Here is a 57,671-nt window from a genome sequence, read left to right on the forward strand (position 1 = left end):
ACTCCCAGTCGATCAGGGCCGCGAGCTTCACCAGTTCGTGGCGCATGTCGATCATGTCGACCAGCCGAGGCCGCAGGAGATCGTCCTGTTGTGGTGCACGGTCGCGGTGTTTCATGGGGCGGGTCCGAAACTGCAGGGTTTCCAATGGAACCCTATGAAACCCTGCAGTTCAAAGCCAAAGAAATCAGCGCTTTATGACGAAAAATCAGCAGCTTGGACGTTGTTCAATGTGAACCAAAGAACCCTTCGCAGCACCAAAGGCCGTGCTGGCCTATCTGTCGCGCTACAAGCATCGGATAGCTATTTCTAACAGCCGCCTGATCCGTTTCAATACAAACAGCGTTACCTTCCGCGTCAAAGATTACCGTCTCAAAGGTTCGGGCCGCCACACCACAATGACGCTGGCGACCCCAGAGTTCATCCGCCGGTTCCGCTTTAACATTCACCACAATGGCACATTGCGATGCCGTCGGGAGGGAGCATCCACGCCATCAACAAAGCCGTAAGTAGAGGGTATATATGCCAATAACAAAGTCAGGTCATTCAGAAACACGATAGTTTAGATCTTTCAGATCAAGTTGTAGAATTTCTGACATCCTCATGTTTGATTCTTCGTAGTATTTTCCAAGGTGACGCTCAATTTTATCTTGAAGATACTGAAGATGATTCGATTTTCTATCTATATGGGTTGAAAGTCGATTGACCAAATTTACAATTCTGTTCCGGGAGCGAACCCGAATCGGGTAGTTATGATATTCTTCCGGAAGATGAGTTGGATTTGGTGCAATTCTATTTAATATCCGTTCGACCCGCATAGCTGTCACACCACGGCTTTTATGAACGGGCATACTCCCGACATCAGGCTTAATATCTACGCCACAAAAGTCACCTAACTTTTTCAGAAATAGATTTTTGTCAAATTTTAGAAGCTCATAGGGTAATATAAGAAGCTGATCATCTCTGAAGAACTTGCGTAAAATGGAGTACGTCAAGTCATACTCGAAGTGATCCAATCGAATAATTGGTCGAAATCCATCTCTAAATTCTTTAGGATTCAGCATGTCTGAAATAGATAGAGTTCTACCTTGCCTCACGCTTTGAAAGTAGTTAGAAAGTATTATAGACCGTTGTTCGCGTATCACTAGAACAATCCGAGCCTCTGGAATTATTTCAGATATTCTTCGGATAGTACTTTCCGCGTAGTATCTCCCAAAAATCGGATATCCAATCAGGTCCTCTTGGCTGATTGCGGTCACCTTTCCTCTCGGCGCCTTTAGCTCATCTCTTATAGCTTTTTTGTCTAAGCGATCGGAATGTTGTAGTACAAAATACTCAATTGCCTTCGCCGATTGATGGCCCCAGGGAGTATAGAAATCCTCCATAGATCCAAAAATACTCTTTTGTAGAAAAGTTGAAGCTGTTTTTTGTAGTCCTATGTGTATAATCGGAGAGAACTCTGCCATCTAAAGTTAGACTCTTTCTATTTATATATTGTTAGATCTCTGGTCGCGTAGAACTAATCTTGTTCTGACCTATCATGCGAGATCGGCCAGAACATCTATGGATGTTTACACCGACTTGTGTACTCCGAGCAATTGTGCAAGTTGCGGAGCTTTCGTTTCGTGCCCTGGGTTTGTGGGGGGAGCGCTAAAGTCTGGTTCAAAGTGGAATGAATCTGGGCAAGACGTCTTGGAGGTTCTCAAGGGCGTCCTGTAGGCGCTCCTCTGCCATCGCATCGGATTCGTTCGACGAAATCACCGTTGTCAGCCGTACCAATGCGCCATCGGTCCGACCCGTCCGGATGCCGTCCACCATCAGCCAGTATTTCGCGGCGAAGTCCCAAGCGATGCGTCGGCCTTTCTGTTCGAACCAGTAGTAGACCATCATGCGCAGCTCGCCCTTCTGGATGATCGCACGGTTGATCTTGAATGGCATATCGCTGTTCATCTGCGCAGTAATGTCTGAGCGTTCCAACCAGGCAATTTCCCAGCCAGCGCCCGGCAGGCAGATCTCGGGCGAATGCACGCCATCCTGACTTTGATCATCGTACCACGCCATGAAGAGTCCAATTGGCGGAGTCGTATCGTCACGCGCGAGGTCGACCTGTAGGTAGTCATCCGCGGCCAAAGCTTGCTCTACCCCCGGGGACAAGAACTGCCGTGGTCCCTGCTGACGCCAGCCTCCCAGTTGTCGGGGAAACGCGGCGAAACTGTCACGCGCTGCGAGTTGTTCTCCCCGAGACGGCAACACCTGCCAGACACCGGCTGCGACTAGAAAAATCAGGGCCGCTGAAATCAGTGCGGCAGAGGGCTGGATCAGACGCAGGCGCATGGCCTGCGTGCCCAGCCCTTGGGTGTCGAGATCAAGCGCGTCGACGAGCGTCATCTTTTTCCGGTTGAACAGCAGCATGATCCGCGCCAGCCCGAACAAAAGTAGGATGCAGATCAGGAAGATTACCCAGCCTTCAAAGAAATGGCTGAACCCGTCCACCCATTCGACGCCCCAAGTGTTCACGATATACCCGGCCACCGCGATCCGGACCGAATTCATCAACACTGTGATTGGTACGGCAGAGATCAGCAGTACTGCCTTGTGCCAAGTGGGGCCACGGTAGAGCACCGCAAAAATGTAGGAGAAACTGAGGATCGGAAATAGGTAGCGCAGCCCTGAACATGCTTCGGCCACGTGAAGCTTGGTGACGCCCAGATCGATGATGTTACCGTCGAGGAAGACCGGAATCGACAGGATCTTGAGAAACCACACGCCCAACTCGGAAGACACGAACTGCAGCCAGGTGGTCAGTTTGTAATATAGGACCCCGGGAAGCGGGAGCATGTAGACAAGGTGCAAGACAGGCGGCCAGAAGTGCTTGCCCGTGGACCAGCCGAAGCTGATCAGCAGCACCCCGCCCACCCAAAGGATCAGTGCATAGGCGACGATGTCGGAAATCGTGGCAAGCTTACCCAGAAGCCCAAACAGCAGGGCAATCACGATAACGACAACACCGATCCAGCGCCGATCCGCGGCACCGTGGTTTTCCGGGACCGTCTTCAGTTGCCTCAGGAACAGCAGTGCGGACAGGAGGGGAATAAGCGGGCCGTGACTGTATTCGGGCCGTTGCCAAGCTTCGAGAAGTGCCTCGATTCCATCGTCGAAAAAAATCAGGGCGGCAAGTGTGGCCACGATCAGCCAGAACATGCCCCAGTTCAGAAGACCTCCGAACCTGATTTTGGACTCTGTTGCACTATCCGAAAACGACATACCTGAAACCCATGATGACCAATACTGCAGTCGGTTGCTCTGTACCGAGCCGTGATACCCAGTTCAAGCTTTCCAACCCGTGAACGCAAGCCATGATCCCCGGAATGATCCAATCGTGATTGGCTGGATGACCCCTCCTGATGGCGCTTGTGCAGACAGGATCGGGAGGGATTGACTCAATTTTTTGCTTCGATCTAGCGAAGAACGTATGTCAAAAGCAGGGGGCTAATGCCGCAGGCTGGTTGGGTCTGCGCCAGACGTTGGGGAGAGGTCAGGTGTGCTATTCCGTGTGCGGGCGCGGGTCTATGAGCAGGGCGAGCACCCAGCCCGCGACGAAGCCGCCAAGATGGGCTTGCCAGGCCAGCAGCCCGTCCATGGCCCACCACAGCACGAGGTTCAGCGCCGCCAGGATCGCTGCGGCACGCAGTATGGGCCAGAGCGTTTCCTGCAGCGTGTAGCGGTCCACATAGGCCCAGGCCAGCAGCCCTCCCGCCAGACCGAACAGCGCCCCTGATGCCCCGACCATCGGGGCAGGTCCGGTGGCCAGCGCCGCGTGCCCGACCCCGCCCCCGATCATCGCGCCGAAATAAAGAAGCGCGAAGCCCCATGATCCGACCCGGTCGACAACTTCGCGACCCAGAGACCAAAGCGTCAGCATGTTGACCGCCATATGCACCAGCCCGCCATGCAAGAACCCGTATGTAAGAAACATCGTGTAAGGCTGAGCCGCGTAATTGGGCTGCCAGTTCCTGAGAAGCCCCGACCAGAATCCACCGTTTTCATAGACAGTTGCGCGCAATCTGGGAGCAAGGTCCAGGAATTCAGCCAATTGCAGCAACCCTTCAATCCCAGTGCAGACCGCGATCAGAAAGATCACGAGCCAAGGCTTGCGGATCGAGAATTCACTGGAAGAGATACGCGTCGACATTCGCAGACAATGACCTTGCGCCGCACCGGATGACAAGAGCATCGGCGAGCCTTGGCACAAGGAAGCGTCCTGACGGACTATCGGCTTGACACTTTTCTTCCGAAATGAGGTAACGTAAGGTAAGTTTATAAGTATTTAGCGGAGCGAAAGCTTCGTTATTGTGTAAAGGAGTACCCTGTTTTGCGTATTTTCGTGATACCTTTTGTGGCTGGCCTGCTCAGCGCCTCTGCCAGTTCTGCCTCGACGCTCGGTGCCGAGTACTATTCCTTCGCTTCAACATCCGTAACCGTGGTTTCCGCTACCTATGAACGTTCCGGAGCAGATGCCTTTGCCGCATTGAGCAGAGGGTACTGGCAGGATTGGGGGGGCTTCGGAGGGTTTTACCAAGGCACCGGGGAGTTCTCGCCAGGGGGACTTGGTACATTGGTGTCGGGAAGCGTTGATCAATATGGCCGCGCAGCGGAGGCTTGGGGGCACGCTAGTCAGACCGAGATCGACAGCAGCAGCTACAATATAGGATACCTAACGCCGATGCTGCGTTACGCGCACGAATGTACGAGGTCACCGCAGCATAACTGTAGCGGGGTTGACCGCATTCGTCTGGAAATGTCCTATGACGTGGGTACCCAGGCCGTTACACAAATTCATGCCCCCCTGACAGGGGCAGCCGTTGCTGAGGCCTCTGCCTTTCTGGGAATGGAGTATTTCCATTTTCCGGGATATGACGCAGCTAACCAGATCCCGTGGAGGCCGCGGGATGGCTGGGATTTCCACATAGAGGCAAACGACAATTCTGTCTTCAGCGGCACCTATAGCCTGCTTCTGGACCCAGGCTCTGCGCTGGGGCTCGAATTCCGCTGGGATGTCGCAGGAAGCGCCAGCTATGAGCCCCCGCTGGTGACACCGCTTCCCCCGGCCATTCCACTGATGGCGTCCGGGTTGATTCTGCTTGGTCTGATGGCGCGGCGCCGCTCGCGCGCGGGCGTAAAAGCTTAGGGCGCCCAGAGCGCGACGCGGTCCTCCTCTATCTCGGCCACGGCGCGCGCCTTGCCCACCATCAGCGCACGGCGTTGATAGGCCCGGATGAAGGCCCGCAACTCGCTATCGCCATGCTGTTCTTCACCCCGCAGCATGGCGCCAAGATAGCCCTGTACGATTGCCAGACCGCCCAGAACATAGGGTTTCTGGCGCATCTTGTTGACCGCAGAGGCCAACAGGAACAGGGGACCGGTTCCCATGTAATACTGCCCGAACCCGTGGCGACGCCGCCCTGTGAAGATGCTGGTCTGACTCGATCCCATGGGACGCAGGTGGTTGAAGCGCAGCTCCGGCACGTCCCAGCTGACCGCCTTCCAGCCCAGCATCCGCGCCTTGTGGCAATCGATCCCGTCCCACATCACTTCGCGCACGAAGCCCCCCAGCGCCTCGAAGGCGGTGACTCGGTAGAACTTGGTCATGCCCAAGGACATGTCGTCAGAGATGTTTTCCGACACCATCTGCCCGTCTTCATCTTCGAAATAGGCCTTGCCGGAGCAGGAGGCGATACGTGGATCGGCCTCCATGCGTTCCATCAACCCCTCGAAATAGCCAAGGGGCAGATCGAGGTCGAGATCGAGCTTGCACAGGTAGGTGTAGTCCGAGGGGGTGATCGTGTCGTAGCCCGCGTAAAAGGCCTCGATCACGCCGGGACCCACGGCGCGGTGGCCGCGGTCGGGTTTGGGCACGACGGTGATCCAGTCATGCTGCGCGGCATATTCTGCAAGGATCTGCGGCGTCGCATCGGTCGACCCATCATCCACAATGATCCAGCGCGTCGGTTGGGCTGTCTGGGCCACCACGCTGTCAAGCGTGCGGCGCATGTAGTCTGCCTCGTTGCGGCAAGGAGAGATCAAGACGTAGCTTCGGGGATCGGGCATGATCTGACTGCTTTGCTGTGGCTGGGACATTACCAAGCCTTGTGCCCCAAACCCCCTGTATGCCGCAAGAGTGAGGAGTGCTCCGCTCATACATCAGACTGTTGCCCTGCACGGAACTGGAAGATTACCGTTGAGACTTGATTGTGCTGATTGTCTCGCCCTTGACGTCAATCCGTCATGACACCGCTAGAATGAAGGTATGTTTTTCCCGGAAATCTCTGTTAAGGGAAGGCTGGGGGACAAAATTATAGGTTTCGCCTGTGCCGACGTTTGCTCTTTTGATCTGGCCCCTTTGCGCGCTTGTCATCGGACAAAGGCTTCCTTTTCAGAAGGCTTTGATCTGGGGCATCATCGTGCCCTACCTTTTCCTGCCCGAAGCCTTTTCGATCGATCTGCCAGGTCTGCCCGACCTCGATAAGACAATGATGGTCTCGCTCGGGATACTGATCATCTTCGTTACCAACCGGTCTTCAATTGACCCCGCACCGCGGGAATCCGAGGCGCCGCTTTTGCGATTCCTACTGCTTGTGGGCATCATCATGATATTGACCGCGCCGTCTCTGACGGTACTGAACAATCAGGAGGCGCTACGTTTCGGCAACACCGTAATCCCCGGCCTGCCACTCAAGGAAAGTATAACTGACCCCATAATCACTACGCTGTCGATTGCACCCTATTATTTTGCACGACGCTATCTGGCAACCCCGCAGGCGCATCGAAAGATGCTTATGGTGCTAACGATCATGGGGTTGCTCTATTCGGTGCTGATGTTGATCGAGATGCGATTGAGCCCGCAGTTGCATCGCTGGATCTACGGGTTTCACCAACATTCCTTCTTGCAGCATATTCGCGATGGGTACCGCCCGATGGTTTTCCTGTATCACGGGCTATTTGTCGGTTTTTTCATCTGCACCTGTGTGTTGGCGGCTTTGGGTTTGTGGAAAGCAGGGCAGGGGGTCAAATGGCTGATCGCGGCTGGATGGCTACTTGTGATGCTGCTGATGAGCAACAATCTGGGCGCCACCGTGATCTGTTTTCTCATGACAGCTGTCTATCTGGTCACGGGGCGGTGGATTCAGATCCTGTTCGCCATGAGCATTGGTTTCGTTATCTTTCTATACCCCGTTTTCCGAGGCGCGGGCATTGTTCCCGTCGAACAGATATCGGCCGCCGCGGCAACGGTTTCGGAAGCGCGCTCCAAATCGTTGGGAACCCGTCTCCGCAATGAAGACATCTCGTTGGAGCGCGCTTTAGAGAAGCCGTTGACTGGGTGGGGACGCTGGGGCCGAAACCAAGCCTACAACGAGGCCGGCGAGGTCGTCACCATTCAGGAAGGTGTGTGGATTTTGGCGATCACTGTAAACGGTTGGTACGGTTATCTGGGTCTATTCTCCGTACTCACCTTGCCTGCCATGTTCATGATCGGTGTCTGGCGCCGGAAGGAAATTCCTCCGGAAACCTTTGCGCTGATGGCCATCACCACCGGCAACCTGATCTACATGATTCCGACGGCCCTGCTGACACCGGTCAGTTGGATGACATTCGGGGCGTTGACCGGATTCATGTTGAACCGAGTCCAAGGGAACGAAACTGAAACTGAAACTGAAATGACCGGTGCAGATGGGCCTGTCTCGCACTACACGCGCTTTGCCGGAACCCGAGTGCACACCCCAATGCAGCGGCCAGCGACAGGGGTGGCCCATCATGGGCGGACAAAGGCTCTACAATGACCTGTCCCTAGCTTGTGCTTTGTTCATAACTAAGGTCGGAAAATTGCATCTTGGTAATCGGGTTCTTCGTCTGGAGAAAGCGCAGAACCGCAGCATGTTTATTCCAAAGAGCGTGCTGCCATTCCAACACGTAGATCGCTCCATCAGACCTTGAAAGAAAACAATCCTACTGAGGGTTGGTGTCTGGGCCCTAAGTCGCGCAGCGCCATGCAATCACCCGGTCGCAGACCTCAGGCTGCGTCGATATCTGAAGAAGAAAGGCCTGTGGCTGCTTGTTCAGCATGTCGTTCTTTTGGTTTCGTGAGCGTAAACGCGGACTACTTCAGTGGGGGAGGATCAGTCCGCTTTCAGCTTCGTCGTCGGCTAGGCACATTTTGTTGCGTTAACGCTACGCATATCCTGCAGCACCAACAAAAATACTTAGCGGTACCTTTGTTCAAACGTGGAGTCACCCCAACGCGAGTATTTTGGTTCGGTAGAGCAGGGGCCGGTTGACCAGTTTACTAGTCACCAACAGAAAGCGCGACCACAGGATCCCCATGAACCGTGCCGGGTTTGCCGGAGGCTCCAACTCATTCGTAACCGGTATGAAGATTCCGGTGCCAATGTCCGGCCCCGGTTCTCGGATCAGGGTGTATGGTGCGACCATCCGGGACAGAGGAACCAGGCGCGGGCAGGCCGATCTATACGATGAGCTGTGAGCTCGTGTTAGTAGCTGGCCGCCTCTGCGACTCGCCCGGTTGCGCCGAGAGCGCGAATCCGTAGTTGTCGTGTCGCTCGCCGCTCCCGCTTTTTGTCACTGGCAAGGGAGGCGCATATGCGACGCGTGATCGGAATAGACATCCACCGTACTTTCGGGGAGGGGGTGATCGAGGCGACAGGTAACTACATGGCGGTCTCCCGCGTGCTGACGCCCTATGTGAAGCGGGTGGTAATTGCCAACCCGCTTCAGGTGAAGGCCATCGCCCACGCTCATGTGAAGACCGACAAGGTCGACGCGGCAACGTTGGCGAGCCTGTATGCCGTCGGCTACTAGCCGGAAATCTGGACACCTGATGCGGCGACGGAGGGGATGCGCAGGCTCGTGGCGCGTCGCTATCAGGTCGTCCGGCACCGGACGCGGATCAAGAACGAGGTGCATGCCATCCTGCATACGCATCTGATCCCTAAATGTCCGCATGCCGATCTCTTCAACAAGCGTGGCCGCGAGTGGTTGATGCGACAGCCGGTGCCGGACGACGAACACGCCACGCTGTGCTGGCATATGCTGACGAAGGGGGAGGATTACCGCTGGGCACGGCCCAGTCTCGTAGCGCACGAGAACCGGTCAATGGAACTGGCTGCCGGGTTGCCGCAAGAGAAGGGCAACCAGTGTGGCGCCACCTATGCCTATCACGTCAAGGAGTTGCGACATCAGGAAATGCGGAAGTGTCATAAACTTTGTGTGTCTGGCCCGGCCCATGCGGTTTCAGATACTTAAGCGTCGAAGCGCTCTTCGAACATTATGGCGAACTGGTTGCAGGCTGCAAACCATTCCCGGACATTTCGGCCATCCTTTTCGAATTTGCGGATGGCGAGGTAGATCAACTTGCTCGCGGCCTCGTCTGTCGGGAAGGAACCCCGCGTTTTGAAGGATTTCCGGATCACGCGGTTCAGACCTTCTATGGCATTCATCGTGTAAATGATCTTGCGGATCGCCGGATCGAAGCCAAAGAACGGGATCTCCTCCTGCCATGCCCGTCGCCAGGCCGGGACGATGGACGCGTATTTTCCGGCCCATTTCTCCTCGAAAGCATCGAGCTCGGCCTCGGCCAGATCGGCGGTCGGGGCGCTGTAAATCCGGCGCAGGTCGGCGGCCACGATCTTGCGGTCCTTCCAGGAACAGAAGTTTAGGGAATGGCGCACCAGATGCACGATGCAGGTCTGGACCATAGCGTCCGGGAAGGCGGCGGTGATGGCTTCGGGAAAGCCCTTGAGGCCGTCCGTTCATTATGGGCGCGAGGCGCGGATGTGCGCGCTGCTCACCTTCTGGTTTTTGCTGTCGTTCTTTTTCTTTGCTTACCTGTACAACACCAAGCGACCACACAGTGCATTGGGCTATCGCCCGCCTGCGCCTGAGGCCATCATCCCGATGACCAAAAACCGATCATGCGCTAACTTTCAATATGGACCACTCAAGTGGGGCTGCTCATTCTACTTGGCAGATGTGGGCATTTTCGCTTTGCGGCTACACACAATAAATCATATAAGGTTTATTATGTAAAATAATTCGAGGTACGGAGTGGGTCATCCACCTGCCCCGGCTCGGCAAATCGAAACCTCAGCCTATGTGAAATTTTACCATGGCGGCACAAATCCCGCTGCTCTGCCTGATTTTTGGGCTATCGGACTTGCACCTTGCGTGGAGAGCGGGAATGGCGGATACACCGGGCGATTTCAGAAGTGTCCGGTCGTGTGGGTGGCTGGCATTGATTAAAAGAAGTTGAGGGTAAGATTGTGGGAAAATTGAAAGTCGGCGTCGTGGGGCTTGGAAAGATGGGCCTCAGCCATTTCGCCATGGTCAACGCGCATCCTGACGTGGAAACCATAGCCTGTGACGGCGCTGGGTTCATGGTCGATGTGCTGAGCAAGAACATCAACACGACCATTTACCGCGATTTTGACGAGATGCTGGCCAAGGAGCCGCTTGACGCGGTGGTGATTGCCACCCCCTCCCGGCTGCATGCACCGATGGTGACGGCCGCGCTCGACAAGGGGCTCCATGTCTTCTGCGAGAAACCCTTCTGCCTTGATTGGGCCGACAGCCAGCGGTTGACAGATACGGCCGCTGAAAAGGGTCTGGTGACGCAGGTGGGCTATCACTACCGCTATGTTGGCGCCTTCCGCGAGATGAAGCGGCTGATCGACGCCGGCGCCATTGGCCGTATCACCCATGTCCTGGCCGAGGCCTACGGTCCGGTCGTACTTCGTCCCAAGCGCTCAACCTGGCGCACGGACAAGGCCGAGGGCGGCGGCTGCCTTTACGACTACGCCGCCCATCCGCTGAACCTGCTGAACTGGTTCTTTGGCGCGCCCGACCGGGTGATGGGGTCCCATCTGGGACAGGTCTTTTCCGAAGGCACCGATGACGAGGTGTTCTCGACGCTACGGTGGAACGAAGGACCCACCGCACAGCTTTCGGTGAACTGGTCAGACGAGAGCCATCGCAAGATGTCCACCAAGATCAGCCTTATCGGCACCAATGGTCGGTTGTATGCCGACCGGCAGGAATGCCAAGCCTATCTGCGCAAGCCCGTCGACGGGCTGGAAGGCTACGACGAAGGATGGACGGTAAAATACACCACCGAACTGACCGAAGAGCGCTGGTTCTACCTGCGCGGCGAGGAATATTCCGGCCAGCTTGATGATTTCATCTGCGCAGTTCGGGATGGCAAGCGGCAAGCCCCGGAAAACGGCTTTGCTTCGGCAACCGAGACGGACCGCACGATGGCAATGATCATCGAGAACGCCGAGACCGGGACCCCCGTGGGCGAAGCCCGCACCGGTGCCCCCCAGCCCGCGAAGAAGCGCGGCTGGTTTGGTCGCTGAGGAGGGAAAAGATATGGACAAGCTTCTGTTCGGCGACAATCAGTTCTTTGGCATCAATCACATGTCCGAGGAAAAGGCCCGCGCCCAGGCCATGCGGTTCCAGAAAACCCAAGCCATCATGGATGTGCTCGACGTGGCCTATGACACGGGCATCAACACTTTCATGTGCACGACCCACGACCGCATCGCAGAAATTGCAAAGCGCGTGAAGGCAGACCCGGTACGCTACGCCGATTTCCAATTCTATCCTTGCATGCCCTATGCCCATAAATACGCCAATGCGGTGACGGAGCACGGCATGGTGGGCGCGCTTCGCGAGTTCATGCCCAAGGACGGGCTGCTGGCAACCGCGCTGACGGGGACCAAGGCGCTCGCCACCAAGGAAGTCGACGGCATCGCCAAGGTGCTGATCGACATGGAGATGAAGATGTTCGAAGGCACGAAGACGCCTGTCGTCTTCATCCAGAACGTCTTTACCGACCTGCTTCTGGGGATGGGGTTCACTCGCGCCCTGCGGATCTTCGATGACCATATCCGCGAAAAATGGGGCGCCGAGCCTGCCTATATCACCATGAACATGCCGATGCTGCTTGATGCCTTGGAAAAGGAAGGGATCGAACGTCCGATCATCTGCTCCAACATCAACAAGATCGGGTTCCGCATGTCGGGCGGGTTTGATGCCTATCTCGACGCGCTGAAGTCGGGCCGCGTGCGGGCAGTGGCGATGTCGGTCTATGCGTCAGGCGCAATCCCTGCAGACGAAGCCATCCACTGGGTCTCGGAACTGCCCGGTGTGGAAAGCATCGTCTTCGGCGCTTCCTCGGCCGGAAACATCCGAGGCACGAAAGAACTGGTGGACAAGTATATGGGGCAACATGCGTAATGGCCGATGCAAGCACTACCGAGATGGCCGCAGGGCTGGGCGAGATGAAGCGCGTGCAGATGCTGAACGCTTACGTTCATGACGTCTCCATGGACGACATCGTGGAGCATTTCCGCGAGGGCGTGATGCTGACGCTGCATGTGGACATGATCATGAAGCTCCAGCAGGACCGCGAATTCTACGACCTGCTGGACCAGTTCGACGTGATCACCTGCGACAGCCAGATCATGTATTTTGCCACCAAGTGGCTGGGAACCCCGGTACAGGAACGGGTTTCGGGCAGTGACTACTTCCCGAAATTCTACATGCGCTATGCGAATGACCCGTCCATGACCGTCTTCCTGTGCGGTGGCAAACCGGGCGTGGCAGACTTGGCGGCGAAGAACATAAATGAGAAAGTCGGCCGCGAGATGGTCATAGGCACTGACAGCCCGTCCTTCCATTTTGACAGTGACCCGGCCGAGATCGAACGCATGATCGCCGCGATCAACGACAGCGGCGCAACGGTCTGCCTTGTCGGGCTCGCTGGCGGGCGGCAGGAAAAGTTCATCATGAAGTATCGCGACCGGATGCCGGGCGTGAAGCTTTGGCTGCCTTTGGGGGGCACCATCGACTACGAAAGCGGCACGTTTGACCGACCTCCCGTCTGGATTACCGAATGGGGTTTTGAGTGGCTTTACCGGCTGATCAAGGAACCCCGCGCGCGCTTCCACCGCTACGTGATTCATGAGCCCCCCTTCTTGTGGGCGGTGCTCAAACAGAAGCTGGGACGCTATCGCGACCCCTTCGCCTGACCAAAGCGAAACAAAACAGACCCCACTGAAACTGTTCCGTTAGGCGCGCGCCCAAGGGCGTTGCGTCAACTTTTGCTGTTATTGCTGTATCGCTCGCCCTGCTTTCAACTCAGGGCGGAAAACTGACAAAGCTCACAATATGCTTAAAATTTTATTACCACTTTTTATGAAAAACTTGTAATGTTCGCGTGTGTAAAAAAGTGTTGCGAGTTTTGTGGGTAATGTCCTGGGGGGGACGGTCGATCATCGGTAGGTCAATGGACGGCTTCTGGCCGACCGTTTTTTGGGTATGTAATTCCATATAAATACGGGCCGTATTCGGCCGCTCCAAAAAGACTGCAAGTCCGGAATCTGTCCGCTTTATCCATCCCGGTCATAAGCGCCTGCAAGGCCTGTAACACACCTGAAAATCGGTGCCGATAGGCCTGTCGGCATGTGTGTGTGAGAAAGCCTGGGGGAAACCCGGACAAAGGTCCTGGAGGGACGACGATGACATATTACCACTATGAATTTACTGCCTTTACGGAAGCTGACCTGTTGCAAGGTGGCGATACTAACCTGGGCAGTGGCGACAGCTTTGTCATGTCTGGTGGACCGTCGGTCTGCATCTCCACATGGGACGATGACGCCAAGCTTTCCGGGGACTACCGGGACAACGCCACAGACAGCACTGGCCAATATGCCAGCGTAGATGGCGCGCGTGTCGGCAGTCAGATGTATGCTGAAAGCTACCTCACCCTCCGGGGATCGGACGGCAATACCTATTACCTGATCGAGATCGAAGTGGAAGGTTACAGCGCGCCCGGCACCGGCGACGACTTCTTTACTTTCTACGGTGCGGTTCCGCCTGCGGGCGTCGAGTTGACCGTGACAGCCACCAACGACGTCTCGGGGCACTGGGTTGACTACCGCTGCCTCAGCGCGGGCGACAAGGCCCCTGCCAACACACCGCCCACCTTCACCAACCTCCCCTCCGACGGTATCATCACCGTGGACGAGAACACCACCTTCGTGATCGACGCCAACGCGACTGACGCCGATGGTGACACGCTGACCTACGAGATCGTGGGCGGGCGCGACGCGGCTTTCTTTGACATTGATGCCGCAACCGGCGAGCTGACCTTCAAATCCGGCCCCGATTATGAAAACCCCCAATCGGGTGGCAACAACAACACCTATGACGTGACCATCAAGGTCTCCGACGGCAATGGTGGCGAAGAAACCAAGGCTCTCTGGGTCAAGGTCAACGATGTCGACGAATCTGATCCGGACAACTGCATCGAAGTTCTGGGCCAGAACCTCATCGTCAACGGTGATTTTGAAGACAACGCACTGAACAACACCGGCTACGGTCTTTTTGACAGCCTGCCCGGCTGGGTTGCTGTGCAGGACCGGATTGAAATCCAGGAAAGCGATTACCAGACCGGCAATACCGAAGGGAATGCGGTTGCTGAGCTGGATGGAGATCTGAATGCGATCATCCGCCAAGAGGTTCAGATCACCGATGCGGGCACCTACCGCTTCAGCATTGATTATGCCGCCCGTGGCACGGACTGGAGCACGAACGGCTTCGAGATCTATATCGACGGTGTGTTGCAGGAAACCGTACGGCCGACCCAGTCGGGCTTCCAGACCCTAACATTCGATGTCGAACTGGACGCAGGCTCGACCCGGATTGACCTCAAGGGGATCGGCGATTCTGATTGCCGCGGCACTGTTGTGGACAATGTCATGTTGCAGCATGTGACCGAAACCTCTTGCGAATGTATCATCATCGAAGCCGAGAACATGGACCTGAGCGGCTTCCGCGCCGTGACCGGGAGCCAGGCCTCTGGCGGCGAGCTGGTCTCGATGTCCCACCTTGGCGGTACGGGCGACCTGTCCACGACATTCACCGGCGCAAGCGGCTCTTACGAGCTCAAGCTCTATGCGCAGGATGAAAATGACGGTCAATCCACGTTGATGGTCAAGGTCAACGGCCATGTGGTGAAAACCATCGTGCTGAATCAGGACGGTGACGGCTCTGGCTCCGACGATGGCGGCTTTACGGCGTTCACCGTTGATGGCCTCGACCTGAAGTCCGGTGATGTCGTTTCGATCTGGGCCGACGGAGACTGTGGTGAATGGGTTCGCATCGACAAGATCGAGCTGTGCAAGGATGGGCAGGCTTGCCCCGAAGGCTATGCGAAGCTCGACTTCGAAGGCCTGGCCCGCGGCACCGTTGTCTATGACCAGTTCGAGGGTGTGACGATCACGGCCCAGCGGGAGCGTAACAACACCGCTGAAAACGATGCGATGATCTTCGACAGCAACAACTGGTCCGGGGACGACAGCGACCTGTCCTATGACAATCAGGGCAATATCCTGATCGTGTCGACAGACAATAACAGCAGCAATCCGAACGACGCCATTGGCAGTTCGATCGTGTTCGATTTCGACAGCCCATCCGATCTGCACGACATCGTTCTGCTCGATATCGAGGAAGAAGGCGGCACCATCACGCTGACCTTCGAAGACGGCTCGACCAGAGTTGTCGATATCCCGGGTGTTGGCGACAATTCGATCCAGACCATCGATCTGAACGCGGCCAATGTCACGAAGATGACGATCCACCTGACGGGGTCCGGCGCGGTTGACGATCTGTGCTGGAAGCCGGGCGAGGCTGTTGGGTCTGTTTCGGGCACCGTATTCTGCGATGTGGAATGCGATGGTATCAACGGCACTGCCGGAGAGATTGTTGAAGGTTGCGATTACACCATCGAAGCCGAAGACATGAACGCCTACAAATTCCACACGGTTGAGGCCGCGGATGCGTCCGGTGGCGAAATTGTTAAGCTGGTAGACTACCGCGGCACAGGCGATCTGCGCACCGATTTCGCGGGCAAGGACGGTGTCTATGACGTCACGATTTTTGCGCAGGACGAAAACGACGGCCAATCCACCATCATGTTCAAGGTCAATGACGAGCTTGTCGAAGCCGTCCGCCTGGACCGCGACAGTGATGGCGCTGGCGATGACAACGGTTATTACTCGCAGTTCCTGATCGAAGGTGTCGAGCTTTCCGCCGGCGACGAGATCCTGATGTGGGTCGATGGCGACGACGGCGAATGGGTCCGGATCGACAAGATCGAGCTGGAAGGCCGCGATCAGGTCACTGAAGGCACCAGCGAACCGGTGAAGGAAGGCGTCACGATCAAGCTGATCGATGTGGCGACCGATACCGTCATTGCCACCACCACCACGGATGTGGACGGCAACTACGAATTCACCAATGTGCCGGTTGGCGATTATAAGGTGATGGGTGTTGCACCGGATGGCACCGAGTTCACCATTCAGGATGCGGGCACCGATGACACCATCGACTCGGATGTGAATGACGAAGGCATGTCCGATGTCTTTACCGTGACCGCAAATTCCAACTCGGATATCGATCTGGGCGTTTGTGACAAGCCTGAACTCGGCTCCCTCTCGGGCCGGTATTTCTGCGACGACAACCGCGACGGTCTGGACAACGATGCCAACAATGCAGTGGCTGGCGTGGTCGTGACCCTGCTGGATGCATCGGGCAACCCGGTTCTGGACGGCGGCAACCCTGTCACCACCATGACCGATGCCGATGGCAACTATTCCTTCGCGGATCTGCTTCCCGGCGATTACGGCGTGCGCTTTGAAAGCACGCCTGATGGCAAGGAGCTGACCGCTCAGGACGTTGGCACGGATGATGCCATCGACAGTGACGCGGCCGATAGCGGCAACGGCACCTCCACCATCCAGGGCATCACCGTGACTGCGGGCCAGGATACGCCGAACAACGACGTGGGCGTGGTCTACCAGCCCGGTTCGCTGTCGGGCACGTATTTCTGCGACGAAGACCGTGATGGTGTCGACGATGGCGCGGCCAATGGCGATCCGGATATCGCGGGCAAGACCGTGACACTCTACGAGGCCGACGGCGTCACGCCTGCCACGGATATCGACGGCAACCCCGTCGCTCCCGTGCAGACCGATGCCAATGGCGACTACCGCTTCGACAACCTCGCGGCCGGTAACTACGTGGTGGTCTTTGAAGGCAGCGACGACAAGGCGTTTGTCGATCAGGACACCGGCAGCGACGACACGATCGACAGCGATGTTGACGCGACGGGCACGACTGCGCCGGTTGGCGTGGTTGCAGGCGAAGAGACGACCGATGTCGATGCAGGGGTTGCCTATATCCCCGGCTCGCTGTCGGGCACCTACTTCTGCGACGACAACCGTGACGGTGACGATGATGGCGCGGCCAATGGCGACGCGGATATCGCGGGCAAACTGGTCACTCTGCTGAATGCAGATGGCACGCCAGCGACGGATATCGACGGCAACCCCGTCGCAGCCGTGCTGACCGATGCCAATGGTGACTACAGCTTCGATAACCTCGCGGCTGGCGACTACAAGGTCATGTTCGAGGCCACCGACGGCAAGGAGTTCATCGCTCAGGACGCAGGTAACGACGACACCGACGACAGCGATGTTGATCCGGCCACCGGCATGACCGCTCCGGTCACTGTTGTCGCGGGCCAGAACACCCCCGATGTCGACGCCGGCGTGCAATACATCCTCGGCTCCCTCTCGGGCCGGTATTTCTGCGACGACAACCGCGACGGTCTGGACAATGATGCCAACAACGCGGTGGCTGGCGTGGTCGTGACCCTGCTGGATGCGGCGGGCAACCCGGTTCTGGACGGCGGCAACCCTGTCACCACCATGACCGATGCCGATGGCAACTATTCCTTCGGGGATCTGCTTCCCGGCGATTACGGCGTGCGCTTTGAAAGCACGCCCGATGGCAAGGAGCTGACCGCTCAGGACGTTGGCACGGATGATGCCATCGACAGTGACGCGGCCGATACCGGCAACGGCACCTCCACCATCCAGGGCATCACCGTGACTGCGGGTCAGGATACGCCGAACAACGACGTGGGCGTGATCTACCAGCCCGGTTCGCTGTCTGGCACGTATTTCTGTGACGAAGACCGCGATGGTGTCGACGATGGCGCGGCCAATGGCGATCTGGATATCGCGGGCAAGACCGTGACACTCTACGAGGCCGACGGCGTCACGCCTGCCACGGATATCGACGGCAACCCCGTCGCTCCCGTGCAGACCGATGCCAATGGCGACTACCGCTTCGACAACCTCGCGGCCGGTAACTACGTGGTGGTCTTTGAAGGCAGCGACGACAAGGCGTTTGTCGGTCAGGACACCGGCAGCGACGACACGATCGACAGTGACGTTGACGCGACGGGCACGACTGCGCCGGTTGGTGTGGTTGCAGGCGAAGAGACGACCGATGTCGATGCAGGGGTTGCCTATCTCCCCGGTTCGCTGTCGGGCACGTATTTCTGCGACGACAACCGTGACGGCGACGATGATGGCGCGGCCAATGGCGACGCGGATATCGCGGGCAAGCTGGTCACTCTGCTGAACGCAGATGGCACGCCGGCGACGGATATCGACGGCAACCCCGTCGCCCCCGTGCTGACCGATGCCAATGGTGACTACAGCTTCGATAACCTCGCGGCTGGCGACTACAAGGTCATGTTCGAGGCCACCGACGGCAAGGAGTTCATCGCTCAGGACGCAGGTAACGACGACACCGACGACAGCGATGTTGATCCTGCCACCGGCATGACCGCTCCGGTCACTGTTGTCGCGGGCCAGAACACCCCCGATGTCGACGCCGGCGTGCAGGATCTTCTTGGGTCTGTGTCAGGCACCTATTTCTGCGATGAGAACGGAAACGGCGCCTTCGACAACGAAAAAGGCATCGGAAATCGCTCTGTGACTCTGGAGGGTGCCGGCGACGATGGCCTCTTCGGGACCACCGATGACATCCTGCTGACCACCACGACGGCGGACGACGGCACCTTTGCCTTCGAAAACCTCAACGCAGGCGACTACAAGGTTTCCATTGCCGGTGCAGGCTTCGTCGCGGGACTTGATGTGGATGAGAACGGGATGTCCCCCATCATCGACTTGAGCGCGGGCGAGAATCTTGAACTGCTTGCAGCAAGTGAATGCCTCGAAGTGTCCAGTACCGATCTTCTCGGGATCGCTGAAATCCTCGAAAATGCAGAGAATATTGCCGGTTTCGGTTTCCCGAATGATGCGGGCCGTGGCGAGCTCTTCTATGACGCGACGGATGGCAGCATCACGGGTGATATCAAAATCACATCGCTCCAACTGGATGGTGGCACGGTCGTGGAATACACCGATGCGGAAGGTCCTCTTCTGCGCTTCGATCTCGCGATCGACAGCAACGGCGATATCATCCCAAGCGGTGAAAGCGACGATCTTCTGGCGTATGAGGATGTGAACGGAAACCGCCTGTTCGATGAGGGCGACGTGGTCTTGCTCGAGGCAACCGCGCTGGCGTCCGGTTTCGTCGAATCCGGCAGCATGGACTTCATTTTCGAAGTGAACGGCGGGACCATGGCAGACAACTTTGATCCGCTGATCGGAATGAGCGTGGGCAACAATCCTCTCTTTGTCGACGGAGAGCGGGTCACGACGGTTTCACTGGACGAAGACTTCATCGGGCGTCCGAAAGGCTTCGTAGGTGATCTGGATTACGATTGCTTCTGCTTCATGGACGATAGCGTGATGTGAACTTCGTCTGAGATGACGTAGCGAAAAAGACTGAAACGGACCTTTCTTGAGGTCCGTTTCCTTTGTGACGGCAGGGGTTTTGAAGCAGATGGCAGACACGCTGTGCAAACTCCTGCAACACCCATCACATGCGGCTCGTAAACCATGTTTCGTTTGCAATTTCCTAAATCTCTAAGTAAATGTTAGACATATATTGACCGTAAATTTCAGTTTTCGCTGACGGATGTTTTTTTGACACGGAATGTTTTTTTCTGAGGTTCTAAGTATAATGACGACATATTTTCCGGATTTTTCCGCGGATGGCGAAGCCATCACATTTGAAGCAGCACAACCGGATCGCACCGGCAGCTTCTACCACCAGAACGTGAAACGCTGGATTGATGTCGCGCTTGTCGTGTTTTCCTTGCCTGTCGTGCTGCCCGTTGTGGCGCTGATGAGCCTGCTTGTCATGATGGACGGGCATAACCCGTTATATTTTCAACGTCGGATCGGACAGGGCGGAAAGATCTTCCGTATCTGGAAGATGCGTACGATGGTCCCCGGTTCCGATGCCGCGCTTCAGGCCTATCTGGACGCCAATCCAGCCGCTCGGGCCGAATGGGATGCCACCCAGAAGCTGCGCAAGGATCCCCGCATCACCCTTGTCGGCCGCGTTCTGCGCAAGACCTCTCTGGATGAGCTGCCGCAGCTGTGGAACGTGTTGAACGGGACCATGTCCCTTGTCGGGCCGCGCCCGATGATGGTCAGCCAGCAGCTGCTTTACCCTGGCCGCGCCTATTACGCGCTGCGCCCGGGCATTACCGGCCTGTGGCAAGTCTCTGACCGCAATGACAGCACCTTTGCCGGGCGCGCGGTCTATGACGACCGCTATGCCCGTTGCGTTTCCCTGAAGACCGATCTGCGGGTGCTGGTTCAGACCGTTGGCGTCGTTCTGCGCGCAACCGGACACTAACGCCCTTCGCGCCCGTGAAGCGCGTCCGTTTACACCATTTTCAAGCCCGGGCCGAAACGTTCATGACGTTTGCGGACCGGGCTGTTTTTCTTCCACATCGACCTGTATATGAGACACGATTCATCCTGAACGCGTGCCCTCAGGTGTTGTGTTCGAGGTAATAAGGTTTTTCTGGAGGCCCACCCATGTACATCCGACCCCTTCGCAAAGCCTTGTTGATCTGCACTGCCTGCCTGGCGCTGGCAGCCTGCAAAACAGCCGAGGAAAAGGCGGCAGAACATTTTGCCTCCGCGCAGGAATTAATCGCCGCCAATGATGGTGACAGGGCGATTGTCGCCTTGCGCAACGTCTTTGAGCAGGTCCCCAACCATGAAGAGGCCCGGCGGACCATGGCGCAGCTGATGCTGGACAGGGGCAACTACCGGGGCGCCTATAACCAGTATCTGCGGCTGGTCGAACAGCTCCCTGACGATATTGAAGGGCGCACCGTGCTTGCCGAACTCGCCTTCGAGTCGCGCAACTGGGAAGAATTCGCCCGTCACGGAGCGCGCGCCATCGAACTGGACGCGGACACCCCGCGCGGCACTGCAATCGGGCTTGCTCTGGAATATCGGGATGCGGTTCTGGAAAACGATGATCCCGCCATCGAAGCCCTGCTGGCCCGCGCTGAAAATCTGGCGGCTGAAATGCCCGAAAACAGCCTGCTGGAACAGATCCGGCTTGATGGCTACATCCGCGCAGGCGATGCCGAAAAGGCATTGGCGCAGATTGATGCGATGATCGCGCGCAAGCCCGAGACGCGCCGCTACTATGACCAGCGCCTTCTGCTCTTGCGCGAAACCGGAGATCGCGCCGCAATGGAAGCGCATCTGCGCGACGTGATTGACCGCTTCCCCGAAGATATCGATGCCAAGGGTACGCTGGTGCAATATCTCATGGGGACCGGAGATCGCGAAGGGGCCGAGGCCTTCCTGCGCGAAATCAGCGACCCCGCCGCTGCCGATCCCACCTTTTTCATCAGCCTTGTTCAGTTCCTCAAGGAAGAGCGCGGCATCGATGCCGCCCGGGCAGAGCTTGAAGCCGCACTCGATGTAAATCCGACACCGGACCGGTTGCGGACGATCATCGCCGCGTTGGATTTCGAGGATGGCAAGCAGGACAAGGCCATCGCCGATCTGCAGGCAATTCTCGACAACAAGGAGGATGGCGCCGAACCGTCGGATCTGGACAACGAGATCCGTATCGCCCTGGCTCGCATGCTGCTTTCCACCGGCAACGAAGTGGGCGCACAGCGGCTGGTGGAAGAGGTACTGGAAGCCGATAGCGACAACGTGGCGGCCTTGAAGCTGAGCGCCGCACGGCTGATCACGGCCGATGACACGGACGCTGCCATTGCCAATCTGCGCCGCGCGCTCAATACCGCCCCCGACGACGTACAAGCGCTTTCGCTGATGGCCGATGCCTATACCCGGGCGGGCAGTGCGGATCTGGCGCGCGATTTTCTCGCGCAGGCAACGGATGAATCGGGCTACGCCCCGATCCCTTCCCTGCGCTATGCACGGGTCTTGTCCAGCGCCGAGAACTACGATTCCGCCGAAGAAGTGCTGCTGTCGGCCTTGCGCCGCTCCCCCGCCAACGAAGATATCCTGAATCTGCTGGGTGATATCTACCTGCAGACAGAAGATTTCGGCCGGGCGGAAATGGCCGTGACAGAGCTGCGCAAAACGGGAACCCCGACAGGCGAGGCCTCGGCCAATCGGCTTCAGGTCCAGCTGGTCGCACGGCAAGAAGGCGCGGACCAGGCGCTGACCCTCCTTCAGGAGATGGCCGAAGGGGCCGAGGCCGGGCTTGAAGAAAAGGTCGCCTTGCTGCGCGCGCGCCTGTCTTCGGGCCAACGCAACGAAGCGCTGGAAATGGCCGAGGAGCTCCTCGCCGGGGATCCCGAAAACCCGGAACTGCGTTTCCTGCTGGCCACCACGCGGGCGGCGACGGGCGATGTTGAAACGGCTCGGGCCGATATGCGGGCCCTGCTGGATGAAGATCCGACACGCGTGAATGTCTGGCAACAGCTTTTCCGCATGGCACAGATCGAAGATGATTCCGCAGGAGCCAGGGCCATTCTGGAAGAAGCGCTGGCCGCCGTGCCGGACGCACCCGCCCTGCTCTGGGCCCAGGCCGCAGAGCTGGAAAAGGATGGCGATATCGATGGAGCCATTGCGATCTACGACGATCTCTATGCCCGCAACACCAATTCGGTGATCTTCGCCAACAACCTTGCCAGCCTTCTGGTCACCTACAAGGACGATGCCGAAAGCCTCGACCGGGCTTGGGAGATCGCCAGGCGCCTGCGTGATGTCGAGCTGCCGGCCTTCCAGGACACCTATGGCTGGCTGGCATTCCGGCGTGGCGATGCCACAACCGCACTGCCCTATCTCGAAAACGCGGCAGCGGGCCTGCCAAACGATCCGATTGTTCAATACCACCTGGCTGAAACCTATGCCGCGCTTGGACAGACGCAGGATGCGATCGCGGCCTACCAACGTACGCTGGACGGGGTCGAGCCTAACGATCCCCGCCCCCAGATCGCGCGCGCGAAGGAAGCACTGGCACAGTTGCAAGAGGCCGCGCCGGAGCCCGAGAACCAGTAAAGGCTTCTCGGAACCGGGTCATTCCCGGGCGGGACTGACAGGCTTGCGAAACGCAGCGACGGGAAAGAACGAATGGGCCTCGCGGTTGTCATCATCGGACGCAATGAAGGGGCGCGGCTGATCCGGGGTCTGGCCTCCGTAGCGGCAGCTGACCGGGTAGTCTATGTCGACAGCGGCTCCACCGATGGGTCCCAGCAGGCCGCCCAGGAAGCGGGTGCAGAGGTTGTCGCGCTCGACATGTCGCAACCCTTTACTGCGGCGCGTGCGCGTAATGCGGGGCTGGAGCGGCTGCGCCTTCACGGGACGCGCCCAGAATTGGTGCAATTCATGGATGGCGACTGCGAATTGCAGCCCGGCTGGCTGCCATCGGCCCGTGCATTTCTCGCAGCCCACCCGGAAGTAGGCGTGGTTTTCGGGCGCCGCCGGGAACGCTTTCCCGACGCGACGGTGTATAACCGGATGTGCGACTGGGAATGGGATGTCCCCTTGGGCGAACAGCGAGCCTGCGGCGGCGACGCGCTGATGCGTCTCACCGCTCTCGATGAGGTGGGTGGCTACAACCCCGCCCTTATCGCGGGGGAAGAGCCCGAAATGTGCGTACGTCTCCGCGCAGCAGGCTGGAAGATCTGGCGCATCGACGCCGAAATGACCCTGCATGACGCGGCAATGACGCGACTGGGACAGTTCTGGTCACGGGCGCGGCGCGCAGGCCATGCCTGGGCCGAAGGCACCGCGCTACACGGTGCCCCGCCCGAACGACACTGCGTGGGCCAGGTACGCAGGGCCTTGATCTGGGGCGCAGTCGTTCCCTTTGTGATCATCTTGCTGGCGATCGCGCTAAATCCTTGGGCGCTGGTGTTTTTTGTCATCTACCCCCTGCGTGCCCTGCGAATGGCCCTGCGCGAAGGAGCGACGCGCCCCGCTTGGGAACGCGCCTGGTTGCTGAGCATCGGCAAATTCCCCGAAGCCATGGGCGTGATCGAATACCACTTGCGCCGTCTCGCAGGCCGCCCGCGCGGGCTCATCGAATACAAGTGATCCGCTCCAAAAGCGATGTCGCGGACGTTCCGGAAACCTTGACAAACCTGCACAGGTTAACTAACCGTGAACTACATAGTTTTGTTCTATTGCGTGCGGAGTACTTGGTGTGTTCAGAAAATTAATTTTGCCTTTGATTTTATTGGCACTTCCCTGCGTTTCGATAGCGTCCACCGTCAATATCGATATGGACGCCAGCTGGAAACAGTACAAAAGCCTGTACGGCATGAGGACCGATACGAACGCGCGCGGCGGTGATCTGGCGGGAATGATCGTTACAGCCTCTTATCTCGACGGCACGACAGAGCAAGTCGTTTGGGGCAAGACACGAGGCGGTGGGCAGGCTACCGGCTCCGGCTTCAACCTGTACAAGGGCTGGCAAGACCTCGAATTGACCGTAACAAAGTCGCTTGTGTCCCTTTCCTTGGACGCGCGAGCAGGCAACGCGATTTTCGACACAAGTAGCTCCAGAGCCTACGGTGACGACACTTACGGAACAAAGATCGGCTATCCGTTCCACGTCACTGGAGACTATGACCCTGAAGGCACTATAGGTGTGAGCTATACTCACAGCTTTTTTGTTGCCGGCCAAGTGCGTGCGACAGATGCATACACGTATATGGCAATCGACTTCAGTGGCTTGGATGGAGGCGGATTGTCCAGAGATTTGCGGTTCAACACGGATCTAGACAACGTTGCTGTGGCCGGCGACCTCACGCCTGTGCCGCTTCCTGCATCCCTACTGCTATTCGCATCGGCTTTCGGGATCATGGGTGTAGGGCGCACTCGTAAGGTTACTTCACGGTAACACTCATCAGCCAGTTCTTCTACCACCCGACCACGACAGGCCTGTGTATCCTGAATCATAAAAAATTTCAGCTTCCAGTAGTCAAAGGCTGGGGCAGGAATGAACGGTTATGGTTTTGAATGGGTGAACATTCAGGGACAGGTCGGCAGGACCACTTCGAAGCCTGACAACCAACTGGATCAGAACAGATTAATTCTTGTTAAACGTCCCTTGATGCGTACCTGTCCGCTCAAAAATTTCTTGTGCTCTTTCAGAAAACCGTCACACTAACGGGATAACAGTGATTTTTTGCGTACCTTTATGTTTTATTTTTTAGAATGAGGTATTAGGTGCCCGACGATATTATTTATGTCACCCGTCCGTCATTACCTCCACGCGAAGATGTCATGTCTTTTCTGGACGAGGTCTGGGACAGCCGCTTCGTGACCAATGGCGGCCCGATCCACCAACGTTTCGAGGCTGCTTTGGCCGCCTATCTGGATGTGCCGTACGTAACGTTGACGGCCAATGCCACCTTGGGATGCATGCTGGCCTTGCGGCATCTGGGGGTGACCGGAGAGGTGATCACGCCCGCCTTCTCCTTTGTAGCAACAGCACATGCCGTAAACTGGGTCGGCGCGGATCTGGTCTTCGCCGATATAGATCCGGTAACGCTGAGCATCGATCCCGCGGATGTCGAAAGGCGTATCACGCCAAAGACTCGCGCTATTTTCGCGGTGCATTGCTATGCCAATCCCTGCGATACTCAGGCATTGGCGGATATCGCCAAACGCCACGGGCTGGCACTGATCTACGATGCGGCGCATTGTTTCGCAGCGAAAGACGAAGGTGGCAGCCTGTTGCGCCATGGGGATCTGTCGGTGGTGAGCTTTCATGCCACGAAGGTCTTCAGCACGCTTGAGGGTGGCGCCATCATCTCTCATGACCTGGAAACGAAACAGGCGCTCGACCGGCTGTGCAATTACGGGATCGTCGACGAGAGCAACGTGGACTCCGTGGGACTCAATGCCAAGATGAGCGAGATGCACGCGGCCGTTGGCCTGGCACAACTGGCCCACGTCGATCGCGACATTGCGCTACGTGAACAGGTGGTCCAGCGCTATTGGGACCGGTTGAAGGATGTAGACGGGATCCGCTGTATCTGCCCCCCCGACCATCCGGGCCGAAATAATTACGCCTTCCCGATCGTGGTGGAGCCGGACTACCCGCTTTCCTGCCGAACGCTCCATGAACGGCTGAAAGAAAATGGCATCCATGCGCGCCGGTATTTCTACCCGCTGCTCTCACAACTTCCCATGTACCGGGACCTGCCGTCGGCAGATCCGCAGGGATTACCACAGGCCATCGGGGCGTCAAAAAAGGTGATGTGTCTTCCGCTCTACCCTGATCTTGCGCCGGAAGATCAGGATCGTGTGCTCGACATGATCTGCAACCCGCCCGCATGTGACTGGGCTCCTCAGCCTTACGCATTCGACGTGATGCAAACTCCAGCCGGGTATATCAGGGAGGATCTGGATCGCGTCCAAAATTCATGCGCGTGAATACTCCCTTGCTGGCCTGGGGGCTACGTCGGTTTGTTACGGGCCGTACGCCCGATCTGCATGAATTAGCGACACGCAGCTGGGAGATCAGCCCTGCCCTGTCCGAGGCCTGCCCGCCCGCGATCCACCTGCCTGATGCGCTCGACCGCATCACGGCCCTGTCACCCTGGCGGGACTGGGAAAGCGAGCGGCGGTTCATCGAGGGCGGCGTGATCGAACATGCAGCAACGCGTGCGCATCTGGTCGAGGATGTCGATATCTCCGGCGCCTTTCTCTATCGCAGTGCGGCGAAGATGCGTGCCGGTTTCGGTCCGCAACAGATGATCCGCAAGGGCGGAGCCTCCTTTCAGCGGATTTCGGAGGCGCATCTTGTCTCCAACTGGGCCGGGAGCCAATATTTCGGGATTTTCCTGCGAGCAATCCTGCCGATGGAGCTGCTGCCCGGCCAAGGCGCCCCGATGATTTCCGTCGTCACCAAACCCTACGAGCATGAAGATGGCTACCGTCAAATCCTCTCCATGCCCCCTCCCCCCCGCGTCGCATCAGCACGCGTCAAGCGGCTGACCCTCTATACAGATTTCGGGCAGAATGCCTCCAAGGCCGTCCGCTATGCCGAGCTGCGCGCGCGTCTGCGTCGCACGCTTACCCCTCCCGCACCAGAAGCGCCCCCCACGGGTGTCTATCTCAAGCGCGGAGATACCGGGGAACGTCGTCACCTCACCAACGAGGCGCAGGTCGAAGCGGCGCTGGCGGCGCTTGGGTTCGACATCGTGGAGCCATCCAAGCTCGAACCCCGAACAATCGCGCAAAGACTGCTTGATGCACCAATCGTGGTCAGCGTGGAAGGCAGCCATCTGGCTCACGCGATCTATCCGATCGCGGAAAACGGCACCCTCGTGGTGCTGCAGCCGCCCGATCGGTTTGCCATGGCCTTCAAGGAATTCACCGACCGTGCGGACCTGCGCTTTGCCTTTACTGTCGGCCGCCCCGCCCCCAATGGGTTCAGCGTGGATATTGACGATCTGAAACATACGCTGGATATGGTGTCATGACAGCACAAACCCCGCGAGAACTTATCCTCCTGCCGAGCCTCAAGGCGCGCGAAGGGGCGCAGGGACGCTTGATCCTGACTCAAAAATACCTCGACGGGGCGGCCGAATATGCGCGAACGTGGCCCGGCCCGGTCACCTCTCTGGTAGATCTCGATACCCGTCCGGGCGTCGACATGGACCAGGTCGAAACAGGGCTCGACGACCCTGCAACCAGGCTGGAACTGCGCCCAAAGGATAACGACGCACTGGCTGCCCGCCTGCAACACGCCGCCATGGCCTTGGCGCACCTTTCCTCCATAGAGGCCGAAACCGCGGCGCTTTGCCATCGGATCGGCGTGCCCATCGTGTTCACCAGCGAATACACACCTCAGACCGAAATCCAGATCATAAATGCATCGACGTCGAACCCGCTGCGGAGGCTACGGCGCCGATTTTACACACGACAGGTCGAACGCAAACGCCAAGAGATATTGCGCCGCCATGCTACCGGGCTGCAATGCAGCGGTACGCCCACCTATGACCTCTATAGCTCGATAGCCCCCAATCCGCTGCTCTTCTTCGACAACCGGGTGCCGTCCGCTGACATCATTAACGATACAGCACTTGAGGCGAAATGCGCCCAGATGGCCACCGGGGCGCCTCTGCGGTTGGTCTTTGGCGGACGGATCACGGCGATGAAAGGCGTGATGGAATTGCCGCGCGTGGCCGGGGCATTGGATCGCTACGGTGTCCCTTATCAGATGGAAATCTACGGCAGTGGCGACCTTGAGACGGCATTGCGCCGCAAGATTGCAGATGAAGGTTTATCAGAGCGGGTGACCCTGCATCCCCCCATGGATTTCATCAACGGCTGGATTCCCCTGCTGAAGCGGCAGGCCGATCTCTTCGTCTGCTGTCACCCCCAGGGTGATCCATCGAGCACCTACCCGGAGGTCATGTCCTGCGGCGTGCCGATCGTCGGATATGCAAACGAGGCCTTTGCTGGGATCGTGCGCGAATCCGGCGCGGGTTGGAGCGTCCCCATGCATGATGCCGCCGGGCTGGCGGCCGAGATCGCCCGGCTGCATGGCGACCGGACAGCCTTGCAGGAGATGGCTCGGCGAGGGCGCGGTTTTGCCCTGGAACACTGTTTCGAAGCCACTTTTGAAAAGCGTACCAAACATCTGATCAGGACCAGCCGACTACCCGAAGGCGACAAGTCCTTGCACCAAGAGTGACACGCAGGAGCGTCGCATGCTCAAATCCCTTTTGGTGTTCGTGACGACACCCTCCAACTTCCTGATCCTTCTGGTCGTGGGCGGGGTTTTTCTGCTTTTGCTGCGCTTGCGGCGATTGGGTCTTTTTACCACCGCTCTGGGCACTTCTGGGCTCCTCATCTTCGGCTATACCTCGGCAAATGAATTGCTGCTGGCACCGCTTGTGTCACGCTTCCCGGCCATGACTCTGGAAGAACCCCCCGAGCCTTTCGGCATCGTTCTCGTAGGCGGCGGTGTGAACGAGGTACATGCTCAGAGCACCGGGGCGCTCATGGAGTTGACCGAGGACGGAGATGCGATCCCCATCGCGGCTCTTCTGGCCCGCCGCTTCCCCGATGCACGCATCATCGTGAGTTCGGGAAGCGGCAGTGGTGGCCCCCCTGCCCCGCTGCGCCAAGCCGACGGAATGCGGCGTATTCTGCTGGAATTTGGGGTTGAGGATGACAGGATCGCCGTCGAAGGCCAATCGGGCAGCACCTTCGAACGCGTGCGCAATTCCATCGCGCTGATCGGGGACGACAAGGACGAAACATGGTGGGTGCTGAGTTCGGCTCACAGGATGCCCCGCGTGATCGGCACGTTCCGACAGCTTGGGATGGATCCGACGCCCTTTCCGGTCGACTTCCGGTGGATCCCGCCCTTCGATCCCTTTTACACCTACCGCTTCACCGATGGGCTGCAGTTGACGGATCTCGCGGTCAAGGAATGGCTGGGACTGACATCCTACTGGTATCAGGGCAGGACATCCGAGTATTTTCCTGCCCCTTGATTGGACCTGCGTTGCCATCGAATGGTGCACGGGTGCCGAAGGTTGCGGCAGCGTCAGGACATGAAAAAGGGCGCTCCGAAAAGCGCCCGCATTCCAATTTCAAATCGACGTGTTGGCCTCAGGCCTTCTTGCGACGCTTGCGCAGGGCCATCAGGCCAAAGCCGGTAAGCAACAGACCAGCTCCTGCCGGAAGTGGTACAGCAGCCACGGAGATTTCCCGCATCCGGATCCCGCGCCAGCCCTCGCTGTCTGGAGAAGTGGCAACAAATGCGAAAACTTCACCACGGAGCCCGCTGGCACTCAGGCTGAAGGTTTCGAACGATCTGTCCACAGGACCATCGGTTGCATCCGACGGGATCGTGAACGTCTCGGCGTAAACTCCATCAATGTAGAGGTCCACGGTTTCATCTTCCGGGCCCTTCTCGAAAATGACGGCCTGCAGCAAACGGTGCGTGATCGGGCTGAAGTCAAACGCCAAGGCCTCACCACCGGCCGCGAAGTGCTCCTCGGCGCCGTATGATACACCCCAGCCATTGTTGTGGCGATTGATCAGACCAGTAGTCCCGGCATTATAGTCGGAATAGGCTGTCACCACGGCGGTAGACCCTTCACTGGTCAGCGTGACCGAGTTCAGGTCGTCAGATCCTGAACCCAAAGTGAATGTCGCTGCGGATGCGCCACCTGCCAACAGAACAACTGCTGCAGCGGCCAAAACTGTCTTCTTCATATTTCCCCCGAAACCCTAAAATCGTTAACGGTTTATAGCTTTTTATACTTCGTACGCACCGCAGAAGAGGCCGTAAAGCTTTTTTGCCTTAAAAGAAAAGTATTTCTTGGGGTTCACTCTTGGGTTGTAGAAAGGGCCGCTTTCTTATGGAGTTACTTCAAAAACCGCCCCAAGAAGAGTGCTTCAGGTGCAGGTCCAGTTCTGTGTCGGAATCATCGGCTCACGAATGCAGGCTTCGATTTCATCAGCGAGCAAATCCCGAAACCATGCGCGTTCTTCCGGCTTCACTGTGACAACATCGCGTGCATTGGCAACAAGCCCCTTGCGGATGGACCGACGGATGGCGGTGGGCAAAAGCGCACGGCCTACCCCCTTGATCAGATCGCTTGTCAGAACCGATTTGGCGAAGGCATTCCGCGGAATATAGGATTCATTGAGACGTTCCATATCTTCGACCGGCATGTGGGGCACGCCCAAGAAATCGTAGACACGCCGCGTGGCAGCATCCGCATCGCGCAGCTCGGCATAATCTAAGACCATGAACCGATCGCCAAATCGGTCAGCGTAGCGGCGCACATCCGCAGACACGGTACTCCGCCGCTTGTGATAGAATAGGGGCTGCCATCCCTCCGCACGCCGCTTCTCTTCAGCCAGAACAGAGTCCTTAAAGCTGAGAGTCTCGAACTTGAGACGAAGCGTGTGATTATATTCCGACACCGCCCGTTCCACGGGATCGCGTAGAATACACAGGACCCGGAGATCACAATGTTCGGAAAAACGTTCCAGTAAATTAGGCGTTTCCTCGCGCCATATATAGTCAGTGGATCCGTCGATGGCCCACTGCCCCTCACTCAAATCTTCGAATTTTGCGGTATAGGTTTCAAGGTCGGTGGGAATCCATCGCCTGAACACATCGCCTCGCGGTCCCGTCCATTTTTGCTCGGCCATAGTGGAAAAATACCGTGGTTCCTTACTTTTGGACAAGCAAGCTTGCGGATGGTTTCCCAAGTGGTGCGCCAAAGCGGTGGTCCCGGCCTTGGCAGACCCGATTATTGCCAGAAGTTTTGTTATCTCAGCCATGCAAGTCACAAACCTTGAAGATCGCTGCGCGTCAATCTCTTACCGGTCCCGAAGACCTACTTGAAGATGTGCGCATTGTTTCGCACGCGAAATCTTATATCTCAAATTCTTGATTCCACTACGTTAATAAGAATTTCGCACGGAAAATGCCGCATGGTCAATTATCCTGACCTGCCCGCTTCTTCACCCAACCCAGAAAAGCTCTGGCGGGGGATTTCAGGGGCGGGGCGCCGGAGGCGGCCCAGACGTCTCGCCATTCAGCCTCCAGCGCATAGATGTCGGCACCCGGTACCATCGCGCGCGCGGCATTCAGCGTATCGGGCGAGAGTGGTGGAATCTGCGCGGCAGGCTCCACCACCTCGGCCACAGGTCGGACACAGATGATGTCGCCCTCTTCTTCGGTCAACGTGTAGTCAGGCAGGTGCGCATCGCGGATGATCTCGCGCAGCATCGCGCGAAACACGCGGCGCGGACTTGCAGAGCCGGATTTCTTGCACAGCGTATCGACCGAAACGCGCCATTCTGGTTGCCGACCACAATGCTTGCGACAGAGTTCGTAGATCCTGCGCTCCAGGGGGCGACGCAGGGAGAAGTAGTCCCGACTGAGGGTCAGAACCGATTTGGACAGCACCGCGCGGTAGAGCCATTCCGAGAGTGTCACTGCAACACTGACCATACGCCCGCCACGGGTGCGCCGGACGATCTCCCAGCTTTCGATCAGGCCGAAACCGGTGGTGACTTCGAACGGATCTGCCTTAGGGCCGGTGGCGATATTTGTGGTGATACGTGTGCCAGCCAGCCGCTCGAACGCATCGCGCAGCCTCTTGTACCCATCTCCTGACGTTTCGCGCCCGGTCGCCAGAAGCAGATCATGCGCGGTAAGGGTCAGCGTGCGCTGCGTGGGACGCCCGACATTGATCGCCGCCATCAACTGCGAAATGCAGAAGATCAGGATATCAGCATCAAAGATCGTCGCGCGACCCTTCACCGAGGGCGTCACCGTCACTTCGATATCGTTGTGGCGATATTCGATGATGCGACGGTCGGGGCGCGTGGACAGCGAGAAGAGCGGATGTTCCATCGAAGCAAGGTCGTGCTTGGGAACCGCCGCGAAGAAGTCACAAACAAAAAAATCACCCACGGCCTGCGGGGCCCTGGCGCTCACCTTCTTGCTGCCGCAAGTCTGCGACCTATCTCTGTCATGCCCTGCTCGCTCTCGTCTCTGGCGCCGCTTGCCTGTGGTCCGAAAACCCGGGGCGCTCTTCGGTGTTTCAATTACACCCACAGTAGAAACCCCACGCGATTCTGTCCACAAGCCAGGCCTCCGCAATCGTGGGATCGGAGTCGGTTCAGCGTGGGTTCAGAGTCGCCTTATCGTGGGTTCAGAGTCGGTCTGCCTGTGGCAGAAGCACGAAAGCTACATTAAAACAGAACTTTACGTGAAAGCTTAGACTGCTGTAACTTATAAATAACAGAAAAATAACTAAGACGCGCTGCCAAGGCGTGGAGTTTCAAAGACCAGCGCATCCCTGCAAAACATTGGATTTGCTTGGAAACATATTGAATGATCACTGTTTTCTTGCATGTGCCGCCTTTTTCGATATCCTAAGAAAAACACAGCATATCGAGAGGGTCATGAGCAGCACATCCTCCCCACCGCCCTATTTCAGGATCGCACCCGATGCTGCGATGTCGGCCATGGACGAACCTGTCCAAACCGCCGATTTCGCAGAGATCGCAGAAGCCTGCCTTCGCGGACGCAATGATCTCGCCGGGCGTGGAATGAATCCCGACGGGTCTAAGACATTGCGTCTGTTTTCGACATGGGAAATCACCAAGTATCTCATCCCGGTAGCGCCCGCACATTTCCGCCGGGTGTTGCGGTCTCATCCCGATTTGCCCCAAGGCCAGTCGGAAACCGATGGCGGCGCGAAATGGTTCACCTTCGACGAGGTGCTTCGGCTGCGCGCCTATTTCGGGGCCGAGGGCTCCAAGGCCAAAGAGTACCTGCCCTACCGGCCTGATGGCCTGCCCGCAAAGGTCGTGGCGGTGGCCAATTTCAAGGGCGGTGTTGGCAAGACATCCACCGCCGCGCATCTGGCAATGTCAGCGGCCCTGGACGGCTACAAGGTTCTGGTGATCGATCTGGACAGCCAGGGATCGATGACGTCGATCCTGAACGGGCAGGTGGACGATGAATGGCAGACCGTCTTCCCGATGATCGCCAGGCATTACGCGGAATATCTGCGGAACGAAAATCAACGGCGCCTTGATCGGGGAGAGACCCCCCTGCCCTTGGACGATACGCTGAGTGAGGCGCTGGAAATAGAACCTGCCGATCTCGTGCGGTCCACGCATTGGCCAAATATTGATCTCATCGGCGCACAGCTCAATCTCTATTGGTCAGAATTCCAGATCCCGGTCTGGCGCATGGCCGGGCGCAGCTGGAAGCTCTGGGACGCGCTGAGTGAGGCGCTGGAGAGCGGAGGGCTGCTCGACAGCTATGACCTCGTCGTGCTCGATACCCCCCCTGCCCTTGGCTATCTGACGATCAATGGGCTGGCAGCGGCCGATATCCTCATCGTACCCACCGGCGCCTCTTTCGTCGAATTCGACAGCACGGGGCGGTTCTTTGACATGCTGCACGCCGCCTTCCAATCGATCGAGGAAGGCGAGAACATGGCTGCCCGCGCCTTGGGGCGTCCTGAGCTGCGTTTTGAATGGGATGCGGTGCAAACGGTAATCACCCGCTTCGATTCCAGCCAGCAGGCAGAGATGGCCGGGCTGATGCAAACCTATCTTGGGCACCGCCTGTCGCCTTTCCGGCAGGATTACACGGCACTGATCGGGCAGGCTGGAGAGCGCGTTCACGGGATCTACGAGGCCGATTACCGCGATTTCAACCGTGATACCTATGCACGGGGGCGTGCCGCCTTCGACGAGACCTATGCGGCGTTCAAGCGGCTTCTCGTGGGCAGCTGGCGCAAGGACGAACTGGATCGGGAAAAAGAGGGCAGGGCAGCGCAAGATGCGGCTCTGAGCGCGGGTTAGAGCCGCATAGAGGAGGTACGGGATCATGGCAAAACGCAGGCGGTTGGAACCGGCGAAGCCGGATGGCGGGCAGCAGGGGCTGGAAACCAAGGGTTATGTCAACGGCTGGGCCGGGGTGCGGCGGCGACATGCGCCGATTGCCGACGTCGCGGAAGATGCGGCGGGGCAGGCGGCCTTCGAGGAAGTGGCCGGTGCGCTTCAATCGGCCCGCGAGGAAGGCCGCCTGATCCAGCGCATCCCACTGGACGAGATCCGTCGGGATCACCTGCTGCGCGATCGTATCACGCTTGACGAGGAAGACATGGCCGCGCTGGAGGCGAGTATAGCCGCCCGTGGCCAGCAGACCCCGGTGGAGCTGGTCACGCTGCCAGAGGGCGGCTACGGGCTGATCTCTGGGCTGCGGCGGGTCGAGGCGCTGCGCAGGCTGGGGCAGGGGACAGTGCTGGCGCTTGTGCGGGCTCCGGAAGGATCAGAGGCCGCCTACCTGGCCATGGTCGAGGAAAACGAGATCCGCGCCAACCTGTCCTTCTTTGAGCGCGCCCGGGTTGCGGCAGAGGCCGCGGGGATCGGTGTTTACCCATCGGCACAGGCAGCGGTTCAGGCGCTCTTTGGCCACGCCAGCGCCTCGAAACGGTCCAAGATCCTGTCCTTTGTGACGCTGCATGAGGCGCTTGGGTCCTCTCTGCGTTTTCCGGAGGCTATTCCCGAAAAGCTGGGTCTGGCTCTGGTAAAGGCCATCGACACGGTGCCTGCCTTTGGCGTGCGGCTGCGCGACAGTTTGCGCAAGACTCCCGCTGATGACCCCGCCGGAGAACGTGCCGCGCTGGAACGTGCGTTGGCACGTGCCCAGAGCAAGAATGCAGACAAGCCGGTTACTTCTGGTCCACGGGGCGAAGAGGTGGCGCACGGCCTGTTCCTTGAAGCCGCTCGCGGTCGGGTCGTGCTGCGGGGCGACGGGCTTGATGGTCAGTTGGTGGAGGATCTGCGCAGGTGGTTGGCTGAGCGCGGGGTCTGATTTTCCCGAAGAAATTCTAAAAAATACAACAAAAACAACGGTGTGATTTTCAACGTTTCGCGTGCGAAACAAAAAATCCGGGCGCCGCAGCATGACAGCGCCCGGATCTGAAGATCAGATGGTGAATTCCGAGAACTCTTCGTAAAGCAGGTCGGAGGCGTCGCCGAAGATGTCCTCGGCGTTCCGGGTGACCTCTTGTGCGGTTACGCCGCGCAGAACGATGTACTCGTTATTGGCCCAGATAACAGCGTTACCGTCCTGTGTGGTAAGCTCAATGCCGTTGTAGCCCCTGAACCCGGTCTCTACGTCCCCAAGCACGAGCTTGTCGACGCCGACTTCGAAGTCGGTGATGACATCACCCCAGTCCCGTCCGTCACGGGCAAAGACGAAGACATCCTCAACGCCGTTTCCGGCTCCACCGGTCAGCAGGTCGTTGCCCCATCCCCCCTGGATCTGGTCGCTGCCCTCCTGGCCGTTGATGGTGTCGTTGTCGCTTCCGCCGCGCAGCCAATCCTGCCCGGCCCCACCGCGGATCAGATCGTTGCCAAGCCCGCCATATGCCAGGTCCCGGTCTGCGCCGGTATTGATGACGTCGTTGCCTTCATGGCCGCAGGCGATATCGATGCCATAGCCGGTCTCGATCACATCATCGCCGCCAAAGCCTTGGATCAGGTCATGTCCCGGGCCGGAGTAGAACTCTTCGTCCAGGTCCATGCCGACCAGATGGTTGTTGGAGGTGTCGCCGACTGTTTTAGCCGCGACTTCAGCGCCGTTGTCGATGGTGAGGTGCACTACATCATTCGTGTAGTTGACAGTCAGGACAGCGCTACGATTGCTGGCGAGTCCGATAACGTCGAAGGAATCGATGTTGCCGGTGATTTCATCGGCCCGCATCAGAGTATACGTGCCGTTGGCCATGCCATTGGTTGCGGACAGATCGACGACCACATCCACTTCGCCAAGATCGATATGGGAATTGACGTGAGGCGCATCGCCATAGGCGCCAGAGCGGAACTCGGAAATCGACCCAAGCCCGGTTTCGTCGCTCATGAAGACCACTTCGGACCCGGCATCGAAGCTGATGACGCCCAGCTGATTGCTGGCTCCGTCAAAGCCAACCTGGGCATCTGCGCCACGCACCACCAAGCGTTCTCCAGACCCCAGTGTGAAGTCGCCACCATCGGCGCTGAGAAGGGCCTGACCGTCATCCACGAACAGATCGACATTGTCGGTGATGGTTCCGGTATTGGCAAAGCGTCCACCGTCCAGCGACACGTTCAGTGTCGCGACGCCGATATGACCCGTTCCCAGCCAGAACTGGCCAGCTGCAGTCAGATTTATCGTGCCACCATCGGCCGCAGCGTATGTGCGCCCGGAGACGTCGAGGCGACCATTTGAGATGTCGAGCTGCCCGCCATCGCCAAAGCCGAGCGTGCGGATCGTATTGGTGCCGCCATAAACCACCCAGTTGCCGCCAAGGTCCACGCTGTCGCCTACCACTGTGCCGGGCAGATCTTCGGTGCTCCAGTTGATGCGGTTGTCCCAGCGAACACCATCGCCGATTTCGTTGGGGATGAAGCGCAACGTCGTCGCGCTGGTGCGCGCATCTTGCAAAACGCCGAAAGCGTCCTGGAAGTAGGCGTTCAGGGTGTCCGCCTCGATATCGTTTTCTCCCAACCAATCCACGAGATCTTCGAGGCCAGCTGTTGGATCGTTCAACACGATCTTGGCAAGGTTGGCGGCTGTTGTGTCGTCGAGCCTGGTAGTGTTCAGGCCGTCAATGTTGCGGTTTTCGGCGTCAGCGTCGCCTCTGTCTGCCTCGAGCCCGCCGAACCAACCATAAACGATGGTGTCGTCGTAATATGGCTGGTTTTCGTTGATTACTGCGCCGTTGCTGTATTCTTTGTAGTCGAGTTCTGAAGGCTGATCCGGGTCTGCGAGATGCGCTACGATATTGTCCACGAGCGACGTGTCCAAACCACCGTTTACGAGCCCTCGCGAATAGGCGCCAATTGCGTCTGCCACTTTGTAGCTGGCTGATGTGACCACATTCCCTGACAAAAGAGAGAAGTTTCCAATGGGCCCGAAGCCATAGAAATCTCCACCTCGCACAACGAAACCAGCATTGTTATCGAGAAACAGATTGCCCTCGACAAACCCACCACTGCGCAACTGCCCGCCATAGGATGAAGCTTGAGCAGAAATGTTGTCGCGGAAAGTCAGGTCACTTACGCCAGAATTCATGTACACGTTGTGTGAAAACATGCTTGGAGTCTGTGGATCAGCTCTGCCTGAGGGATCGTAACCTTCTTCCCAACCAATTGTCGCAAAGATGGAATTTTCGATCAGCATACCGTCTATGTTGGCGCCATAGAGGCTGGTGAACTTGTCCGGTGATGCTTCCCATGTGCGCCCATTCACCGGGTTTTCCCAAGCGAGGTCATGGAAATTAAGGTCGCGCGCTGTGATGCCGTTGGCATTCTGAATAATTACGTGGCCTTGTCCGCTTGCCGTAATGGTATCAAGGATTACGTTTCCGCTGACATCATCCGGTCCAAGAATTTGTAAATCCTCGGTTATGTGAAGGTCGTGCAACACGATGTTAGAGAAAGTCTCTCCGGCGAGATACTGGCCTGAGGTTATAATTGGCTGCTCGCCGTTACCATAAGAGGTAATGACAACAGGGTGTAGCTCGTCTTCACCTTCTATCCCCCTGGGCATGAGATCTCTGCCTCCGAGCGTGTCGTAGCTAAACCCTCTCTCCAAGCGGAGCCAGTGCGAGCTTGGTCCGCCTTCGGCGCTCAATTCTTGCCAAAGTTCCATGCCCACATCCACAGCCAGTGCCATGCCGGGCGAGGAGCCATATTCAGGGTGGGCAGTCAGCCACTCGCCGTTCACAGCGGAGGTCGAGATGCCTTCACGCGCGGCGATATCCGCGATTGTCAGGGCGTCGGGCGATGCGGAGACATAGACCTCGCGATGATTGTCTCCGGTTTCGATGATGAGTTCCCCATCGGCATCGGTTTCCAACATGTAGTGGTCCGCACCAGTTCCCCAGCCTCCTTCCTGAGAGGGCTCAGTGACCCGCAGGTTCACTGTCTGGCGGGATGTGGACCCGTCTGCGGCTACGACTTCGCCTGTGAAGGAGAGGGGCCCGGTATAGTCACTTCCGGTCAGTACCAGCGCCAGGGAGTTGTCCGGGTTGACGGTCAGCCGCCCTTCGTCCGGGGCATCAATGATCGTGACGTCGCGTGCGGTTTCGTAATTGCGGGGCAGAAGCGTCGTGACCCGTGCTCCGGAAACTTCGGCGTTTCCAAGGTTGAATAGTGACAGTGGCATGTTGCAAGTCCCTCGATTTTCGTCATGCGGCATCGGCTTGCGCGCAAATTCATCCGGGGGCTTGCAGGGCAAACCCCATTTGACGCACGACAACTTTTTGCTCGTGCGTTATTCAGAGATTTCCGCGGAGAACTGCTCTTTTAGTTATGACACTCGTAACCATGCGGACGGGACATTCCTGAGCGAATGCCCGATTTGCAGTTCTTGTATGGAAAAATTTGTTACCGGCAAGTTAACGATTTGTGTCGCGCGGCCCAGACCTTTGCGCCCGGCAAAAATTAGCCGACCGTTTCATTCGATGACGCAGAAACTTGCTTGTTTGAGGTGAGCCTCTGAAGAAATGTAAGCGGTGGCCGCGCCCCACGTTGCGGCTGATGGCTTCGGTTGCGAGGTGATACCCATCTCATGATGGGGAGTGCGGTTCGCAATGTGCGCGACAAATTCGTTTCTCAAATTGTTGGGCGTCGAGATCTACCCCTCTGGTCATCGGCGATGGGCTGATGCGGCCAATCTCTCGCCGCGCCGCGACTGAACGAGGGCGGACTGCCGACCGAAGGCGCCATCGACCAAGTGCTGGTCTCGAAGTTCGCGGACCACCTGCCGTTCTATTGGCAGAGTCAGATCCTGGCCGACTGGGCGGGAGCCGCGGCTTTCCACCTCGGCACCGTGGTCGACCGGTTGACCGAGCATCTTAAGTCTTCCGGCAAACTCTTCGTGCCCTCTCGGTCGATTGCTACGCAATCGCCTGCCGGGTAATAGACGAAACCATCGCCCCGGTGCCGGATCCAGGCCGCAGGTGGACCAAGACCGGTTACCTCTGGGCGCTGGCCCGCGATGATCGCGGATAGGGATGCGATGATCCGCCCGGTGTCGTCTTCACCTACCAACCCAGCCGCGTCGGCGCCTAGGCCGAACAGATCCTGCAAGGCTTCGACGGCACCCTGCGGCTCGAGGGCTATTAGGCTACAACCGACTGACGCGTCCCTCCCCCAAGAGCGGCGTGCCGTTCACGGTTGCGCACTGCTGGGCACGCGCAAGGCGCAAGCTGAAGGAGGTCTTCGACCGCTACGGATCCGAAATCGCCGCCGAGGGCCTGCGCCGGATCGCCGATCTCTACCGCATCGATGCCGAGATCCGAGACATGGGGCCCGGCCAGCGCCTGTCCGCCCGTCAGGCTCGCAGCGTGCCCCTTGTGGCCGAGTTCGGGGATTGGCTGCAGGCACAGCGTCTGCGGGTCTCCTCGACAATCCGCAGCTTCTCGGATGACGACCAGCGGCGCCTGCGGCCGCCATCGGTGATGATCTCATAGTCAGACATAAGCACGTGCTTGGGGCTAAACCTAAGCCTCCATGGTTATGCCTGAGTGTCTGGTCGAAAGGGGGGCCAGTTCACAAAGCGAAGCGCGTCAAAAGATCAAACCATCCTCCAAAGCAAACCACCCAATGACCTCATTTGTGTGGTTGAGCTCTACATTGCGAGATTGCTCTTCTGCAACAAAGGCAGAGAAACCTGTGTCGGATAAGTCGGCCAAACGCAGGACCGAGGTGTCTCCTCCATCTCTGGTCTGGATGTCACCAAGCAGAACCAACGTGTCTGCGTATGTCTCAACAAAGTTGAAAGCATCGGCCTTATGAGTGACGGCATCAGCGGACTTGCCTGCCTCCATCCCGGCTCCTGCACCCGTTTCGATCGCGATCCATGAAATGTTTTCAGCGATATGCGACGAGCCGCTTTCTTGCTCGCGTATGCGCGTTTCGAAACCGTTTGCGTCGATGTTGCGCACTCGGCTGTCAACAGCCTCCGGATCATTGACTGAAGTCACTTCGTGCAAAATGACAGCGTCAGTCAAGGCTTCGCCGAAGGCAACCGTAGTATATGAGGAGGTTCCGGCCGTGGCGGTTCCGGCGACAATCGCCGCGCCATTGGCAAGCGTGTGCGACCCTTCGGAAATCGCCAACCAGTTGACGGTCTCAGCGCCGTGAATGCCGTCGAGATAATCCCATTCGTCGATTTGGAACTCAAAGCCGGTGTCGGTCACGTTGCGAACGCGCGTTGTCGTTGCTTCACCGTCATTGTTGGTCAGTGGCCCAAGGACCACAACGGCGTTCGCGATGGCGGTCTCAAAACTGATGCTGTGCCACTGGTCGGGTCCGGCCTGCGCAGTGGTCACTGTCCCGGCTTCGCCAATCGGGGGCATTGCGCTGCCTTGGCCGTTGATCGTTAGGTCGATAGTGGCGGTGCTGCTGCCGCCCTGTCCGTCGGCTACACGATAGTCGAAGCTCTCGATAGTGCTCTCACCGCTGTTCAGACTGTCAAACGCGCCGTTTTGCACAAAGGTCAATTGCCCGCCAGATGTCAGCTGGACGCTGGCGCTGGAGGCCAGGGTGACGATGCTGCCGATCGTCACGGTCTGGCCATCTATTTCGGTTATAGCCAGTGGATCGCTGTCAATATCGTTGTCGTTTGTGAGCGGCGAAAGGGTAAGAGCCGTGCCCTCATTCACACTTGCAGTATCGCCGATCGCTACGGGAGCATCGTTCTCCGGCGTGACTGTCAGCGTAAGCGTGCCGGTGTCTGTCCCGCCTTGGCCATCACTTATCGTATAGATAAGTGTCTCAGTGCCGTTGAAGTTCGCGTCCGGATTGTAGCGGACCTGACCGTTCCCGATGCTGGCTGAGCCATTGATGGCACCGGTCACACCGTCCAACGCAAGGACATCGCCGTTTACATCCATGTCGTTCGACAGAACATCGATCAGAATGCTGCCATCTTCCGCAACGCTGACTGAGTCGTCTGCGGCTTCTGGCGGTGTATTGACCACCTCGCCAGCCGCAAAAAGCTGCCCCCCAGTAAGCGCGAGATAGCCGACGGTTTCGTTAACGTGGCCAAGTTCTGTATTGGCGGATTGTTCTTCTTCGGCGAACAGCGAAACCCCGGTTTCATCAAGCGCTGTCAGGCGCGTCACCGCCGTATCAACGCCATTCGTTGATTGCATATCTGCCAGCAATACCGGTCCCTCGGCAAAAGGGGTCGCAAAAGTGAAACTATCGACACGTTCGTCGAGTTGATCGGGCGTGCGAACCGCTTCGATCCCGGTCCCTGTCCCCGTTTCAATGGCGATCCAACCGACAGTCTCTGCAACATGGCGGCCGTCCGCTTCTTCTTCTTCGATCTGCACCTCGAAGCCGTCGGCTGTCACATTGCGCAGACGCGTCGCGATGGCGCTGGTTTCATTGACTGTCGTCGCCTCTGCAAAGACCACCGGGTTCACAAGAGCAGCACCGAAAGATTGCGCGTTGAACCCCGTACCCACGCTGGCCGTGCCTGCGACAACGGTTTGCCCGCTGTCCAGAAGATGCGTACCCTCAGAGACGGCAAGCCAGCTCAGGGTCTCGGCACCGTGAACGCCGTCAAGATAGTCCCATTCGTCAATCTGGAATTCGAAGCCGGTGTCAGTAACGTTTCGCACCCGCGTGGTCGCCATCTCGCTGTCATTGGTAGACAGCGGACCGAGTACAACAACAGCGTTCGAAATTGCCTCCGCGAATGTGACACTATGCCATTGGTCAGGCCTGGTTTGCGCGATGGTCACAGAGCCACTTTCGCCGATCGGTGAGGATGCGGCACCTGATGGTTCGATAGTGAATGTCACCGTCCCAGTGTCCGAACCGCCATTGCCGTCGTCGACAGTGTAGGTCACGCTGTCGGTGCCGTCGAAGCCTGCATCGGGCGTGTAACGCAACTGACCGCCTTCGATCACCGCAGTGCCGTTTGCAGGCGTGCCCACCGAGGTCAGCGTAAGCGTGCCACCTTCCGGATCAGTGTCATTGGCAAGGACGTCGACAAGGACGTCGTCGCCCTCAACCAGGGTCGCGCTGTCATCCGTGGTCACAGGTAGATCGTTCACTGCATCCACGGTGATGGTCAAAGTGCCGGTATCGATGCCGCCGTTTCCGTCACTGACAGTGTAGGTAAGCACCTCTGTCCCGTTAAAGTTGGCGTCAGGAATGTAGCGCAGTTGACCGGCTTCGACCGAGGCGGTGCCGTTCGCCGCGCCAGCCACACCATCAAGCGTGAGCACGTCCCCGACGACCTGAACATCGTTAGCGAGCACGTCGATCAGAACGGTGCCACCCTCTGTTACGCTCGCGGTATCTGACGCCGCCAAGATGCGAGGCCCTTCATTCCCCGGATTGTCGGCCGTTCCAACTGTATCTTGGGAGATATCTTCAGCGCCGTTGTCGATGGTGAGGTGCACTACATCATTCGTGTAGTTGACAGTCAGGACAGCGCTACGATTGCTGGCGAGTCCGATAACGTCGAAGGAATCGATGTTGCCGGTGATTTCATCGGCCCGCATCAGAGTATACGTGCCGTTGGCCATGCCATTGGTTGCGGACAGATCGACGACCACATCCACTTCGCCAAGATCGATATGGGAATTGACGTGAGGCGCATCGCCATAGGCGCCAGAGCGGAACTCGGAAATCGACCCAAGCCCGGTTTCGTCGCTCATGAAGACCACTTCGGACCCGGCATCGAAGCTGATGACGCCCAGCTGATTGCTGGCTCCGTCAAAGCCAACCTGGGCATCTGCGCCACGCACCACCAAGCGTTCTCCAGACCCCAGTGTGAAGTCGCCACCATCGGCGCTGAGAAGGGCCTGACCGTCATCCACGAACAGATCGACATTGTCGGTGATGGTTCCGGTATTGGCAAAGCGTCCACCGTCCAGCGACACGTTCAGTGTCGCGACGCCGATATGACCCGTTCCCAGCCAGAACTGGCCAGCTGCAGTCAGATTTATCGTGCCACCATCGGCCGCAGCGTATGTGCGCCCGGAGACGTCGAGGCGACCATTTGAGATGTCGAGCTGCCCGCCATCGCCAAAGCCGAGCGTGCGGATCGTATTGGTGCCGCCATAAACCACCCAGTTGCCGCCAAGGTCCACGCTGTCGCCTACCACTGTGCCGGGCAGATCTTCGGTGCTCCAGTTGATGCGGTTGTCCCAGCGAACACCATCGCCGATTTCGTTGGGGATGAAGCGCAACGTCGTCGCGCTGGTGCGCGCATCTTGCAAAACGCCGAAAGCGTCCTGGAAGTAGGCGTTCAGGGTGTCCGCCTCGATATCGTTTTCTCCCAACCAATCCACGAGATCTTCGAGGCCAGCTGTTGGATCGTTCAACACGATCTTGGCAAGGTTGGCGGCTGTTGTGTCGTCGAGCCTGGTAGTGTTCAGGCCGTCAATGTTGCGGTTTTCGGCGTCAGCGTCGCCTCTGTCTGCCTCGAGCCCGCCGAACCAACCATAAACGATGGTGTCGTCGTAATATGGCTGGTTTTCGTTGATTACTGCGCCGTTGCTGTATTCTTTGTAGTCGAGTTCTGAAGGCTGATCCGGGTCTGCGAGATGCGCTACGATATTGTCCACGAGCGACGTGTCCAAACCACCGTTTACGAGCCCTCGCGAATAGGCGCCAATTGCGTCTGCCACTTTGTAGCTGGCTGATGTGACCACATTCCCTGACAAAAGAGAGAAGTTTCCAATGGGCCCGAAGCCATAGAAATCTCCACCTCGCACAACGAAACCAGCATTGTTATCGAGAAACAGATTGCCCTCGACAAACCCACCACTGCGCAACTGCCCGCCATAGGATGAAGCTTGAGCAGAAATGTTGTCGCGGAAAGTCAGGTCACTTACGCCAGAATTCATGTACACGTTGTGTGAAAACATGCTTGGAGTCTGTGGATCAGCTCTGCCTGAGGGATCGTAACCTTCTTCCCAACCAATTGTCGCAAAGATGGAATTTTCGATCAGCATACCGTCTATGTTGGCGCCATAGAGGCTGGTGAACTTGTCCGGTGATGCTTCCCATGTGCGCCCATTCACCGGGTTTTCCCAAGCGAGGTCATGGAAATTAAGGTCGCGCGCTGTGATGCCGTTGGCATTCTGAATAATTACGTGGCCTTGTCCGCTTGCCGTAATGGTATCAAGGATTACGTTTCCGCTGACATCATCCGGTCCAAGAATTTGTAAATCCTCGGTTATGTGAAGGTCGTGCAACACGATGTTAGAGAAAGTCTCTCCGGCGAGATACTGGCCTGAGGTTATAATTGGCTGCTCGCCGTTACCATAAGAGGTAATGACAACAGGGTGTAGCTCGTCTTCACCTTCTATCCCCCTGGGCATGAGATCTCTGCCTCCGAGCGTGTCGTAGCTAAACCCTCTCTCCAAGCGGAGCCAGTGCGAGCTTGGTCCGCCTTCGGCGCTCAATTCTTGCCAAAGTTCCATGCCCACATCCACAGCCAGTGCCATGCCGGGCGAGGAGCCATATTCAGGGTGGGCAGTCAGCCACTCGCCGTTCACAGCGGAGGTCGAGATGCCTTCACGCGCGGCGATATCCGCGATTGTCAGGGCGTCGGGCGATGCGGAGACATAGACCTCGCGATGATTGTCTCCGGTTTCGATGATGAGTTCCCCATCGGCATCGGTTTCCAACATGTAGTGGTCCGCACCAGTTCCCCAGCCTCCTTCCTGAGAGGGCTCAGTGACCCGCAGGTTCACTGTCTGGCGGGATGTGGACCCGTCTGCGGCTACGACTTCGACTGTGAAGGAGAGGGGCCCGGTATAGTCACTTCCGGTCAGTACCAGCGCCAGGGAGTTGTCCGGGTTGACGGTCAGCCGCCCTTCGTCCGGGGCATCAATGATCGTGACGTCGCGTGCGGTTTCGTAATTGCGGGGCAGAAGCGTCGTGACCCGTGCTCCGGAAACTTCGGCGTTTCCAAGGTTGAATAGTGACAGTGGCATGTTGCAAGTCCCTCGATTTTCGTCATGCGGCATCGGCTTGCGCGCAAATTCATCCGGGGGCTTGCAGGGCAAACCCCATTTGACGCACGACAACTTTTTGCTCGTGCGTTATTCAGAGATTTCCGCGGAGAACTGCTCTTTTAGTTATGACACTCGTAACCATGCGGACGGGACATTCCTGAGCGAATGCCCGATTTGCAGTTCTTGTATGGAAAAATTTGTTACCGGCAAGTTAACGATTTGTGTCGCGCGGCCCAGACCTTTGCGCCCGGCAAAAATTAGACGACCGTTTCATTCGATGACGCAGAAACTTGCTTGTTTGAGGTGAGCCTCTGAAGAAGTAGAGCGGATTTTCGCCTCCCTTGACCTTCCCTCGCCCATGATATCGAAATCGAGGGTCGAGATTGGTGAGGTTTTTACACGGTCATAGATGACTTGTGCGGGAGGGTAGAGCCCGTTTTTAAATCAGTGTGTTGCATGTTTTTTCCCGCATGTTTTTCCCGCATGGTTTTGATCTTTCGACACCTTTATCAATCGTGGCTTTCTTCTCAACGTGGCGGATGGACAGGGGTGACGGACTTAGGGATACCTGAGTTTGCCTTAAATATTGCAAACGCTATCCTAGTGGAGGTGCACCCTATCCGGATGGAATAGGCCATTCATCTATCAAGGGGATTTCTTGAAAACCTGTGAGTCCGACCTGACCCCTGCAGTAACTTTCCTAGTTTTTTAAGCATTTAGGTTGAACGGGGCAGATTCCTGCTCCTTTTGGGTCCGAAACCAGAAATGCAAGTCTTCTTGCTTCATTAATTAGGACGAAATTGGACAGAAATTTTACGATTTTCGACTGCTTAACTCGAAATAATAACGTAGCGTCATTTGTAATTTTCGGTATGGATCGCGCAATTTTTTCAAATTGCCGTTGGGGAAGTCAGGGGCTTTGTTGATGGCATGGAACGAACCAAGAGCAGGATTCGGAGCAGACTCGCTCGGATTAAGCGCTTCGGCGGGATCGAGGGGCGCCGAAAGTCGGTGTAAAGAACCTAGAACTGGGCATCGAGGCTGCCGAGCGCATAATTGACCCCCCTGTCTGATTTTGCGTAGCGGTTGTCGAACCGGGATCCGCTCCTCCAGATCAACGCAACTGAACAGAGATCGGCTCGTCTCGTCCTGCCCACGCATCTTTAGCGTGCCAAGGGTGAATCTATGTTCTCAAATCGCTGTCGAGGCGGGACTATTTCAGCAACCTGTCAAGGTCTCAGGTCAGCATTTTACTCTAGTAACAGTCTCAAACGTCAAGTGTGTCTAGCCAAGCCTGCACCATCAAGACATTCCACAGCTGAGCACCCCAGTTGAATCGCTCCGAAAGATGTTGCTGCCAGAGACGATTAATGAGGTCGGCATCGAAATTGCCTTCCCGCCGTAAGCGGGCGGGATCGAGAAGCGCTGCTGCCCAGTCTTTCAGGCTGCCGCGCAACCAAAGCCCGATGGGGACTTCGAATCCCATCTTGGGACGTTCGATCAGCTCCTTGGGAACATGACGATAAAGAACTTGCCGGAGGGCCCACTTGGTCACGTTGCCACGCAATTTCTGATCTTCAGGCAGACTAAGAGCGAATTCGACCACTCGGTGATCTAGGAGGGGGGCCCGGCTTTCCAGTGCTACGGCCATTGTGGCCCGGTCTACCTTGGCCAGAATATCGTCAACCATGTAGGTTAACATGTCGAGCTGCATCATCCGTTCGATGTCAGTGAGGTCCCCGCGTGGAGGCAAGTGGTCTGAAAGCATTGACGGCGGATGGTGCGCCCCTGGTACCGCGGCTTCTGGAAAGCGCCAGACGGATACCATTGTGCGATGCAATGATTCCAGATCTGGTTGGCGTGCGTAATTGGCGAGGCGATGCAATCGCTGGCCGATAGGCTCTTTACCCTGAGGGGTAGGGATGATCGGTGCCAAGGCCGTGGTCAGCGCACCGGCTGGAATGGCCCGAATTGCGCCAGCACCCAGAGATCGCAAGGGAGCGGGCATGGCCGCCAGTTTTGCTCGTAGTTTGCTGGCATGGGCATATCGGCCGTAGCCGCAGAACAGCTCATCCCCGCCATCGCCCGAAAGTGAGACAGTAACATGCTCTCGAGCGAGTTTCGACACGAGGAAGGTCGGGATTTGCGAGCTGTCAGCGAAGGGTTCATCATACATCATCGGCAGCATGGGGACGACATCACGTAGCTCCTGATCTGTCACGTAAAGATCGGTGTGATGCGTGCCCAAATGGTTTGCCACTGCGCGCGCGAATTCCGCTTCGTTGTAGCGCGCCTCGTGAAAGCCGATGGAAAAGGTGTGGATCGGACGGTCCGAAAGATGCTGCATCAGCCCAACGATGGCCGAACTGTCGATGCCGCCCGACAGGAATGCCCCCAGCGGGACATCTGACATCATCTGCTGGCCTACGGCATCCAGAAGCAGCGTCTCGAGCTCGTCCACCACCTTTGCATCGTCACGGCATGGTGGTTTAGGCGCGGCGGCGATCTCAGCTCCGTTCCAGTAAAAATCTTTCTTCACTTTGCTGGATTGCGCCTCAATCATGACGATCTCGCCTGGGCGCACCTTGCCGATGCCTTCGTAAACCGACCGGTTCTCCCCGACATTGCCGTGACGGAGCACCTCCACAAGGCTTGAGCGCGCTATGTCGCCCTCAAAAACCGGGTGGGCGCGCAAGGCTTTCAGCTCCGAGCCGAAGAGGAGCGTGCGTTGCTCCCCCTTGCCCTGCCAGCCATAATAGAGCGGCTTCTCTCCCATCCGGTCGCGCACCAGATACAAAACGCGGTTCTCTCGATCCCAAAGAGAGATGGCGAACATGCCGATGGTCTTGTCCAAGGTTTCGCGCAAACCCCAGACATCAATTCCAGCAAGAAAGGTCTCTGTATCCGACGTCCCGCGCCAGGCGGGGGCGCGGCCAGTGGCCTCAATCTCGGCGCGTAGCTGGCGGTGATTGTAGAATTCACCGTTGAAGCACAGCACCCAGCGGCCTGAGGCCGAGACCATCGGCTGTGCGCCAGCGGGGCTCAGATCGACGATGGCGAGGCGCAGATGACCCAGCGCGAGCCCCACCTCGGGGTCGCACCAATGACCGCTGCTGTCCGGTCCTCGATGAAGGATCGCCTGCATCATGGGGGCAAGAACCCGCTCGCAGGCAAGCGACGGGGTGGAGGCGCACAGATAGCCGGTAATGCCGCACATCAGGAAATTGCTTTCAAGGGTTCGGGGCGTATCTCACCATCATGGGTATCTGCAAAGAGAGAGGCAATACGGGCCGCTTCAATACGAATATCGAACTCGGCGCAGACCTTCTGCTGGCCTGCTTGGCCCATCCTTCTGCGTTGCTCGGGGTCTTTCGCCATGTCCACAATGCGAGCTGTCAGGCTTTCGGCGTCGCCTGCCGGCACAATGAAGCCTGACACGCCATTTTCGACCAATTCCCCCACGCCGGCCAATTGGGTGCAGATCACCGGTTTGCCGGCTGCCAGCGCCTCCATCAGCACCACTGGAAGACCTTCGGCGAAGGACGGCAACACCAAGGCATCCGTCTTTGCCAATGCGTCAGCCACGCCCTGCTGGCTTTGGTAGCCCAGAAACTGGACGGCCCCACCCATTGGTGCGGCGAGGCGTTCCAAGTGAACCCTGTCATCGCCGTCACCTACGATTGTCAGCGTGAGGTCGGGTAGGTTGGCATGCGCCGCCGCGAAAGCCTCCAGCAACACGCGTAATCCCTTGATTGGTGTCAGGCGACCAATAAACAACAGATTGGTGCCTGCTCCGGTGTCTACCGCGAGCGAGGTTTGATATCGTTCCGGGATCACACCGCAATGGATGATATGCAGCTTCTCCCAGTGTTTGGGGTCAGAGAAATACATCGCCTGAGCGCGGCAGAAATGGCTGATGCAGGCCACGAATTTGGCCCGTGCGGTCTTTTCGGCGAGTTGCCAGCTTCGCGGCTCGTAAAGTTCCGCCGGCCCATGCAGCGTGTAGCTGAAGGGAATGCCTGAGAGGGCTGATGTCAGCATTGCCACATTGGTCGCGGGGTCGGCGAAATGGGTATGCAGATGGTTGCTGCCGCATTTCCGCAGGTGCTGCGCCAAGACCAATGCTTCGGCGAAATAGGCGGCTTGTTTCAAGGCGCCTTTCGACCCCGGCGGCGCGGTGCGGAGCGCAAGTTTCAATGTTTCGAAGAACTGCTTGGGCCGCGCCAGTCCGGCTACGAGCGCCGTGAACATGACCTTAGGATTCTTGCCTGCCTCGACCAAGTAGAATGTCGAAGCCTCGGCAGCCTCTTCTTCCTCACCGATCAGGTGTTTGTCCGCCGGTCGCCGCATGGAGCAAGTCTCGACCTCGAAACCGATCGCGCGCAGTTCTGTGACTTCTCGCAGTATGAACGTGTGGGATGCTGCTGGGTAAAGGGATGTCAAATAGGCAAGACGGGGCAGGGCGGACATTGAAAAAGACCCTCGGATTATGCTGGTGCGTTATGCCGAATAGTTCCAAGCGAGTAAACCCGCCCCCTAGCAGTGTGGTCGCGGGTGCTCTTCGCTGCAACTATTTGAAAACATGGCTACCCAAACGGCGTATCTGCTGTGAAAAACTGCCCGTTTGTTTGGCTTACCTTCTGAATGAAGATCACCTTTTACAGGTGCGTGGTTGGTTTCGCCGACATGAGCGGCCCAATCAATTCCAGACGAACCGTCTTTCCAATCCGACGAAAACCGTGTTGGAATCGCGGTCGGAGGTGCCGTCCTCTTCGACGCGCACCATGGAAACGCCGCCGGTGAAGTCCCAATCTTGGGTCACCTCATGGCGGTAGGTCAGCCCGAGATTGTAGCTGCGGGAGTCGGTGCCGCTATCGGCGCGATCATCGCTGTCGCGCATGACGAATTCCACGCCGAACCCGCTGCGTGTTGTCAGGTCTTGCTGGTAGCTCATCGACAGCTGGCTGTTGATGAGCTCTTCGTCATCGGTATCTGTGACGGCTGCCTGCTCCAGGTTGACGGAGAACGCCCCGCGCGGCAATTCACGACGCCAGGCCAGCCCGAAGAGGGGTGCTGGATCCAGATCCCCGGTCCGCGAGACCCCCAATGAGTAGCGCAGGGTTCCCAGAGGCTGTTCGATGCCATGGATGAAGCGCAATTCGTTGCGCCGTCCGTTGGGGGTGACGCGCGACTGTGCACGGAACTCCATGGTCGATCGCGGCAGGGCCTGGGACAGGGAGGCGTCGAAGATCATCCCGTCGCGGGTCAGATCGGTGGTGCCGCTCTGTTCGACCTGCTGCCAGCCAAGGCCGACACGTCCGGTCAGCCGTGGTGTGATATCCATGTCGGCATAGCTTTCGATCCGGGTCGTGACGGTATCCAGATCGTCGGGGCCTTCTTCGTCGAAATCAGTGTAGTCCGCTGCCAGGCCAAGCGTGATCCGGGGGTCGATTTCAAAATGCAGGTCGCCATTGAAGGACAGGCGATCGGAATCCTGCAGATCGGAATCGGACGTATCGACATAGCGGACCTGCCGCTGTGACAGCCGGTAGCTGCCGCCGAAGGGTTCGTCGATCCCGAAGGCGCCGGTCAGTGCCAGGTTGGCTGTCTGGCGTGCGCCGCTGTCCACGGTGATGAAATCGATGCTCTGGGTGTCTTCGTCGAAGGTCGTGTCGGTGCTGCTGCCAAGATCGACTTCACTGAAATCGAGGGTGACCCCGATCCGGGAATGTCCCACGTCGCGCTGCCAACCCAATGCGAGGCTGGGGCGTTCGAAACCGGTGCTGTCATCATTGGATATCTCCAGATCACCGCCGAGCGAAAAGGAAAGCCGGTCGATCCCGGTGCGACGCTCCATGCCGAAGCGCAGGCTGGTGCGCGCCAGCAGGCGGTCCTCCGGGTCCACCAGGAGGTCGGGATTGTCGCTCCATTCAAGACGCTGAGCGACATCCAGGGTAAATTGCTGCGCGCTGGCGGGGGTTTCCTGGGCCAGCGGCACGCCAAAGCTCAACAGGACGGCCGTTCCGGCCAGGCCTGCGCCTCCTGCTATATAGGGAATTCGCCGGTGGCTCGGGCGCCGACCGGGCTTACTCGAACAGGCGCCGTTCTGGGACAAGAATAACATCGCCATCCTTCAGTATGACATCTTGGCGGAGGCCTGCCCCTTGCGACATGGCCTTGTAATTGAGCGTGCTCACGCTTTGGCGACCACGGGAATCTGTGCGACGCAGTTGGATCCGCTTAGTGGCGGCGAAGCGCGAGGGTCCTCCTGCCATGGCGATCGCATGCAGGATGGTGCTGCCGGGTTCCAGTTCGACAAGGCCCGGAGTTCCGACTTCACCCAGCATGTAGATCTTGATCATCTCCGGTTCTTCGGGCTCTTCCGGTTCGCGTTCGGCGGGCTGGACCGAGACGAAGACGGTCGGGGGGTTTGCGAAGTTGCTGGAAATCGCGCCGCGGATAGAGCTTTCGATCTGCGAGACGGTACGTCCCCCCGCCCGCAGCGTGCCGGCATAGGGAAAGCTGAAATTGCCGTCCGGAAGCACCACGGTGGAACGGCTCAGCTCGGGATCTTCGAGTACCTCGATCGTCAGAATGTCTCCCTGCTGTACCCGGTAGCTGGATTGCGCGCTGGCAACCGTAGCGATGAAGAACATGCAGACGGCAAAAACTCCGGACAAAGCGAGACGTATCATGATGAAAAATACCTGTTTTAGCCCATTTTTTATGTCTGTGTAAAAGACAAGAACCATACTGGTAAACAAATAAAGAGGAAAGAAAGTCAACTTCCCGATGGCTTGTTCTGTATTTGACACGCGATCGAGGCAGATTGTGTGCGGCCATCGGTCAGACCGGGGTTGCGTTCGCGCCGTGTATCCTCAGAAAGGGCTGGATCTTGACCTCTTCCTGAACAGGCAGGGCAAGGTCGCAAGGATATGACTATGACATATTTGCTGCCGGCAGGTATAATTGCGGTATGTTTGGGAGGGTCTGTCATTTTAAGCAAACCGCTACTTACTATATGAAAACTATATGTAGTTGGTGTAAGGCCTGTAACTTGTGGCGGTCCCTGGCAGATGGGCCGTCGTAGTGAACTGCGAGTGTGTGTTTTGAAACAAGATCTGTACCTGGATCATTTCGGCTTTTCGGAGCGGCCCTTCACGCTGCTTCCGGATCCAGATTTCTTGTTCTGGTCCAAGGCACATAAGCGGGCATACTCGGTGCTGGAATATGGCCTGATGACCCGCGCGCCCCTTACCGTAGTGACCGGCGAGGTGGGCACGGGCAAGACAACGCTCTTGCAGGCGATGCTGGCCGATATGAGCGAGGATGCCGTTGTCGGGCTGATTTCGAACGCGCAGGGCGGGCGGGGCGATCTGCTGTGCTGGGTTCTCAACGCTTTCGATCTCGAAGTCGCGCCCTCTGCCGACTATGTGACCATGTTCCAACAATTCGTCGATTTCGTTCTGGATCAATATGCGCGGGGGCATTTTGTAGTTCTGGTGATCGACGAGGCCCAGAACCTGACACCCGAGACGCTGGAAGAACTGCGGATGCTTACCAATGTCAATTCCAACAAGGATGAGCTGTTGCAGTTCATCCTGCTGGGCCAACCGGAACTGCGCGAGGTGATCTCGCGGCCAGAGCTGCGCCAGTTCGCGCAGCGGGTTAGTGTGAGTTATCATCTTACCCCGATGGATCAGGCCAACACCGGTGAGTATATTCGCTCTCGCCTGCGTAGCGCGAAGGGGACTGGCGAGGAGTTTTCTCAGGAAGCCATCGACCTGATCCACGAGATCAGCGGTGGTGTGCCGCGCATGGTCAACAAGATCTGCGATCTGGCGCTGGTTTACGCGGCAACCGCAGAGGAAAAGCAGGTTGATGCGGATACCGTTCGCGAGCTGATGGATGATGGCGTCATCCTGGTCTCGCGCCCCGATCCGCTGGTTCTGTCAAAAACCTTCTGTGTTCCCTCGTCGGAGGCTGCCGAGTAAAATGTTGCCTATACGGTTCTACCTGATGCTTCTGCGGCGGCGTTTGCCGCTGATGATGGCGCTTGCCATGGTTTGCTCTGCGATAGCGGTCTATGCCGCGCTGACCCTGCCGCCGGTCTATTCCGCCACGGCCCGTCTGCAGGTGGAGGCGCAGCAAATTCCCGACGAGATGGTGGCCTCGATCGTGCGCACCGATGCATCCGAGCAGCTTCAGCTGATCCAGGAACAGCTGATGACGCGGGCAAACCTGCTCGCGATCGCCCGCAAGTACCGGGTTTTCGAGAATATGGACGAGATGACCCCCGACAGCATCGTTGAGGCGATGCAGCAGAACACTCGTATCCGTCGGTCGAGCGGGCGCAATCAGGCCACGCTGATGTCGATCACTTTCACCGCCTCGCGCGGGCAGGTCGCGGCGGATGTGGTCAATGATTACACAACGCTGGTTCTGGAGACCAATGCCAGCTTCCGCCGCGAGCGGGCAGAGAACACGCTGACCTTCTTCCAGCAGGAGACCGAGCGCCTCGCCGACGAGATCGACACTCAGAGTAACCGGATCATTGCGTTCAAGAACGAGAACGTGGACGCGCTGCCCGAGGATCTGGGGTACCGTCAGAACCGGCAAGCCGTGTTGCAGGAGCGGGTAGGCCGACTGGAACAGGAACGCGCAGGGGTGATCAACCAGCGCAACGAGATGGTGTCGCTTTTTGAGGCAACAGGGCGGCTCGACCAACCGGCCATAGAGCTTTCCCCCGAACAGCAGCGCCTCGAAGCACTCAAGCAGCAGTTGCGTGAGCTTCTGGCGGTCTATTCCGAGACCAACCCGAGAGTTGTGTTGTTACAGAACCAGATCTCCCAGCTTGAAGCCAGTCTGGCCGAGGTGGCGGCGATCCCGAATGAGGATGGTGCGCCGGTTCAGGAGGCGTCCCTCATTGATGTCACGCTGGCTGAGCTGGATCAGCGCGTGGTCGAAATCGATCAGGAAATCATTCGTGTCAACGAAGAGCTGGAACGCCTGGCGCGCGCCATCGCGGCAACGGCCACCAATTCGATTACGCTGGAACGTCTTGAACGTGATCTGGAGAGCATTCGGACGCGCTATAACGTTACGCTCAACAATCTTAACCAGGCGCGTATGGCCGAGCGGGTCGAGGTCAACGCTCAAGGTCAGCGCATCAGCCTGATCGAAGGCGCTGTCGTGCCGCAGAACCCGTCCGGGCCGCCGCGCAAGAAAATTGCCGCCGCCGGTGTCGGGGCAGGGATGATGCTGGCCATCGGCGTCTTTGTCCTGTTCGAGATCCTGAACCAGAAGATCCGCCATCCCGCAGAGATCCAATCACGTTTCAACATTGTTCCGATTGGTGTGCTCCCGTACCTCGAGACCCGGGGGGAACGGTTGCGGCGGCGCAGCCTGCAGGTTTTGGCGCTGGTCGCCGTTCTGACACTTGTGCCTGCGGGGCTTTATTACGTGCATACCCAATTCATGCCGCTTGAGATCCTTGCCGATAAAGTCCTGCAGAAGATGGGATTGACCTGATGGTGAAGGCTGACGGTCTCCCGGACAGACGGATGTAGAATATGGAAAAACTTCAGGCCGCCCTGGCCAAGGCCCGCAATCAGCGCGACTGGCGCAATGATCCGCCCAAAGACAAACGACCACGCAAGCCCAACCTGCCGCAAACCGTTCCGGAGCCTTGGGAGGCCCTGGAAAAGGTCGACCTGTCCCGTGGGGGGCTGCGCCAGCACCGGATCGTGGCGCATGATGCCGGGCGCGGCTCAACGAATTTCGACGTTCTGCGTACAAAAATCCTGCTTCAGATGCAGCAAAACGGCTGGAAACGGCTGGCCATCACCTCGCCGGCACCTTCCAGCGGCAAGACGACTGTTGCGTGCAATCTTGCGCTCGGTCTTGGACGCCAGAGCAACCTGCGCACGATGCTGTTCGATTTTGATTTGGGCGACCCGTCGGTCCACGAGTTTCTTGGCATCGACCGGCCACATCGCCTGTCTGATGTACTGTCCGGAGAGGTATCTTTTGACAAGCATGCCGTGCGCGTACGTAACAACGTGGCGGTCGTGACCTCGCCGGAGCCGGAACCGGACCCCACGCAGTTCATCCTGTCAGACCAGATGGAAACCTTTCTCGACGACATCCAGACAGTTTACCAGCCGGACATCATGGTCTTCGACCTGCCCGCCATCCTCAGCGGTGACCGGGCGCGGGCGTTTCTCAAGACCGTCGATTGCGCCTTGATCGTCGCGCTGGCGGGTCGGACGAAATTCAACCAGCTTGATATCTGCGAACGCGAGGTTGCCGAAAGCACGAATGTTCTGGGTGTGGTGATGAATGGCTGTCATCCCAGTGCAATGTCACAGGATGATCTGTGATCCGTATCCGCCTATCCTGCGGTCGTATCTATCCGTGCGTGGACAGGTGGAGCCTGCCTTCGTAGAAGAATTCCATTTGAGGAAAGGTCTTTCACAGTGACATTAACTCCGGTTCTTTTGTGTGGTGGGTCCGGAACGCGGCTCTGGCCACTGTCCCGTAAATCCTATCCCAAGCAATTCTCGTCACTCATGGGCGATGAAAGCTTGTTCCAGGCCTCCGCCCTGCGCCTGTCGGGGCCCGCGTTTGCCGCGCCGCTGATCGTCACGGGAGAGGATTTTCGTTTCATCGTCTCGGAGCAGCTTGCCGGTATTGAGCAGCAGGCCCAGACCATCCTCATCGAGCCTGAAGGGCGCAATACCGCACCCGCCGTGCTGGCCGCCGCGCTGTGGCTGGCGGATCACGACCCTGACGGCTTGATGCTGGTTGCGCCCTCCGACCACGTCATTCCCGACACGGCAGCGTTTGGCGCGGCCGTTGCCGCCGCTATACCCCGGGCCGAAGCGGGAGAACTGGTGACTTTCGGTATCGCCCCCACCCGGCCCGAAACAGGATACGGCTATCTGGAGCTTGCCCCCGGCGCCAGCCCCTCGGCTTCCACGCCACAGCCCCTTGCCCGTTTTGTCGAAAAACCCGATGCGGCGCGCGCGGCAGAGATGTTGGAGGCCGGAAATTTCCTTTGGAATGCGGGCATCTTCCTGTTTTCGAACAAGGCCATCCTCGCCGCCTACGAGGCGCATGCGCCCGAACTGCTGGCAGGCGCACGCGCCGCCGTGGCCGGGTCGGCGCGGGATCTGAGCTTCACACGTCTGGCCGCCGACCCCTGGGCAGAGCTTGCAGATATCTCGATCGACTACGCGATCATGGAGAAAGCCGACAATCTCGTGGTGATGCCCTATGGCGGCGCTTGGTCTGATCTGGGTGGCTGGGAGGCGGTCTGGCAGGAAAGCGGACCGGATGAGGCGGGCAATGTGGCCTCCAGCAATGCAACTGCCATCGACTGCCGCAACACGCTTTTGCGGAGCGAGGCTGAGGGGCTGGAGCTTGTGGGCATCGGGCTGGAGGACATGATTGCCGTGGCCATGCCGGATGCGGTGCTTGTTGCCCACAAATCCGAAAGCCAGCGGGTGAAAGAGGCGGTCGCGTCCCTCAAGGACAAAGGCGCCAAGCAGGCAACTGCTTTTCCGGTGGACCATCGCCCCTGGGGGTGGTTCGAAAGCCTCGTGATTGGCGATCGTTTTCAGGTCAAGCGCATCGTGGTGCATCCCGGCGCGGCGCTCAGCCTGCAAAGCCATCATCACCGCTCGGAACACTGGATCGTGGTACAGGGCACCGCAAAGGTCACAGTGGATGACGAGGTGAAGCTGGTGACCGAAAACCAGTCCGTCTATATTCCTCTGGGGGGTGTCCACCGGATGGAAAACCCCGGTAAGGTCGACAT

At 57.9% G+C, this 57,671-nt stretch carries 35 protein-coding genes and 5 pseudogenes (1 of these 40 running past the window's edge); 24 read left to right on the forward strand and 16 right to left on the reverse strand.

Translation table 11 applies throughout. The annotated features are described in order from the left end of the window. Window positions 1–236: 236 nt before the first annotated feature. Window positions 237–479: pseudogene (locus EDD52_RS18375) on the forward strand (transposase); the annotation flags it as partial. Between the two features lie 60 nt (window positions 480–539). Here EDD52_RS18375 and EDD52_RS18380 read toward each other — a convergent pair. From EDD52_RS18380 to EDD52_RS18390, 3 genes are all read right to left on the reverse strand, one after another. Then, the gene (locus EDD52_RS18380; RefSeq protein ID WP_132247708.1) at window positions 540–1,463 is read right to left on the reverse strand and encodes a sulfotransferase; all 924 of its coding nucleotides are present in this window, start codon (window positions 1,461–1,463) and stop codon (window positions 540–542) included. 196 nt (window positions 1,464–1,659) lie between these two features. Further along, entirely contained in the window at window positions 1,660–3,198 is a 1,539-nt protein-coding gene (gene xrtD / locus EDD52_RS18385) for a VPLPA-CTERM-specific exosortase XrtD (protein ID WP_243652011.1), read from the reverse strand. Between the two features lie 343 nt (window positions 3,199–3,541). Beyond that, window positions 3,542–4,189, reverse strand: a complete 648-nt coding sequence (locus tag EDD52_RS18390) for a rhomboid family intramembrane serine protease (protein WP_132247712.1) — start codon at window positions 4,187–4,189, stop codon at window positions 3,542–3,544. Window positions 4,190–4,393: 204 nt separating this feature from the next. On the opposite strand from EDD52_RS18390, the gene EDD52_RS18395 reads away from it, so the two are divergent. Continuing rightward, window positions 4,394–5,185, forward strand: a complete 792-nt coding sequence (locus EDD52_RS18395; RefSeq protein ID WP_207906052.1) for a hypothetical protein — start codon at window positions 4,394–4,396, stop codon at window positions 5,183–5,185. Here EDD52_RS18395 and EDD52_RS18400 read toward each other — a convergent pair. Next, entirely contained in the window at window positions 5,182–6,105 is a 924-nt protein-coding gene (locus EDD52_RS18400) for a glycosyltransferase family A protein (protein ID WP_132247716.1), read from the reverse strand. The two genes, EDD52_RS18395 and EDD52_RS18400, sit on opposite strands and share 4 nt — an antisense overlap. 260 nt (window positions 6,106–6,365) lie before the next feature. Between EDD52_RS18400 and EDD52_RS18405 the strand changes: the two genes are divergently transcribed. From EDD52_RS18405 to EDD52_RS23875, 3 genes are all read left to right on the forward strand, one after another. Beyond that, a complete protein-coding gene (locus EDD52_RS18405; RefSeq protein ID WP_132247718.1) occupies window positions 6,366–7,835 on the forward strand; it encodes a hypothetical protein in 1,470 nt (489 codons plus the stop codon). Window positions 7,836–8,652: 817 nt separating this feature from the next. Then, complete coding sequence (locus EDD52_RS23870) at window positions 8,653–8,871, forward strand: hypothetical protein (RefSeq protein WP_207906053.1); 219 nt, start codon at window positions 8,653–8,655, stop codon at window positions 8,869–8,871. Between the two features lie 36 nt (window positions 8,872–8,907). Continuing rightward, entirely contained in the window at window positions 8,908–9,315 is a 408-nt protein-coding gene (locus EDD52_RS23875) for a hypothetical protein (protein ID WP_207906054.1), read from the forward strand. On the opposite strand, the pseudogene EDD52_RS18415 reads toward EDD52_RS23875, so the two are convergent. Further along, window positions 9,312–9,821, reverse strand: a pseudogene (locus tag EDD52_RS18415) (IS256 family transposase); the annotation flags it as partial. The gene EDD52_RS23875 and the pseudogene EDD52_RS18415 overlap by 4 nt on opposite strands. Window positions 9,822–10,331: 510 nt before the next feature. Here EDD52_RS18415 and EDD52_RS18425 point away from each other — a divergent pair. From EDD52_RS18425 to EDD52_RS18480, 12 genes are all read left to right on the forward strand, one after another. Continuing rightward, the gene (locus EDD52_RS18425; protein WP_207906055.1) at window positions 10,332–11,423 is read left to right on the forward strand and encodes a Gfo/Idh/MocA family protein; all 1,092 of its coding nucleotides are present in this window, start codon (window positions 10,332–10,334) and stop codon (window positions 11,421–11,423) included. Between the two features lie 13 nt (window positions 11,424–11,436). Beyond that, entirely contained in the window at window positions 11,437–12,306 is an 870-nt protein-coding gene (locus tag EDD52_RS18430) for a hypothetical protein (RefSeq protein WP_132247720.1), read from the forward strand. Beyond that, on the forward strand, window positions 12,306–13,100 hold the full coding sequence (locus EDD52_RS18435; RefSeq protein WP_132247722.1) for a WecB/TagA/CpsF family glycosyltransferase: 795 nt from the start codon (window positions 12,306–12,308) through the stop codon (window positions 13,098–13,100). The genes EDD52_RS18430 and EDD52_RS18435 overlap by 1 nt, the downstream gene beginning before the upstream one ends. A gap of 489 nt (window positions 13,101–13,589) precedes the next feature. Next, the gene (locus EDD52_RS18440) at window positions 13,590–19,748 is read left to right on the forward strand and encodes an SdrD B-like domain-containing protein (protein ID WP_132247724.1); all 6,159 of its coding nucleotides are present in this window, start codon (window positions 13,590–13,592) and stop codon (window positions 19,746–19,748) included. A 268-nt stretch (window positions 19,749–20,016) separates the two neighbouring features. Next, entirely contained in the window at window positions 20,017–20,700 is a 684-nt protein-coding gene (locus EDD52_RS18445; RefSeq protein ID WP_132247726.1) for a sugar transferase, read from the forward strand. Between the two features lie 185 nt (window positions 20,701–20,885). After that, window positions 20,886–23,348, forward strand: coding sequence for a tetratricopeptide repeat protein (locus EDD52_RS18450; RefSeq protein WP_132247728.1), 2,463 nt, complete (start codon window positions 20,886–20,888; stop codon window positions 23,346–23,348). 72 nt (window positions 23,349–23,420) lie between these two features. Further along, window positions 23,421–24,386, forward strand: a complete 966-nt coding sequence (locus tag EDD52_RS18455; RefSeq protein ID WP_132247730.1) for a glycosyltransferase family 2 protein — start codon at window positions 23,421–23,423, stop codon at window positions 24,384–24,386. A 109-nt stretch (window positions 24,387–24,495) separates the two neighbouring features. Beyond that, the gene (locus EDD52_RS18460; protein WP_132247732.1) at window positions 24,496–25,194 is read left to right on the forward strand and encodes a hypothetical protein; all 699 of its coding nucleotides are present in this window, start codon (window positions 24,496–24,498) and stop codon (window positions 25,192–25,194) included. Between the two features lie 329 nt (window positions 25,195–25,523). Continuing rightward, a complete protein-coding gene (locus EDD52_RS18465; RefSeq protein WP_207906056.1) occupies window positions 25,524–26,735 on the forward strand; it encodes a DegT/DnrJ/EryC1/StrS family aminotransferase in 1,212 nt (403 codons plus the stop codon). Next, window positions 26,732–27,787: a glycosyltransferase 61 family protein gene (locus tag EDD52_RS18470; RefSeq protein ID WP_207906057.1), complete on the forward strand. Its 1,056-nt coding sequence runs from the start codon at window positions 26,732–26,734 to the stop codon at window positions 27,785–27,787. Before EDD52_RS18465 ends, EDD52_RS18470 begins: the two co-directional genes overlap by 4 nt. Beyond that, a complete protein-coding gene (locus EDD52_RS18475; RefSeq protein ID WP_132247736.1) occupies window positions 27,784–29,004 on the forward strand; it encodes a glycosyltransferase in 1,221 nt (406 codons plus the stop codon). Before EDD52_RS18470 ends, EDD52_RS18475 begins: the two co-directional genes overlap by 4 nt. Window positions 29,005–29,020: 16 nt before the next feature. Then, the gene (locus EDD52_RS18480) at window positions 29,021–29,812 is read left to right on the forward strand and encodes a YdcF family protein (protein ID WP_132247737.1); all 792 of its coding nucleotides are present in this window, start codon (window positions 29,021–29,023) and stop codon (window positions 29,810–29,812) included. Between the two features lie 118 nt (window positions 29,813–29,930). Here the strand turns inward: EDD52_RS18480 and EDD52_RS18485 are convergent, their stop codons facing one another. The 3 genes from EDD52_RS18485 to EDD52_RS18495 all read right to left on the reverse strand — a co-directional run bounded on the left by EDD52_RS18485 (window position 29,931) and on the right by EDD52_RS18495 (window position 32,700). Beyond that, window positions 29,931–30,539, reverse strand: coding sequence for a VPLPA-CTERM sorting domain-containing protein (locus EDD52_RS18485; protein WP_132247739.1), 609 nt, complete (start codon window positions 30,537–30,539; stop codon window positions 29,931–29,933). A gap of 183 nt (window positions 30,540–30,722) precedes the next feature. After that, on the reverse strand, window positions 30,723–31,619 hold the full coding sequence (locus tag EDD52_RS18490; protein ID WP_132247741.1) for a sulfotransferase: 897 nt from the start codon (window positions 31,617–31,619) through the stop codon (window positions 30,723–30,725). Window positions 31,620–31,776: 157 nt separating this feature from the next. Beyond that, on the reverse strand, window positions 31,777–32,700 hold the full coding sequence (locus tag EDD52_RS18495; protein WP_424449929.1) for a replication initiator protein A: 924 nt from the start codon (window positions 32,698–32,700) through the stop codon (window positions 31,777–31,779). Between the two features lie 554 nt (window positions 32,701–33,254). Between EDD52_RS18495 and EDD52_RS18500 the strand changes: the two genes are divergently transcribed. Beyond that, the gene (locus EDD52_RS18500; protein ID WP_132247744.1) at window positions 33,255–34,670 is read left to right on the forward strand and encodes an AAA family ATPase; all 1,416 of its coding nucleotides are present in this window, start codon (window positions 33,255–33,257) and stop codon (window positions 34,668–34,670) included. Between the two features lie 25 nt (window positions 34,671–34,695). Next, window positions 34,696–35,685 carry a ParB/RepB/Spo0J family partition protein gene (locus EDD52_RS18505; protein ID WP_132247746.1) on the forward strand — a complete coding sequence of 330 codons (990 nt, stop codon included), beginning with the start codon at window positions 34,696–34,698 and terminating at the stop codon, window positions 35,683–35,685. 114 nt (window positions 35,686–35,799) lie between these two features. Here the strand turns inward: EDD52_RS18505 and EDD52_RS24290 are convergent, their stop codons facing one another. After that, the gene (locus EDD52_RS24290; protein ID WP_165907582.1) at window positions 35,800–39,024 is read right to left on the reverse strand and encodes a calcium-binding protein; all 3,225 of its coding nucleotides are present in this window, start codon (window positions 39,022–39,024) and stop codon (window positions 35,800–35,802) included. A gap of 507 nt (window positions 39,025–39,531) precedes the next feature. Here EDD52_RS24290 and EDD52_RS24415 point away from each other — a divergent pair. Beyond that, window positions 39,532–40,276, forward strand: a pseudogene (locus tag EDD52_RS24415) (IS66 family transposase); the annotation flags it as partial. On the opposite strand, the pseudogene EDD52_RS18520 reads toward EDD52_RS24415, so the two are convergent. The 7 genes and pseudogenes from EDD52_RS18520 to EDD52_RS18550 all read right to left on the reverse strand — a co-directional run. Continuing rightward, window positions 40,258–40,341, reverse strand: a pseudogene (locus EDD52_RS18520) (IS66-like element accessory protein TnpA); the annotation flags it as partial. The pseudogenes EDD52_RS24415 and EDD52_RS18520 overlap by 19 nt on opposite strands. A gap of 88 nt (window positions 40,342–40,429) precedes the next feature. Continuing rightward, window positions 40,430–45,829 carry a cadherin-like domain-containing protein gene (locus EDD52_RS18525; RefSeq protein ID WP_165907583.1) on the reverse strand — a complete coding sequence of 1,800 codons (5,400 nt, stop codon included), beginning with the start codon at window positions 45,827–45,829 and terminating at the stop codon, window positions 40,430–40,432. 953 nt (window positions 45,830–46,782) lie between these two features. Further along, a pseudogene (locus EDD52_RS18530) lies at window positions 46,783–47,011 on the reverse strand (transposase); the annotation flags it as partial. Between the two features lie 106 nt (window positions 47,012–47,117). After that, entirely contained in the window at window positions 47,118–49,067 is a 1,950-nt protein-coding gene (gene asnB, locus EDD52_RS18535) for an asparagine synthase (glutamine-hydrolyzing) (RefSeq protein WP_132247752.1), read from the reverse strand. Next, window positions 49,067–50,320, reverse strand: coding sequence for a glycosyltransferase family 4 protein (locus EDD52_RS18540; protein ID WP_132247754.1), 1,254 nt, complete (start codon window positions 50,318–50,320; stop codon window positions 49,067–49,069). Before EDD52_RS18540 ends, asnB begins: the two co-directional genes overlap by 1 nt. Before the next feature lie 229 nt (window positions 50,321–50,549). Continuing rightward, entirely contained in the window at window positions 50,550–51,860 is a 1,311-nt protein-coding gene (locus EDD52_RS18545) for a hypothetical protein (protein WP_132247756.1), read from the reverse strand. Window positions 51,861–51,936: 76 nt separating this feature from the next. Continuing rightward, the gene (locus EDD52_RS18550; protein ID WP_243652012.1) at window positions 51,937–52,665 is read right to left on the reverse strand and encodes a polysaccharide biosynthesis/export family protein; all 729 of its coding nucleotides are present in this window, start codon (window positions 52,663–52,665) and stop codon (window positions 51,937–51,939) included. A 294-nt stretch (window positions 52,666–52,959) separates the two neighbouring features. On the opposite strand from EDD52_RS18550, the gene EDD52_RS18555 reads away from it, so the two are divergent. From EDD52_RS18555 to EDD52_RS18570, 4 genes are all read left to right on the forward strand, one after another. Next, entirely contained in the window at window positions 52,960–53,844 is an 885-nt protein-coding gene (locus EDD52_RS18555; protein WP_424449928.1) for an ExeA family protein, read from the forward strand. A 1-nt stretch (window position 53,845) separates the two neighbouring features. Next, entirely contained in the window at window positions 53,846–55,381 is a 1,536-nt protein-coding gene (locus tag EDD52_RS18560) for a GumC family protein (RefSeq protein ID WP_165907584.1), read from the forward strand. A 41-nt stretch (window positions 55,382–55,422) separates the two neighbouring features. After that, the gene (locus EDD52_RS18565) at window positions 55,423–56,232 is read left to right on the forward strand and encodes a CpsD/CapB family tyrosine-protein kinase (RefSeq protein WP_132247762.1); all 810 of its coding nucleotides are present in this window, start codon (window positions 55,423–55,425) and stop codon (window positions 56,230–56,232) included. A gap of 96 nt (window positions 56,233–56,328) precedes the next feature. Beyond that, window positions 56,329–57,671, forward strand: the 5' portion of a protein-coding gene (locus EDD52_RS18570) for a mannose-1-phosphate guanylyltransferase/mannose-6-phosphate isomerase (RefSeq protein ID WP_132247764.1). 82 nt of this gene lie beyond the right edge of the window; only the first 1,343 of its 1,425 coding nucleotides appear in the window; the start codon lies at window positions 56,329–56,331; its stop codon lies off the right edge, out of view.

This window comes from Primorskyibacter sedentarius (assembly GCF_004342065.1).
In the GTDB taxonomy this organism is placed as follows: Bacteria; Pseudomonadota; Alphaproteobacteria; order Rhodobacterales; family Rhodobacteraceae; genus Primorskyibacter; species Primorskyibacter sedentarius.

Excerpts from the sequence above, each read along its gene's own strand:
- EDD52_RS23875 (WP_207906054.1), top strand. The coding sequence starts at position 8,908 with ATGCGCAGGCTCGTGGCGCGTCGCTATCAGGTCGTCCGGCACCGGACG.
- EDD52_RS18445 (WP_132247726.1), top strand. The coding sequence starts at position 20,017 with ATGACGACATATTTTCCGGATTTTTCCGCGGATGGCGAAGCCATCACA.
- EDD52_RS18480 (WP_132247737.1), top strand. The coding sequence starts at position 29,021 with ATGCTCAAATCCCTTTTGGTGTTCGTGACGACACCCTCCAACTTCCTG.
- EDD52_RS18565 (WP_132247762.1), top strand. The coding sequence starts at position 55,423 with ATGGAAAAACTTCAGGCCGCCCTGGCCAAGGCCCGCAATCAGCGCGAC.
- EDD52_RS18430 (WP_132247720.1), top strand. The coding sequence starts at position 11,437 with ATGGACAAGCTTCTGTTCGGCGACAATCAGTTCTTTGGCATCAATCAC.
- EDD52_RS18390 (WP_132247712.1), bottom strand. The coding sequence starts at position 4,189 with ATGTCGACGCGTATCTCTTCCAGTGAATTCTCGATCCGCAAGCCTTGG.
- EDD52_RS18450 (WP_132247728.1), top strand. The coding sequence starts at position 20,886 with ATGTACATCCGACCCCTTCGCAAAGCCTTGTTGATCTGCACTGCCTGC.
- EDD52_RS18435 (WP_132247722.1), top strand. The coding sequence starts at position 12,306 with ATGGCCGATGCAAGCACTACCGAGATGGCCGCAGGGCTGGGCGAGATG.
- EDD52_RS18485 (WP_132247739.1), bottom strand. The coding sequence starts at position 30,539 with ATGAAGAAGACAGTTTTGGCCGCTGCAGCAGTTGTTCTGTTGGCAGGT.
- EDD52_RS18490 (WP_132247741.1), bottom strand. The coding sequence starts at position 31,619 with ATGGCTGAGATAACAAAACTTCTGGCAATAATCGGGTCTGCCAAGGCC.
- EDD52_RS18525 (WP_165907583.1), bottom strand. The coding sequence starts at position 45,829 with ATGCCACTGTCACTATTCAACCTTGGAAACGCCGAAGTTTCCGGAGCA.
- xrtD (WP_243652011.1), bottom strand. The coding sequence starts at position 3,198 with ATGTTCTGGCTGATCGTGGCCACACTTGCCGCCCTGATTTTTTTCGAC.
- EDD52_RS18560 (WP_165907584.1), top strand. The coding sequence starts at position 53,846 with ATGTTGCCTATACGGTTCTACCTGATGCTTCTGCGGCGGCGTTTGCCG.
- EDD52_RS18540 (WP_132247754.1), bottom strand. The coding sequence starts at position 50,320 with ATGTCCGCCCTGCCCCGTCTTGCCTATTTGACATCCCTTTACCCAGCA.
- EDD52_RS23870 (WP_207906053.1), top strand. The coding sequence starts at position 8,653 with ATGCGACGCGTGATCGGAATAGACATCCACCGTACTTTCGGGGAGGGG.
- EDD52_RS24290 (WP_165907582.1), bottom strand. The coding sequence starts at position 39,024 with ATGCCACTGTCACTATTCAACCTTGGAAACGCCGAAGTTTCCGGAGCA.
- EDD52_RS18455 (WP_132247730.1), top strand. The coding sequence starts at position 23,421 with ATGGGCCTCGCGGTTGTCATCATCGGACGCAATGAAGGGGCGCGGCTG.
- EDD52_RS18505 (WP_132247746.1), top strand. The coding sequence starts at position 34,696 with ATGGCAAAACGCAGGCGGTTGGAACCGGCGAAGCCGGATGGCGGGCAG.
- asnB (WP_132247752.1), bottom strand. The coding sequence starts at position 49,067 with ATGTGCGGCATTACCGGCTATCTGTGCGCCTCCACCCCGTCGCTTGCC.
- EDD52_RS18440 (WP_132247724.1), top strand. The coding sequence starts at position 13,590 with ATGACATATTACCACTATGAATTTACTGCCTTTACGGAAGCTGACCTG.
- EDD52_RS18500 (WP_132247744.1), top strand. The coding sequence starts at position 33,255 with ATGAGCAGCACATCCTCCCCACCGCCCTATTTCAGGATCGCACCCGAT.
- EDD52_RS18475 (WP_132247736.1), top strand. The coding sequence starts at position 27,784 with ATGACAGCACAAACCCCGCGAGAACTTATCCTCCTGCCGAGCCTCAAG.
- EDD52_RS18380 (WP_132247708.1), bottom strand. The coding sequence starts at position 1,463 with ATGGCAGAGTTCTCTCCGATTATACACATAGGACTACAAAAAACAGCT.
- EDD52_RS18495 (WP_424449929.1), bottom strand. The coding sequence starts at position 32,700 with ATGGAACATCCGCTCTTCTCGCTGTCCACGCGCCCCGACCGTCGCATC.
- EDD52_RS18400 (WP_132247716.1), bottom strand. The coding sequence starts at position 6,105 with ATGCCCGATCCCCGAAGCTACGTCTTGATCTCTCCTTGCCGCAACGAG.